Here is a 56,819-nt window from a genome sequence, read left to right on the forward strand (position 1 = left end):
CCACAGCGCACCAATATTGAGATTCCACACCAAGGGCGCTTCAGCATCCACCTCCAAATCAAAAATTTCGGTATAGGGCCCCACCGATCCGCCGCACAAATCCAGAAAGGGGGTTGGATCATCCTGACCGGGGCACAAACCCTGACTTTGAAACAGGTTCACCAGGGTATCGGCAAAGATCAACACCGAATTGGGTACACGCAACGGCAACTTGACACCGGCACCCTGCCAGGACATACCCACGGAGGCCCCCACGGACAGAGTGTCTGTCAATTGGAAACCAAACGAAGGGGAAAAGTACGTTATTTTAACCAGGGATAACTCCTCCCCCATGAAACGCCCCGGATCATCTTCATCACGGATATAGCCCGCCGCCATCGGCGTATAAACGGCGGTTGCATAGGTGACCTCAGAGCCCGGTGGACTGTAAGACGCCCCACCAAGGGGCATAACCAGGAACGGCAGTGGCCATTCCTTAACGCCGTCGGTGAAGGGCACTTTGATGCCGATGGTGGAGGTCTCGCTGCTGGCGTACGCGGCCTCGTCTTCGTAACCGTAATCCTCAATCGCCTGCTGGGTTTTACTATCGTGGCCGCCAAAATCCACCTCAAACTGCATGGCAGCCACCAACAGCTTGAGATTCATCTGGCGGCCGTCCAGCCGTACCAACCCGGCGGGATTAAAGTGTATGGAATCGATCCCCGGTGGATCTGCGGTTACCGCGTTCCCCAACGCCAACGCCTTGGCATTGCCCACCGTGAGATTTTCGACGATTGCGCCATAGCCGTTGCCAACGGACGATACACACAAAAATACACACAAACTTCCCAATATTCGCGAACGTGCCGCATTCGAAAACCTGGACATCATTACGCCCCCACACAGCGTTGCTGCTTTTTTTGGTTTATTTATTATTGTTGTTCAGCCTGAAAGGCCCATATCCCTATGCCGTCGCTGTTTCGTTCTTCCCATCCGTATACTGCGAGGCATCGGTGGTGTATTCCGCGTGGCCGTATTCCACCAACAGCCGATTGATCTTGCGCACCAGAATCCGATCGGCATACCGATTCAGAATGGGTGTGCGGGACGCCACCATATGGAACCCCACCTTGGGGGCCAGATAGAGCGCCACCAGAAGAAACTTCACATAATCCTGAATACCGGACTCGATACCCATTGGCTGGGCCATGGAGCCTTTACCGGAACCGGGGAACAACCACTGAAAATACACGCGGGAAAAACTGCACTCCAAACTGTTGTAGATTCGGCTGCGCAGACTTTGATCCTGAGGTCGGTAGGCTTCCATGGTGGCTCTGGCCAGGGCGCCACAGGTTTCGTCATCATAGCCATCGCGCAGGGTGCCAAAGTAGGTCATGATGACCTCTATGATCCCTTCGGGGGTACCAGGTAACAGCTCCTCCGGCAATCCGAGCAAGTAACTCTGGTAACGACAGAACTCAACCACCGCCCGCTCGCGCTGGGTGAATGTTTTGCTCTTGCGCTTGATGGCTTTGCGTGCCACCAGCAGCGCCGGCACCATACCCGCCGGCATCTGATCAATTTGAGGGATGGGAATGCCGTAGATCGCGGTGTCCCAGCGCTTGGAGTGGGTCAGCAGATTGAAGCGTACCATGGAGTGCATCAGCCGGACCATGGCCGCCGCCCGGAACCCAACACCATGCCGTTCCAACGCACCGGGCAGACAGGCGGTGGTAAAAAAGCTGGAGGTTTCCTGTATTCTCCGTGCCGAAGATTGACCGGCCAGGGTACCGGTTAACGCCATAGGCAAACCGGAGTACTTGTTGGTGAACGTCGAGATGAACACACCGCGAATCACAAACGGCACCTGTATCCCCATTTGAATCCGCGTGATGCGCGCGCCCTCCTCAACCAGCGCCATATCCAGCCACTCTGGTATGGTTTCCATCGCCTGGATAAAACTGACTAACTCAGCCGGCGCGTTGGCGACCGAATCCACGCCTTTTTCGCAGGCGGTGGTGAGCATTCCGATCAGGTTGCGAAAACCGTACTCCGGCGACAAGGCCGCGTAGGCATCCGCCACCGTATCCCCCAGCATGGTGTAAGCGCGGTAGCGATCAATACGATCAACGTCCTGGAGCATTGCTTTACGCCGCTCGTTCTGGCGCGCAGGCAGACAACTCTCATCCTGCTCACCGCCGGCAAAGCGCTCAGGCACCTTGCTAAAATCCACCCCACCGTACAGGGACGGAATGAGTTGACCCTGACGCCTGACCTTTTCTTGAACTTCTTCCGTGAGATACTGCATGAACAATCCAACACCTTATATCCGCATGTAACAACAACCGGCTTCGTGGTAAAGCCAGCCAGACCTTCAGCGAAATGATAGGGTGGTTTGAACCTATTAATATGGTGAAAAAAGGCAAAAACGCTCGGATTTGCGCAACGGAAAACTGCGCGGGCGGATTGCTGTCGCATTTTACCAGTCGGGTGGGATGGGTGGATGGATAGGGCAAAGACCGAGACATATGATAAATTATGATTATCTGTCTCACCGCCGTACTGTATGCGAAGATCACATCTCCATACGCACCAACACCTTGCTAAAATCCCCTTGCGCCAGATCCTCCCGCTTTATCCAGAACATCACATCCCCGCCTGCACCCCAGGCAATTCGTGCATTGGGATCATCATAAACCTGCAACAGCATGACATAACCCTTCTCCACCAGATCCTTGCATTTATAAATCGTTCTCGGCACACCAAACACCTGGTGGACGTCCCCTTTCTGTCGGCGTTTCTCCGGATGCATCGCTTCCAGAAAATCTTTCGGGATCTCCGCAATCGTGGCGGTCGACATAAGAAAGGGCCATCCATCGTCGAATCCCAGGCGCAGAATGCTCTCGATGAGGGAGCGAATCTCACGGTCACGGAGCCGTTTGGGTGAATACCGACCGGGCCTGGTTTCTCGGGTGTCTTTCTCCATTTGATCGCCTGTCATCTTGTCTGTTTCGTTGACATGCTGGCGATTCAGAATCGCCTGTAACCATTTATGAAACTGGGCTTTATCCTGGGCAGAAACCGGATTCAAATAGCCCTTTTTCCTGGTCCAGTCGATCCATTTATGTGCATCCTTTTCGAACGGCCTTACTGCCTCCTCAATCAGCGCCAGCCGTTTACGGTCGGATTGCCAATCGGGGTACAGCTTCTTGAGGAACACCTGAACGATGGCCGTGATCTGAATGTAGTACCAGGGAAAGGAGGTGGGCATATCGAAGGTTTTTCTATCACCATAGTCCTTCTCGCCCTCATGAAAATCTTTCAGCCAGTTCCATTTTTTCGTGACGTATCCGCTGTCGGCACTCCAGTTTGTCACACTGGCCAACTGGTATTCGCGCAAAGACTTAAGCCAATCCAACTTGTCCTGGTCTTCCGTAACATCTTCATCCAAGTCACATTCATTGAATTCCTCATCGGATAAACACACCCGCGGCTCCAGGGGCACTTTCGGCCAGGACCGGATCTTCAGGCAAACACTGTTTAAGGTTGACGAGTGGATCGGCCCAAGCTTTGCTGGCAATTTGCGTTCGTCGTTTTTGGACACCGGGTCCGGACAATACAGTACGGTGCAATCCCCGGCATCGTTATGGGCAAACAACTCATCGTCATCCCCGACCCGCAGAAAGAAATACACCGTACCCTGGCTTGGAAACTGCGGCAGCGCCTGAATTCGTGCATCATCGAAATGGGCGGCTGGCAAAGAACTCAAATCGATCTGGGCGAGAAAATGCATAGGCACCCCGTCCTTCCCCAACGGCCAGGCCATCTTTTTCGGCAGCCAGGGGGCACCGCCCACAAAGTTCGGGGACAACAGACTGTCTCGAGTGGGGGGATAGATTTGCATGAGCAGGAAGGCCGGCGAAAGCGTCTCGATCTTGTCCACCTTACTCACGGGACGATTCTTGTTAGGGTCCCGTGGTATCTTGCGTCGATCTTCCTGAATGTCCAGCTCAGCCAGGTCCACCCCAACCAGCTCCGCAAAGTTCGGCAGGAACGGTCTCAAATCAGACTGACTGATCCGCAGCAGAATCTCTCTATCATCCAGTGCTTTTTTGGTCCAAGTGTCTTCCGGAAAGAAATCCCGCAAGTCATCCAGTACCGCTTTGAGCTTCTTTTTCAATACAGCGGGGGAAACCTCTTCCTCCAATGACTGAATAAGATAGCCGTTCACATACAGAAACTTGTAGTGCTCTGCGTTAATGTCTTGTAGCAGCCAAGTGCTGAACTTTTTAGGTTGCCGGAGCTTTTCATCAAGCGCCCGCCCATGATCTGCCAGATGCACTTCATAGTATTCCTTTAAGGAAGGCACACCTAAGGAGGGTACACCACCGCGTCTGCGCGGGGCGCCCTGACCCGGCGGCGTCTTCAGGAACAGCGATTTCAGGCGTTCAACAAGCCAGTAAACCAACCCCATGGAGGTACTCCTTCCAATGCAATTAGCTGATTTTGCGTATAATTTAAAAGGCTAGCAGAGGTTGGTGTATTTGCCCGTGGGACCGGCAGGAAAGAATGCTTTAGGAACGTTAAAATATTCTGCGATTTTTTAATGTTGGTGAAGTTGTGAAGTAGAAATGAGCTGCACAAAGCTGCCAATACGAAGCAGATTAGTGCAGCATACCCGGTTTATCTGTCCAAACTCATTGCCCAACGGGCAGGCATGCCACTCTTTTCGGGTATCAATCTCATTCTGAAATTCTTATCCTGCTCTATACCAATGGTGTTTCCTTCCTGAAACACCGCACCGTTAGCCAACGTGTAAGCCACCATCCCCAATAGATGCTTAGCTACTTCTGCCTGGGTGCTGACATAAGGCTCAATTTGAATTTCAAACCCGGTTAAAGCATCCAAGCCTTTTGTGATGGCGCCAAACTGTGTCTTCTGGTCAGGGGAGAAGAAACGCAGGCCAGCCCACAGTGTCGAGGGCAAACCATATAGAGCATTCGGCACCTTTTGGTTGAACTTGCCCAATGCTTCACCCGCTTGGCCGGTATAACTGGCAAACCGACTATTCTCCACCAGCACTTCAGAGTTGCCCCAATAAAAGCCTTCCGGCCCCGCCTGAATCGCGATTAAATCGGCAATCGTCATGACACCCAGCGCCAGAAAAATGGATTTCAGCTGCTTGTCTGAACTTGTTAACGGAGAAATGATGATATGCGCTTTATGGGTGGCAATAATTTTCTCACCGTCAATCAGACCTGGACTTGTTTTCAATGCAGTATTAAAGGTAGCGCTTGGAATGGGCTGATCCACACACATGACGGCAAACGCCATGTTGTTCCAGGTTATAACAAAACTTTCCCGATTCTTGTTATCGCCGGTTACAGTGAGCTCCGGATTTAATTTTTCGCGGAGGTACTCTTGTAGTGCCTCTGCCGCAATGGAAAATGGCTCGCTGAGCAAAATCATCAGCATAGGTGATGGAAATGCATTTGACATATTCGTTCCTCGTCTACCATAAATTGATCTTGAGCTCACGTATAATCTGCTTCTGTGCGACTGAGATGCCATCAAAACGCATCAGGGCGACCAGCAAATCAGGGGGGGATCATCGATCTGAGTGATGCTATGAAGCGATCAAAACACGCTCAATATCAGTTAAGTATAGTTCTGTAACAATTCAAATATAGCCTTTACCATCAAATGCTTAGCAAAGTGTGAAAATTCACACTTTTTTTCTCAAACATCCTCCCCCGCCGCATACGCCGATGCCCAGGCCCATTGAAAATTGAACCCGCCCAAATGCCCGGTTACGTCCACCACTTCCCCGATAAAATACAGACCGCTTTGCTTTTTGCTCTCCATGGTCTTAGACGAAAGCTCATCGGTATTAACGCCGCCTAACGTCACCTCTGCGGTGCGATAGCCTTCGGTGCCGGCGGGTTTCACAGCCCACTGTTGCAGTTGCTGCTGCAGTTGCAACAAGCGCTGGTTGGAGAATTCCGCCAAAGGCTTGCGGCTTTCCTGTGCCCACCACAGGGTTTCCAGTTCGGTGACCAGCTTTTTCGGCAGGCGCTGCCCCAGCAGGTTTTTCAGCAGCATCTTGGGATCAGACTGTTTGGCCTGCAGCAGCCATTGCGCATCCTGCTCATCGGGCAGCAGGTTGATGGCGACGCTCTCCCCTTCCTGCCAATAGGAGGAGATCTGCAGAATCGCCGGGCCACTCAGGCCACGGTGGGTGAAGAGAATGTTTTCACGAAAGGCGGTGTCATCGTGACTCACCAGGGTTTCCACCGATACGCCGCTCAGGGTGTTGCACAACTGTTTCATGGTATCGGTGAACACAAAGGGCACCAGGCCGGCGCGGGTGGGCAGCACGTCCAGGCCGAACTGTTTTGCCACGTCGTAGCCGAACGGGGTCACCCCCATGGTGGGAATGGATAAGCCGCCGCTGGCGATGACCACAGCCTCGGCCTGATAGAGGCCACGATTGCTGTCCACGCGAAAACCCTCCCCGGCTTCCAGCGATTGGATTTCACAATAGGTGTGAATCTCCACGCCGGCCCGGTCGCATTCCGCCAGCAGCATGTTGAGGATGTCCTTGGCACTGTCATCACAAAACAATTGCCCCAGCTTTTTCTCGTGATAGGGAATGCCGTGTTCGCACACCAGGCCGATAAAATCCCAAGGCGTATACCGGCTGAGGGCGGATTTGCAAAAGTGGTGATTGGCGGAAAGGTAGTTGGCGGGCTCGGTGTACATGTTGGTGAAGTTGCAGCGCCCACCGCCGGACATGAGGATTTTTTTGCCCACTTTGGCGGTGCGCTCCAGCACCACCACCCGGCGCCCCCGTTTCGCGGCCTGGGCCGCACAAAACAGCCCCGCAGCACCGCCACCAATCACAATAACATCGTAAGAATAGGATTTGCTCACTCCGTTCTCTTTTCCGCCCCCTGTAGAGCCGCTCATTTGGATAATGGCGCGATTCTACCATGTTTCCCAAAACGGCCGTCAGGCCCTATTTATTGGATAGCCACAGGGATTGGTAAGGGGTCAGGGTGATGGTGCCGGTCTGGTCCTCGATCTTCATGCCAGAGATCAGGTCCACCCAATTGTCGGTGCCGATCAGGTTGATGTCGCTTAAGGCCACCTGCTGGGTGTCACTGCTGATATTGTAAATGCAGAAGATGGATTGATCCCGCCGCATGCTCTGGCGCCAAAAACCAAATATCTGCAAACCCAGGTGCAGGGTGAACTGGGTGGCGTTGGGGTGAAAGGCCGGTTGGCGTTTACGGATCTCAATCAGGCTGCACAGCTGGCTGAACACTTTGCTGTGGTGACTGTATTTGTTGTCCAACTGTTGCTCCAGCTCAGTCACATCCCACTGGCTGCGGTTGATGGAGCGGTTGCGCCCGGTGTGCTCCAAGCGGGCATAGTCGTTTTCGGTGCCCAGCAGGCTGTGGATGTAGAACGCCGGAATCCCCTCCAGCGCCAACATGATGGCATGAGCGCAGACGAAGCGCTGCAGCTGCCATTTATCCGGCCCCTGCTCGATGGTGCCTTTAAGGGCGTCATACAGGCTAATGTTCATCTCATAGGGTTTGTCGAAGCCTTCCCGAGCCCGGCGAAAGGTAACACGACCGCCGAACTGCTGCATGGCGTTCACCAGCTGGTTCTTTTCCTCTTCCTGCAACAGCCCGTCCGTGGGGCGCAGGCCCACCCCATCGTGGGACGCAATAAAGTTCAGGTAGGTGGTGCCCATCTGCGCCGGCGGCATGCTCATCAGCCAGGTTTTCAGGTGGCGGCAGTCACCGGCAATCAGCGTGTAAATCAGCAACGGCGGCAACGAAAAGTTGTAGATGACGTGGGCTTCGTTGGCGTTGCCAAAATAGGTCAGGTTCTCGCGGTTGGGCACATTGGTTTCGGTAATGATCACCGCATTCGGATTGCTGTGTTCAATCAAAAGCCGCAGGATCTTGATCACTTCGTGGGTTTGCTGCAGGTGGATGCTGGGGGTGCCCACCTCTTTCCAGAGGAAGGCGACCGCATCCAGGCGAAAGATCTGTACCCCGTTATCCATGTAGTGGCGGATGATGTTAACGAACTCGATCAGCACTTTCGGATTTTTGAAGTTCAGGTCCACCTGGTCCTCACTGAAAGTGCACCAGACATAACGCTCGCCGTCTTCGGTCTGCACCGGGTTCAACAAGGGTGAGGTTCGCGGCCGCACCACGGCACTGATGTCCGCATCCGGGCTGGCTTCAAAAAAGTAATCCTTACCCGGGTCCACGCGCTTTTTGAAATTATCAAACCAGCGGCTGCGGGAGGACATGTGATTGATCACCAGGTCCGACATGAACTTGAATTCTTTTGAGATGCGCTGGATGTCTTCCCATTCACCGTGGGATTCATTCACGGCCAGGTAATCCATGACCGAAAAGCCGTCATCGGAGCTGTAGGGAAAGAACGGCAGAATGTGCACCGCACTTACCTTGTCCCGCAGCTTGCCCTGCAGGAACTGATTCAGGGTCACCAGGGGCTTCTCTTCCTCACGGGCGTTATTGAGAATGGAGTCCGCATAGGTGATCAGCAGGATGTCGGATTCATCCCAATTGTTCTGATGATCCCCCGGTTTCTGGCAGTGCTGGTCCAGCCTCATGGTTTCAATCAATTGCCGGGCAAGAAAAGCCGTATCAATATCGGGATAGACAAAATCCAGTGAACTTATCAGCTTTTTTTCCAGCTCATCCAACATCGGTTTCAACCCTGCGCACGTTGATATTCAAAGATTCCTATTCCAAGATCTGTATTCACAGCTCCATTGTTCCACTAGCTTCCGCAAAACTCTTTGTTATCCAGTTCCACGGCCTCCTGCAGACGTTCCATTACATCCGGAAAGGCACTGATCACCCGGTTCCAACTGGGAATGAAGGGTGTGTCCATGGGATTATCCAGAAAATACGCCCCCGCTCCCATCAGGTTCTGGGCGAACAACTCCACCGCCTGTTCTTCAAAATGGCGGTCGAACTTCAGGCCGTTGATGATGGCATCGTTCTGGTAGCTCTCGATAAAATCCAGCGCAATCCGATAATAGGTGGCCTTGATGGTGCGGAATTTTTCATTGGAAAACACTTCGCCATTGGTGGCCAGTTTGCGGAACAACGCCTTGCAGATGTCGGTGCTCATTTTTGACAGCCCGGCGTTGGCATCATCAGCGGACAGATCCTGATGCTTGTGATCATAGGCGTCGGCGATGTCCACCTGGCACAGCCGGTTGGTGGCGTAGTTGCGTTTCATCTCCGACAACACGCCCACTTCCAGGCCCCAGTCACTGGGAATGCGCAGATCGCTGATGACGTCGGTACGAAACGAGAATTCACCGGCCAGGGGATAGCGGTAGCTGTCCAGGTAATCAAGAAAGTCCGACGGGCCGCAGACTTTTTTCAGGGCCCGAATCAGGGGTGTGACCAACAGCCGGCTCACCCGCCCGTTCATTTTGGAATCCGCCACCCGCGCGTAATAGCCTTTGCAAAACATGTAATTGAAATTGGGATTGGCCACCGGGTAAATCAGGCGCGCCACCAGATCCCGCTGATAGGTGAGAATATCGCAATCGTGCAGCGCGACGGATTTAGTGCGCCCGCTTGCCAGCACATAACCAAAACAATACCAGACGTTACGGCCTTTACCCATTTCCGTGGGGGCCAGATCCTGGGCCTTCAACTCTTCATCCAGCGCGGTCAAGCGCGGCCCGTCATTCCACAATACGTGATGACGCTGGGGCAGGCCGGAAAAATACTCCAGCGCAAATTCATACTGGCTCTGATCGGCACGATCCAACCCGATGACAATCTCCTCCAGATAGGGCACCTGTTTCAGTTCTTCCACAATGTGCTTCAGTGCCGGGCCTTCCAACTCAGAGAACAGCGACGGCAGCACCAGCCCCATGGGCCGATGTTTTTTGAACGTGGAAAGCTCCTTTTCCAGGTCTTCCAATGACCGGCTACGCAGGTTGTGCAGCGTAGTGATAATTCCATTCTGATAAAAATCACCCATGATATTGCCTTTGTTTCCAAATTTAATTGCCGGCTGCAGATAACTCACAGCAAGCGGTTTAAGAGCGACTGAATGCACTCGTTCCAGCCGATGGGGCCTGCCCCCTCCGAGCGCATAACCTCCCCGGCGCTCTCCAGATTGAGTTTATCGGAATTCACCCCTTTAATGATGACAGCGTAATCCGCGCATTCCAGCATGCGGGCATCGTTGGGGCTGTCCCCCAGGGCGATGGTGATGATCTCTTTGTCAGGAAAACAGGATTGATACCGCTTTACCAGATATTGCATGGCATCGGCTTTGTCGTATTGACCCATGGCATGATAGAAGCGTCCGCCTTTCAATAACTGCAGCCCCAGGCTTTGCAGCTGCGCGTCGAACTGCGCAAGCTCCTCTTCGGTGCCCTGCCACAACAACGGCTCGGTGCCAATCCGCTGTTTGGCGCGGGCGGCTGCCATGTTAGGCAGGCCGGTGACTTTGGCCACTTCCGCCGCATCCATATCGGAAAAGCTGCGAAAGCAAAAGCCCTGTTGCCGCAGGCCCTGTAACGCCTCCAACACCTCATCCAAGGGGGCGGAGAACGACACCACCAGCCCGGAATCCCGCCCCAGATTGCCGGCGGGAATGATGGCCGCGGCGCCGTTTTCCACAATAAAAGGCGCGGTGTTGTCCAACTGCTGCTTCAAGGCTTCCATTTCGGGGCGGGTCTTACTGGAGTTCAGCACCACGGGAATCTCCAGCTCTTTCAGCCGTCGCAGCGCAGGCAATGCCGCCTGGAAACTGTAACTGCTGTGATCCAGCAGGGTGCCGTCCAGGTCGGTAAAAACCAATAGTTGCCGTTCAGTCACGGTGCTGTACTCCTTTGATCCGGTGTTGCTCATCGATCACATACAGGCTGTCCGCCCGCTGGGGCATCTCCGCCAGCATCACCCGGGTGAGCCGCTCGTAGTGCATGATGAAGCGCTTGATCTGCTGCGGAGACATGATTCCGGCGGCAGAAGCACCATTTTGGTGCATGGCCGTTTTCTCTGCAAGCTTCTGCTCCTGGAGAGTGCGCCACTCCAGAATGCACTCCATGGACGGTGCTTTCAGCATCACCAGATAGTCCAGGCGCCCGAATAATCGTTGGTAGGGTTCGGCCAACTGCTGATTCACAAAGCGCCGCCAGTGGCCGTCGGGGTCTTCCTGGGCCTCCAGGGTGTTCACAGGGGTCTGCAGCTGTTGCGGATCGGCTTCCGGCAGCGCCGCCACGCACCAGCCTTCCAGCAGAATAATGCTGACGGAGCCACGGTGCAGAGGCCAATCCGCCATGGGCGCGCGATCATCCCGGGCCTTGTCGAAGGCGGGGATGGGCACTACATTGTCCGGCCCCGCCGCCAGCAACTCGTCGATGACCCGGTTGCCTAGCGCCACATCATGAGTGCCCGGCACGCCCCGGGTGAGCAGTAACGGGTGAATGGCTTTGGCGTTGGCCTCCCGCTCGGCGCGGGTGAGGTAGATGTCGTCTAATGAGAAACGGGCGCAGGGGCAATCCAGGTGCTGGTTCAGCAGGGTTTCCAGAAACAGGGCCAGGGTGGACTTGCCGGTGCCCTGGGCGCCATTGACCCCGATGATGACAGGTCGGCCCCGGGCGTGCTGCAGATCCCGCAGGCGCAGGGCGAGGGGATAGAAATAATCGGCGACGGTGGTTAGAAAATCGTCGGGCAGATGCTCTTGCCGGATCAATGCCTCGGCGGTGGACTGGATGGCATCCCAGAGTTCATCTGACATGTCTCCCCCTCATTCTTTCGCTTGCTTTACAAGTAGATAGTATGAGGTTATTCACGATCCATACCAAGTATGGCCCTGTATGGGTCGAATCAGCGGGAGGCGTAGTCGTATTTGTTCAACAGGGGGTTGGCATACATTTCAAGAATGTAGCGCTGCACCTGGGCCGGGTAGTGACCCAGTCGAGCGGAAAACTCGGCCGCCTGCCGGGCCAGCTCCTGGGAATCCAGGCCGGCGACGGATTCCCGTGCCTGTTGCGCCACCGCCTGCAGTTTGGCAATGGAATCGTCCTTCAGTGATTGCATGGCTTTGCCCAGGCTGAGCAGATGTTCGATGGCCAGCAGGCTGGGTGGGAACAGGCGGTAGTTCTGGATAATCTGGGCGTCCAGTGCATGGGCCACCTGGGCCGCATCCTGGAATTCACCGTGCAGGGGTTCGCCGATCTGGATATGCACCCGGCCTTTGGGCAGCGCGATGCCGCGCATGATGCTCTCCACGTCTTCCCCTTCCTGTTTCACATAGTCGGCGGCGGCACGGGCCTGCAGCTCCGCCGCTTTCAAACCGTCACAGGGGTCGTACTCATAAGAAATGGACACCGGCACCAGGTTCAACTTGTTGATGGCATCGCCGAATCCCACCCCCAGCTTTTTCTGCCAGATGTGCAGCATTTTGATGATGGCAGGGTCCGTGATGTCGAACCCGTCCTTGGCGCGCCCCTCACGTTGCGCGATCCACACGGAACGGCCTTCGGCATTGGCCTGGCTGATGTAATGGGACAGTTCGGTCAGGGCCTGGTATTTGGCCTTGACGCCGCTCACCGAGCGATTCACCACAAAGCTCTTGTTCAGCCGCAACAGATCGGACACCAGCGGGTTGCTCAACAGGTTATCGCCAATGGCGATTTCGGCGGTATCCAGGTCCGCCTGCAACAGGGCATAGTTCAACAGCGCTGAATCCAGGGTAATATCCCGGTGGTTGCTGATGAACACATAAGGCACGCCTTTCTGCAGGTGTTGCTGACCGTCGAAGGTGAATTCGGTCATGCTCTTGTCGATGGTGCTTTCCACAAAACTGCGCATGCGCACCTGAAAGTCCGCCACGGTCTGGATATCCCGCAGGTTTTTGTGCACGCGATGCCGCATATACCGCGCCAGGGGCTTTTCCAGGTAACGGGGCACCAGGGGAAACTGCACGTGAATCATGGCGTGAACCAGTTCATCGGATTGCAGCAGGCGTTCTATAACGCCCGGGACTTCGTGATCCTGATAGGGTCGGATGGCTTCAAACTGCTGAGTGGACATTGCTGAATGGTACTTACCTCTGTATGACGGCTCAAGTGTAACCGCCTTTGTGGAGATTGCGCAGTATCAACCGGCCAGGGGGGGATACTTTTCGCTACAAAATGTGTCGACAGATCAATAATAGCAATAACAAGCGGCTCTATCCGGCCAACTGCGAATAAAATTTGCGTAATTGCGCCCGGCGGCTTGAAAACATGATAAGAATCAGTGTCAATAGCCCGGATTTGATTTGTAATACGACAATAATGATAAGGAATACATGGCATGACCCCACTGAGCCCGGCAGACCAACTTTTCCTGTGGCTTGAGAAACGCCAGCAACCCATGCACGTGGCCGGGTTGATGCTGTTCTCCTTCCCTGAAGGTGCCGGCCCGAAATACGTAACGGAACTGGCCGAATCCCTGCGCGCCTACCAGCACCCGGAAGGCCGCTATGGCCAGAAGCTGACCCGCAAGCTGGGACAGTACTACTGGGAGGAGGACGATCACTTCGACCTGGAACACCATTTCCGCCACGAGGCCCTGCCCAAGCCCGGCCGCATCCGGGAACTGTTGGCCCATGTATCGGCGGAACACAGTAACCTGATGGACCGGGAGCGCCCGCTGTGGGAATTCCACCTGATCGAAGGGGTGCGCGGTCGTCGCTTTGCCGTGTATTCCAAGGTGCATCACAGCATGATGGATGGCATTGCCGCCATGAAAACCTGCGTGCGGTCACTGTCGTATGACCCGACCGAAATGCACCGCCCCCCGATCTGGGCGATACCGCCGAAAAAACGCAGCAGCAACCCCATCAACCCGCAAGAACTGGTAAGTGGTTTTGGTGAGCTGTTCGGGGATGCCAGCAAACAACTGGGCACCCTGCCCAAGGTGGCCGGGGAAATCACCAAGCTGTTTCGCGGAGCGCGCAAAGATCCGGCCCATGTTTCCATTTTCCAGGCCCCCAATTGCTTGCTCAACGAACGCATCACCGGGTCGCGACGCTTTGCCGCCCAATCCTATCCCATGGAGCGCATCCATCGTATCGCCAAGGCCTTCAAGGGCACCATGAATGATGTGGTACTGGCCATGTGCGGCAGCGCCCTGCGGGATTACCTGATCATGCAGCATGCCCTGCCGGACAAGCCGCTGGTGGCCATGGTACCGGTGTCGATCCGCAACGACGACAGTGACAGCGGCAACCAGATAGCCATGATCCTGGTGAACCTGGGCACGCACATCGCTGACCCGGCCCTGCGCATGGAAACCATTCAAGCCTCCGTCAATGAGTCAAAAGAACGCTACAAGAGCATGACGCCGGAGGAAACCCTGAACTACACCGCGCTGACCATGGCGCCGGCCGGGTTCAACATGCTCACCGGGCTGATTTCCAACTGGCAGCCGTTCAACGTAATCATCTCCAACGTGCCGGGCCCGAAAAAAACCATGTACTGGAACGGGGCCAAACTGGAAGGCATGTATCCGGTGTCCATTCCCCTGGATCGGATCGCGCTCAACATCACCCTGCTGAGTTATGAGAACCAACTGGAGTTCGGCTTGACCGCCTGCCGTCGCACCCTGCCCTCCATGCAGCGACTGCTGGACTTCATTGAGAACGGCATCCACGAACTGGAAGTGGCCGCCGACATTCATGGCAAGTGACCCGGGTGCATCATGGCGCTGAAAGCCACTGTTTATAAAGCGGAACTGCAGGTGTCGGACATGGACCGGCACTACTACCAGTCCCACGCTCTCACCCTGGCGCTGCACCCTTCCGAAACCGAGGAACGGATGATGATCCGCGTGCTGGCGTTCGCCCTGAATGCCAGTGAGGATCTGATGTTCGGGAGAGGTTTGAGCACCGAGGAAGACGCCGCCCTGTGGCGCAAAGACTTGACGGATCACATTCAGTTGTGGATCGATGTGGGGTTACCGGATGAGCGGCGCATCAAGAAAGCCAGCCATCGGGCTGACCGGGTGCAGATCTACAGCTACGGCGAACGTACCGCACCCATCTGGTGGGAACAGAACCGCAAAAAAATCCGAACGTTCAACAATGTGCAGGTGCACTACGTTACGCCCACCACCTGCAACGAACTGGTGACACTGTGCGACCGCACCATGCACCTGCATTGCACGATTCAGGACGGCGATATCACCTTAGGCAACGACCACAGCAGCGTTACGGTGCAACTGGAACCCTGGTAGCCGGCGCGGCTTCATTCCAGCCCAGCGCCAACCGTTCCGGGTAGAAAAAGAAGTCCTGCACTTCCACCACTTTGCGCCCGCGGATTTTGATCAGGTTGGTTCCCGTGTTCTCCACGGCGCGCCCCTCCCTGTTGGTCAGAGCCACATCCCAATAGGCGATGACATTATTGTTGCCCGCCAGGTCAAACAGGTTCTCCACGCAGACGTGTTTCAACTGAAACTGAATGCGGGGAAAGCGCTCGAAAAAGCCGGCGAACCAGCACTGGATGGCATCCCGCCCGGTGAAGGTGCCACTCACTGACAACTGCCCCGGATACTGAAACACCGCCTGCGCATGCCAGCCGGATAAAAAACCCTCCAGGTTCTTTTGATTGAGTTGGGAAAACGCCTGCTTGACCTGATGCCGTGCCACCAATGAACCGATCATGCTGATCTCCTTGCTGTGTAAGGGGAGGCCTGCGCCCGCAATGGGGACACCAGCGCCCCCACAAACTGGCCCTCGGTGACGAAGGATTTGTTGAATTCCCTGTCACCGGACTCCGTCATGTTGAACACCCGAATCAACCCCTGGTGGACAAAATACACCTCCAACGCCGTTTGACCCGGCCGGTACAGGACGTGCTCGGGAGGCAGGCGTTGCCAACGGCAGGCACGCATGATCCGGCGTAACTCCTCTCGCCCCTGTGGTTCTTCTGTGCCGTGGGGTTCTTCCATAAAAGGCAAGCGCAGCCCCGATGCCAGCATGCGCAGCACTTCCTGCAGGTGATCCTGAGCGGCATCCATTCCCGTCACTGGCCATTCCCCCGCTGTGTCTCAGCGCAACAGTGGGGACTGCAGTACTTTCGATTTGGCGCCGATCAGGGCTTCTGCCGCGCGCTCCAGGTCGTCCAGTGATACTGTGCGCTTTGCCATCAGCTCCCGGACCAGGTGGTCCAGGTTGTACTGATCATTGCTGGCGCTGCGGATTTCCTTGTCCAGCTTATCCATCAACACCACCGCCCGCGCCGTGATTTTGCCGGAGGAATTGGACTTGCGCAGGCTTTTCACCCCCTTGCCCCAGGCCCCCAGCTTGCGCACAATGCTGTCGCGGCGCTCCTGGGTCATGCCCCCGGCCCGATACAGCAACTCAAAGGAATAGAACTCCGCCAGGCCTTCTGCGATCCAGTCGTCATTGAATTGCCCGCTCTTGCTGCCACGAATCCGCGTCACCATATGGGTCAATTCGTGCAGCAGTGGGCTGGTGCCGTTTTCGCTGACCATGGGTCGATCCGAATGCAGATAGAACGAGTTGGACGCGGACAGCCCGCCCCGCCACATGGGGTCCCCCATACCCACCACCAGCAACTTTTCCGGGGTGTTGTGGAAGGCTCGCTCCAGCTCCGGCCAGACAAAATTGAAAAACGTCAGCAGATCCATGCGATGCAGGTACCCCCCCTTGGGCGCACTGATGGCAATGGAGGTGGTGCCAACCGTATCGCGCCGGGTGCCCAGCTTGCCGGCGATCATCCAGCCAGTGGGCCGATCGAACTTACGTTCGGGGTTATCAATGCGGAACACATTGTCACGGCGGCGGGGCCAGCCGGTTTCGATGCTTTTCCAATCCTGCGGCAGAATCACGGTCAATTGCGCCTCCGCATAGGCGCCGTCGTCAAACTCCGATTTGATGGCCGGGAACAGGTCATCCCCGCGAAAAATAGCCCAGTCCCAATTGATCATGGCATCGAATTCACCGGGATCGCGCTCATGGGGGATCTTCACTCGCATGGACAAGCGGGCGTCCGTTGCCGGTGGTTCCCAACGCACCCGTGTCTCGGTGACCGACAGCTTGCCATTGGCCTGGATCGCGGAATAGCGACCCGGCAGATTATCGAACTCCAGGTAGCGGAACAGCTTGCCTTTATCGATGGCAATGGTCACCGCGGCCTGTTCCGACTCCGGCAGCAGCTCCAGGGTATAGTCCAGCTTATAGGCCAGTTCGTCCGCGGCCTGTACGCTGCTCACCACCAACAGGCCAAGACACATCAGCAGCGGTGCTAACAGGCCTCGCACAGCACCACTGTTTCGTTCAATCCACATCTGCAACATATTTAGAGCCAATCCAATTGAGGGCGTACCCGCAGTCTAACATTGTTAACGTAACGATCTCATGGAATCCCGCACGGGGGGTGGCCGAACAGACAAATATTGATACACTTCGTAGCCAAGACACCGAGACACCTGAGTTATGACACTGATCGAAAAAGCCAAGTCCCACGCCCTGCGCACGTTGCTCCACCTGCCCCGCTTCGCCAAGCGCCGTTTGGTGGGGGAGCCGATCCGGGTGGACGGCCTGGAACTGGACCTGGACATGCAGTTGCTGGTGAAACTCTCCAATCTGGAACCACCGGTGCGGCCGTCCCGACACGATCCCCGCCAACTGCACGCCAGCCGCCGGGCCTTCAACGCCACCACCCGGGTGGTACAGGGCAAAGTCATCCCCATGAACACCCGGGACATGACCCTGGGTCGAAGCGCCCCCCACCTGCCGGGCCGCCTTTATACGCCAGAACAGGCCGAAGATCTGTTGTTGATTTATTTCCACGGCGGCGGCTGGGTGCACGGCAACCTGGATACCCACGACAATCTGTGTCGGCACCTGGCGCGGGTCACCCGGGCGCGGGTGCTCTCGGTGGAATACCAGAAGGCGCCGGAGAACCCCTGGCCCACCCCAGTGCTGGATGTCATGCGTGCTTACGAGGACATCGTGACCCGCTTTGCTGAACTGGGGCTGCAGCAGCCGGTGATCGCAGTGGCCGGGGACAGCGCCGGTGGCAAACTGGCGACAGTGCTGGCGCGCAAGCTCTCCACCCGCGAAGACCTGCCAATCCCATCCGCTCAACTGCTGATTTATCCCTCCGCCGACAGTCCGCGGGAGGTGGGTTCCCGCCAGCTGTTCGCCGACGGGTTTCTGCTGACCGATGAAGGCATCCGCATTTACAAGGATTGCTACATTCCACCGGAGCAGGATCAGTGTCATCCGGATATTTCCCCACTGTACGCTGACGATCTACACGGCTCACCGGCGGCGGTTGTGGCCACCGCCGGCTTTGATCCGCTGCGGGATGAAGGGCGAGATTACGCAAAAAAACTGCAGGCTTCCGGGGTGGATGTGGAATGGATCGAATTCCCTGGCCTGGTGCATGGCTTCGCCAACATTCTCTGTTCCCAGTCCGCCTTGAATGCCGTGGAAACGATGGCCGGCGCGCTGCGCCAGAAAATGCTGCAGCACGCCTGAGGCAGCGCACCCCTAGTCGGGATCCGGCCGGTCCATGTCCTCGTTCACTTCCAACCACAGCACATTGATGATGCCGAAGGCACAGGCCAGTAACACGCCCAGAATCCAGGTGAAGTACCACATAATGCTCTCCTCACGTCCAGTTTTTTAATACAAAGAATGGCTGTGGGTACGGATATGCTGCTCGTCCAGCCGCCCCCACATTTTGTAGTAACTCCACAGGGTGTAACCCAGCACCAGGGGCACAAACACACAGGCCACCATCAGCATGATGTTGAGGGTGAGCGCGCTGGAAGTGGCATCCCACACCGTCAGACTGTGATTGGGCATGATGCTGGAGGGCATCACAAAGGGAAACAGGGAGACACCGGCAGTGGCAATAATGCCCCCTACAGCCAGGCAACTGGTCAGGAACCCCCACCCCTCTTTCTGTTTGAGGCAGAACCAGGCGGTGGCAAAGGGCATCACCAGTCCCAGGATGGGAAACACCGTCAACCCGGGCCATTGTTCGTAGTTGGCGAGCCAGGCGCCCGCCTGCACGACGACGGTTTTACCCAGGGGATTGATGGCGCCGTTGGTGTCTGGCAGATCCACCACCACCAGGCCATTCATGCCCGACGCCACCCACACTCCGCAGGCACCAAACAGCAATGCCGTGAACACCGCCACCCGGGCGGCGGCGCGATTGGCACGCTGTCGCACCACGCCATCGGTTTTCAAACCGAGCCAGACCGCACCGTGCATCACCAGCATGCTTAAACTCAGGATGCCGGACATCAGGGGAAACACTGTGAGCAAACCCAACAGGTTGCCCTCGTAGGAAGGACGCATCAGCTCATCAAAGCGGAACGGCAAACCCAGGAACAGGTTCCCGAACGCCACCCCGAAAATCAGCGGCGGAATCACCGAGCCTACAAACAGGGCCCAATCCCAGTTGTTGCGCCAGCGGGCCGAGTCCTGTTTGGAGCGGTAATCAAACCCCACCGGACGCAGGAACAACGCCATCAGCGTGATGATCAGCGCGGCATACATCCCGGAAAAGGCACTGGCGTACACCAGGGGCCAGGCCGCGAACAGGGCCCCGCCCGCCGTGACAAACCACACCTGGTTGCCCTCCCAGTGGGGGCCTACGGTGTTGATGATGATGCGGCGCTGGTCATCGGTTTTCCCCAGCAACGGCAACAGCGCACCCACCCCCATATCAAAACCGTCGGTCAGCGCAAAGCCGATCAACAGCACACCCACCAAGCCCCACCAGATCAGCTTCAGGGTTTCATAATCGGCAATCATTGGGCTTCTCCTTCAAAGTGATAACGACCGGTACCCAGGCTGCTGGGCCCCTTCCGCACAAAGTGCACCATCAAGAACATCTCCACGATAAACAGGCCGGTATAAAACAACACGATGGCAATCAGGCTGCTCCAGACATCCCCGGCCGCCAGGCTGGAGGCAGAAAGATGGGTGGGCAGGATCTCACCAATGGACCAGGGCTGGCGCCCGTACTCCGCCACGATCCAGCCACATTCCGCCGCAATCCAGGGCAGCGGGATGGAATAGAACGCCATGCGCAATACCCATTTTTTCTCGCCAATGTGATGGCGGGTGGATTCATAAAAGGCCAGCAGGAACACCAGCAACATGAAGAAGCCCGCCCCCACCATGACCCGAAAGCCGAAGAACAGGGGCCATACCTTGGGAATGGAGCGATCCACCGCCGCCTGGATATCCGCTTCGGTGGCACTGACCACATCCGGCACATCCTGCTTCAACAGCAATCCGTAACCCAAATCCCCTTTCACCTGCTCAAAGGCGGCCCGGGTTGCGTCGGTAACCCCCTCCTGCCGTAATTGCTGCAGCAGGCCATAGGCCGCCATACCATTGCGAATACGCGCTTCGTGTTGCTGTTTCAGATCGGCAATGCCCAGCACCGGCTCGTCCAGGCTGCGGGTGGCAACGATGCCCAGCGCATAGGGAATCCGCACGGCATAGTGGGTGGTTTGCGCCTCATCGTCGGGCCATCCGATCAGAGTGAACGCCGCCGGGGGTTCATGGGTTTGCCATTCCGCCTCTATGGCCGCCAGTTTGGTTTTTTGCACGTCCCCTAGCTCGTAACCGGATTCATCCCCCAGTACGATCACTGACAGAATCGACGCCGTGCCGAAACTGGCGGCAATGGCAAAAGAGCGCCGGGCAAAGGGAATATCCCGCCCTTTCAGCAGATACCAACTGGAAACACCCAGCACGAACATGGCCCCCGTCACATAGCCCGACGCCACGGTATGCACAAACTTCACCTGGGCCACCGGATTGAAAAACACCTCACCCATGGAGGTCAGTTCCATACGCATGGTTTCGTAGTTGAACTCCGCCCCCACCGGATTCTGCATCCAGCCGTTAGCAATCAGGATCCACAGTGCCGACAAATTGGAGCCCAGGGCCACCAGCCAGGTCACCGCCAGGTGTTGGCGCTGGCTGAGCCGGTCCCAACCAAAGAAGAACAGGCCGATCAGGGTGCTTTCCAGGAAGAACGCCATCAAGCCTTCGATGGCCAGGGGCACCCCGAAAATATCCCCCACGTAATGGGAGTAATAAGCCCAGTTGGTGCCGAACTGGAATTCCATGGTCAACCCCGTGGTGACCCCCAACGCAAAGTTGATCCCGAACAACTTACCCCAGAAGCGGGTCATGTCTTTGTATACCGTCTTCTGGGTCAGCACATACGCCGATTCCATAATGGCCAGGATGAACGACAATCCCAGGGTGAGCGGCACAAAAATAAAATGAAACAAAGCCGTGAGGGCAAACTGCAAGCGTGCCACTTCAACGGCAGATGCATCGATCATGGGTGCTCCTTAGCGGAAGCGTCCGCAGGCGAATCAAGGTACAGGTCGGCAGGTTGGTGTTGCTGTTCCAGAGAGGGGAAGAAGGCCATTTTCAGACTGATGATCAGCACCAGTTTCACCAGCAGAATCCAGGTGACATGCCGGCGCAGTGACAGATCCATTCGTTGCATGATTCAAGGCCCCTCTCAGTGGCTGACAGAAACAACAGTCCCAACCCTCCTAATAGCATCGCTCATGCCAGCCTGAGGCACGTCGGGTAAATTTTTTATCTTATTGTTTTTATTTAAAATAGTTACCATGCATGGATTTTCTGTGTTGCCATACAGGCCCGCCCCTGCCATATTTGACAGACTGATACTGCCATTTTGGACAGCACACATGATCAATATCGAGCCGTCTGGCCTGCTGACCCTGTTTGATAAACCGGCCATTTTCATCGACAAGAGCTACCGGATTCTGGCCAGCAACCCGGCCTATGAGAAGCGTTACGGCACCCCCCAGGACGGCAGCCGCTGCTACAACGTTTCCCACAGTTACGACAGCCCCTGCCACACCCACGGCGAATCCTGCCCTCTGCAACAAGCGCAAAGCTCCAGCAAACCCGCCCGCTGCCTGCACATCCATCAGCAGCAGGATCATCGCCAATACTGCAACGTGCAGGTGCTGCCGGTGCCGGACGGCAAGGGTGACCACCTGGGTTACATCGAAGTGATCACCGAGTCGGAATCCGCCAGCCCCCTGGCCAGCAACAAGGCCCTGGTGGGGGAATCGCCGCCGTTTCAACGGATGATGGAAAGTGTGTACCGGGTGGCTCCCACCAACGTGAGTGTGCTGCTGGAGGGAGAGTCCGGCACCGGCAAGGAGCTGATCGCCAAAGCCATTCACGATGCCAGCCAGCGGCGCCTGGGCAAGTTTGTGGTCCTGGAATGCAGCGGCATCAACGAGAACCTGTTTGAAAGCGAATTGTTCGGCTACCGCAAAGGCGCCTTCACCGGTGCCCGCAGTGACCGTGAGGGGCTCGCCGCCAGTGCCAGTGGTGGCACCCTGTTCCTCGATGAAGTGGGGGACATCCCCATCAACCTGCAGGTGAAATTGCTGCGCCTGTTGGAAACCGGTTCCTTCCGCCCCATTGGCGCGACCGAAATGGAACGTACCGATTTCCGCCTGATCTGCGCCAGCCACAAGAACCTGAAGGAGATGGTGGAACAGGGCACCTTTCGCGAAGACCTCTATTACCGGCTGGCCACCTTCCCCATCCACCTGCCGCCCCTGCGGGAGCGCAAGGAGGATCTGCCCGCCCTCTGTGAAGCCTTGCTGGCCAAGCCGCCGGTGCCGGAACACACCTACGTGAGTAACGCGGCCCTGCGCCAGCTGGCCCGCTATCGGTTTCCCGGCAACATCCGCGAGTTGCGCAACATCCTGATCCGGGCCTCGCTGCTGGCGGACGACCACGTGATCCAGACCAAGCACCTGCCCGGCGACATCACCGATCTGATTTCCGCCCACGACAAAAGCCACTTCGCCGAAAAGCTCCATACCCTGGAGGAAATCGAGCTGCAGTACCTGCACCACGCCCAGGAGGTGTTCGGCGGCAGCCCGGCGCAGCTGGCGCAGCAACTGGGTGTCAGTGAACGCACTCTTTATCGCAAACTGGCCAGGCTGAAGCAGGCCGAAACGGACTAATAACGTCCATTTCGGCACCTTTAGTGCGAAAAGCGTTGACCCTGCGGTATTTCAACCTACCATGTTGGAACATCCAGCTGTTTCCGGAGGAGCCATGCAATTCACCGATTTACTCACCAGCATCCAATCTGAGCCCGGCGTCAGCCTGCTGCCCGACCCCGCTGACTGGCTGCAGGGCCGTGCCCTGTTCGGCGGGTTGCAGACCATCCTCTGCCTGCACGCCATGCGCTCTCTGCTGCCGGAAGTACCCTTACGCTCCCTGCAAACCACCTTTATCCAACCGGCCCGCAGCCCCCAGGTGAGAGCCGTGGCATCGGTGATTCGCGCCGGCAAAAACGTCACCCACGCCGAAGCCCGACTGCTGGATGACGAGGAAAACGTAGTCGCCCTGGTGGTGGGTGTATTCGGCGCCGCGCGGGAATCCGCCGTCAACATTACCCCCCAACAACCGGCGGTGGACAGTGAACGGCCCCGCCACTTCAAACAGTTGCCCGGCGTGCCTGGCTTCACCAAACATTTCAGCGCCACCTGGCTGGTGGGAAAACTGCCGTTCGGCGGCGACGACAGCACCCACAACGTGGTGCAACTGGGTATGCCCGGAGAGCAGGCCTGCAGCGAATATCATGTGGTGGCCCTGGCGGACTTCATTCCCCCGGTGGCCCTCAGCCACCTGCGCCAGCCGGTGCCTGGCAGCTCCATGACCTGGATGCTGGAATTTTTGGGGGAAGACTTTAACGGGCTGCCGTTGGAGAACTGGCGGGTGGACGCTGACCTGGTGGCCGCTGGCGAAGGCTACACCCACCAATCGGTCACGCTGTGGGGCCCCAACGGCAAACCCATCGCCCTGAGCCGGCAGAACATGGTGGTCTTTGGCTGAAACCAGCCACGCCCGAAAACAAAAAAGCACGCCGAGGCGTGCTTTTTTGTGGTACTACTCGTAGGTACTATCGCTAGGTACTACCGGTCTTACAGATCTTTCATCGCGCCGATGATTTCCTGCAACACCAGCTTGGCATCACCGTGCACCATCAAGCTGTTCTCATTGATAAACAGCTCGTTGGGAATACCGGCAAAACCGGGTGACAAGCCACGCTTCACCACGATCACCGTCTTGGCGTTGGCCACTTCCAGAATCGGCATACCGAAAATTGGCGAGTTCGGGTCCTTGGACGCTGCCGGGTTGGTCACGTCGTTGGCCCCCAGTACGATGGCCACATCGGTTTGGGCGAATTCCGGGTTAATGGCATCCATTTCCACCAATTGCTCGTAGGGCACTTCCGCTTCCGCCAATAACACGTTCATGTGACCGGGCATACGGCCTGCCACCGGGTGAATCGCATACTTCACATCAATACCGTGTTTCTGCAGCATGCTGGCCAGCTCACGGGTGGCATGCTGGGCCTGTGCCACCGCCAGGCCGTAACCGGGTACAAACACTACTTTCTTGGCGGAATCCAGCAGCATGGCCACTTCGTCTGCACTGGTGACCTTCACCTTACCTTCATAGAAGGCATCGTTCTCATCCTTGGACACACCCGCCTGGGCCGCCATGGAGCCACCGAACAACACATTGGTGAGCGAGCGGTTCATGGCCTTACACATGATGGTGGTCAGGATCAAACCGGACGCACCCACCAGCGAGCCGGTGATGATCAACCCATTGTTGCCCAGCACGAAACCGGTGGCCGAACCCGCCAGACCGGAATAGGAGTTGAGCAGTGCAATCACCACCGGCATGTCCGCGCCGCCGATGGGAATCACCAGCGCCACACCCAGCAGCAAGCAGATCACCACCATCACGATCAACAGATCCGTATTCTGCAGCGGATCGGTATAAACGAAGTAGCAGGCACCGGCCAGCAGCAGGACAATACACACCTTCACGATGGCTTTGAACATGCCGATGGAGGACGGATCGCCCAGCTTACCCATCAGTTTGCCCACCGCCACAAAGCTGCCAGTGAGGGTGATGGCGCCGATCAGAATACTGAAGATCAGGGCGATGGCCCACTGGGTGTTGGCTTCCGGCATGCCCATGATCACGCCCATGGGCATGGATGCCGCTTTTTGCATTTCAAGATAATTAGCAGACGCCACCAGCAGTGACGCACCACCACCGAAACCGTTCAAAGCAGCCACCATCTCCGGCATGGAGGTCATCTGGACCTTCTTCGCCAGGAACGTACCAATGGCCGCACCGATCAGAATCCCCATGATGATGTACAGGTAGCTCACCACGTTCTGCTCCAGCAGAGCAGCAATCACCGCGATCAACATACCAATGGCGGACAGCTGATTACCCCGAACCGCCGTCTTCGGCGTGGTCATCCCCTTGATGCCGTAGATAAACAATACGGCCGCGACAAGATAAGCGAAATTAATAAACGAGTGCATGTGCTTTCCTTCTTAGCCTTATTTCTTTTTGAACATGTGCAACATACGGTCGGTTACAGTGAAACCGCCGAAAATGTTGATACAGGCCAGAATGATCGCCAGCACACCCAGGAAAGTGGACAGACCATCGGTTTGCTCGCCACCACCGGAACTGATGATGGCACCCACCACCACAATACCGGAGATCGCATTGGTGCCGCTCATCAGCGGTGTATGCAACGTGGGAGGCACCTTGTTGATCACCTCCACACCCACAAAAATCGCCAACACGAAAATTGTGAGCGTCAACATTAACATTTCCATTATTTTGCCCCCTTCTCTATCGCTTCCAGCAGGCCAGCATGTTTGATTTCGCCACCGTCTGTTACCAGTGTGGCCGCAACAATTTCGTCTTCCAGGTTCATGGTCAGCTCACCGTCTTTCGCCATGTTCTGCAGGAAGGTGGTGATGTTTTTGGTGAACAACTGGGAGGCGTGAACCGGAACCCGGGAAGGGTGATCGACATAACCGATGATGGTGACACCATCCACATAGACTTTCTGGTTGACCACGGTGCCTTCCACGTTACCGCCCCGTTCTGCCGCCAGATCCACAATGACGGAACCCTTCTTCATGCATTTCAGCATATCGGCGGTAATCAGTCGCGGAGACGGTTTGCCGGGAATGGCCGCGGTGGTGATCACCAGATCGGACTGCGCCACCTTGGCAGACATCTGCTCACGCTGGGCTTTATAGAAGGCTTCTGACTGCTGCTTGGCGTAACCGCCGGAGCTGGTGCCTTCCTCCTGGGGCAGATCGAACTCAACGAACTTGGCACCCAGACTTTCCACCTGCTCTTTTACTTCCACCCGAGTGTCATAGGCTTCCACCACAGCACCCAAACGGCGGGCAGTGGAGATGGCCATCAGCCCGGCCACACCGGAACCAATGATGAACACTTTTGCAGGATGAATGGTACCGGCTGCGGTCATCAACATGGGGAAGTATTGGGGCAACACCATGGCGCCCGCCAACACCGCCCGATAACCGGAAATCGCGGCCATGGAGCTGAGCACGTCCATGCTTTGGGCGCGGGTAATGCGGGGAATGAACTCCAGCGCAAAGCTGCGAACTTTTTTGGCCGCCAGCTGCTTCACCAGATCCTGGTTGAACCAGGCATCCAGCATGCAAATCAGGGTGGAGCCTTCTTTGATGAGATCCGGCTCATTGTCAACCAGATGGCGCACTTTCAAAATCAGGTCAGCCTGTTCATACAAGGATGCGGCGTCCGGTGCAATGCTGGCCCCTGCATTGCGGAACTCGTCATCATCATAATGAGAGGCTTCCCCCGCGCCGCTTTGCACCACAACGTCAAAGCCTGCGCCTGTTAATATTTGTATACCTGAGGGAATAACAGCCACGCGATTCTCCCCAGGGTATATCTCTCTCGGTATACCCACTAACATTCTTCGAACTCCAAACCGATTGATTTTTATAGGTATTTTTAGATTATAGGCCTATAAACGGGCAAGCTGGTGCCCACCGGGCCCGGCGGAGCTGATAACCTAGCGTGTGAAGTGGATTATGACAACCCCTATTTTGTGTCTGACAGGAAGCGCAAACCGATGCCCTCCTCCACCATTCGCACCACCTCCAGGGTGACAATGGGGGCGTCATCCATCAGGCCCTGAACCTGACCCTTCAGTACTGTACCCACCGGTGGAACTTCCTGCTCCTGGGGGTCCATCACAAGGAACACCCCACCATCTGAAATATCCTTGGTGTACACGGTCATGGGTGCGATGGTGTCGCTCCAGATTTTGAAGCGGCAGCGCAATGCAGTGCGCAGATAGCGTCGCTGATTAGCCATAAATCCCCGATACCCGACATGATCGTTCTTAACAGTGTAGCAAGCTTGACGAATCTGCAGTGCAATCGCATTGAAAGCGCAGCGAATCTCTTGCTAGCATCGTGACTTCAATCCCAATAAACAGAGCGGCCCATCATGTCCAATAAAAACAAATGGTCAGAGGACAACATACCAAACCAGGCCGGAAAACGCTTCCTGATCACCGGAGCCAACAGCGGCATCGGCCTGGCGGCAGCCAAAGTGCTGGCGGCCAAAGGCGCCCACGTAATCCTGGCCTGCCGTAACGAAACCAAAGCCCTGCAGGCCATGGCCACCATCCGCCAGGCCCATCCCAAGGCCTCACTCCAGTTCCTGGCACTGGATCTGGGCAGCCTGGATTCGGTGCGCGCCATGGCGCAGGATTTCCTGGAGCAATACGATCGCCTGGACGGGCTGATCAACAATGCCGGGGTGATGTGGTTGCCCAAAGGCACGACCCGGGACGGCTTTGAGTCCCAGATCGGGATCAATCATTTCGGCCATTTTGCCCTCACCGGGCTGCTGCTGCCCGCGTTGTTGAAACAACCGGGTTCCCGCATTGTCACCGTCAGCAGCATTGCCCATCGGGCAGGTAACCTGAACTTTGACGACCTGTTTTTTGAGCGGCGCGCTTACGGTAAGCACAAGGCCTATGGCCAGAGCAAACTGGCGAACCTGGTGTTCGCCCGGGAATTGGAACGCCGCCTGAATCGGGCCGGCACCCAAACCATTTCCGTGGCGGTTCATCCCGGCGTTTCCAACACCAGCCTGGGGCAGTATCGCACAGAGACTCCCACCTCCCGCATCGTTTCCAGCCTGGCTCACTTGTTGACACCGGTGTTGGGCCAGAGCGCCCTCAAAGGGGCTTTACCCACCTTGTATGCCGCTACTGCCGACGCAGTGCAGGGGGGCGACTATATCGGCCCCGATGGCTTTTATGAAGCGTTCGGATCACCTGCACCCGCCGCCTCCACCCGCCGTTCCCGCAACCCGGAAATCGCCCGCACGCTGTGGGAGGTTTCAGAACAGCTGACCGGGGTGGTCTACCCCTTTGAATCGCAGCAGGCGGTGGCCTGAGCCGGCTGCTTCAGGGCAGCCGGTTCACTTCATCAATCTGGCCGTTCAAAGTCCAGTAGTCGTACAGGTAACCCACCAGGAACAGGCCGCCAGTCAACAGATAGATAAGCCCGGTGATCCATTTACCCATATAAAAGCGGTGAATGCCGAACACTCCCAGGAAGGTCAATAGAATCCAGCTGACCGTGTAATCCACTTTGCCCGCGGTATATTTGCGATCCGCCGCCCGGTCCATGCCGGGAATCAGGAACAGGTCGATGATCCAGCCAATGAACAACAGGCCAAGGGTGAAGAACCAGATGGTGCCGGTGATGGGTTTACCGTAATAAAAACGGTGGGATCCCAGGAACCCGAAAATCCAGAGAATATAGCCGATCACTTTTGAATGCGTACTTGCCTGTTCCATATCTTCCCCCGGGAACGCGTGTTGAGCGGAATACGATACGAAAGTTGGATCACGCTGTCTATGATCTCACGACCGATGATCTCAGGGTCTATGAAGCGATGGGGGGCGGCAATGGTTCAGTCAACGCCGGCAAATACACAGTGAAGGTACTGCCCTGTCCATGGACGCTCTCCGCCCAGATCCGCCCCCCCAATAATTGCGCCAGTCGGTCACTGATCACCAAGCCCAGGCCGGTGCCCTGTATATTGAACTGGCGTGCTTCCTTCATGCGCACGAACTCCTTGAACAGGGTACGCAATTCCGCTTCGGGAATGCCAATGCCGGTATCATTCACCTGCAGCACCAGCTCATGCCGATCCTCATGATAGGCAAGCGTCACACTGACGCCGCCCTGCTGGGTGTACTTCACGGCATTGGAGACGAGGTTGTTGAGGATCTGAATCAGCTTGTCCTTGTCAGTCCAGAACAGCAGCCTTTCCCCGGGCATGTTTACCGTAAACTCCAACCCTTTGGCTTTGGCGGAAGGGGCCAGCACCTGCAACTGCACATCCAGCAGCTTGCCAATATCGTACTGCCCCCAATCCACTTCCATGCGCCCGGCTTCCACCTTTGACAGATCCAGAATGTCATTGATCAGCGACAGCAGGTGGTGGGCATTGCGTCGCACTGTGCCCAGGGCATCCGTGTCCCGTTCCGACAAGTTCTCGGACGCTCCCTTGATGACCCGTTCGGTAAAGCCGATGATGGAATTGAGCGGCGTGCGCAGCTCATGGGACATGCTGGCCAGGAACTCCGACTTGGCCCGGTTGGCGGCCTCCAGTTGTCCCATCAGGCTGGATTGCTCGGTAATGTCGAACACCGACACCAGCACCGACAACCGGTCCTCATAGGGCAACGGTTGCAACGCGATGTCCAGCACCAGCTCGCGGCCGTCTTTTCTGATGCCACGCAAATCGCTGCGGGTACTCATTTTGCGGGAGTGAGGGTCGTTGGAGTAGTTGAGCACAAAACCATGATGTCGGGCCCTGACCTCCTCGGGAATCAATGCCGCGATCGACTGGCCCAGCAACTCGTCCGGCGCATATCCGAACACGTCATAGAGCGCCTTGTTGGCCAACTGTATGGTCTGGTCCTCACCCACCAGCATCAACCCGCAGGGTGCCGAATCAAACAGGGTGGTGAAACGCTTTTCCGACTCCACCTGCTCGGTGATGTCGATGGCACTGCACAGGTAACATTCGTCGTCGGACTCACCGGGTGCCTGCTCCAGGTGGTTGCGGTTCACCACAAACCAGCGAATACCCTCTTCGGTTTCGATATCCAGCTGCCCCACATAGGCCAGGCGTGTCTCCTGGCTGGTGAGACGGCTTTGATTTTCGACCCGGGATACGAAACGTCGCAGCAACGGGCTCATGGTCACCCCGTCCGCCCCGAACAGCGATCGGGTAAACGGGTTCACCCGCAGTAAACGCCCGGAGGATTGGCTCTTCACCAGCAAAACCAGTTGCAGGCTGTCGATCACCGAGTTGGCGAAACGACGCTCTTTCTCCACCGCATCCTTGGTGGCATTCAGCTCCTCCGTGCGCTCCGCGGCCAATTGCTCCGCTTTCTGCTTGATAAAGTGCAGCGACAGGATGACGTAGAACAACAGCACATCAATGATGATTCCCCCGGCGGCCACATAGCGGGGCAGATCCTCCTGCATACCGTCACTGAAGCCATCGGAAGGGGTCACCCGCAAGGTCCAGGGGCGGCCCTGCAACTCAATTTGGCGCACCAGAACCAGCTCCGACTCCGCCACCGGCTTTATGCCCCCACGGCTGGAATACAGCAGCTGATCCGGTGCCACCCCTTCGCCGTCATAGATCTCATAGTCCAGTTTGAAACTGGCACTGCCCACCACCCCCGCCATCAGGTCGCCGGCCCGGAACGCGGCATACAGCCAGGCTTGAAACCGGGATTCCCGCTCCGCCTCGGTTGCCGGTGTATTCCTGGTTTTATAGACCGGCAGGTAGGTCAGAAATCCGCTCTGCACATCGCGGTCGGTCTCCTGCACCAGGCGAATTTTGCCGGAGGTGGATGCATGACCGGTGCGACGGGCCCGATCCATGGCCAGGCGCCGGACTTCGTTGGAATACATGTCGTAACCGAAGGCCCGTCGATTACGCCAGTCGAAGGGCTCCAGATAGACGATGGAGGAGTAAATCGCCCGCTCACCGGCGGGTTTGATGTGATAGTCGGGAAAGCCCTGCGCCTGCACCTCAGCCTCATGCGCCGCGACCTGGTCGGGCTGCAACGGGATGCTGAAACCAATACCCTGAATTCCGGGCCAGTACTCATCCAGGTGCAGGTTCCGAACGTAAGTGGCGAACTCCTCGCGACTCAGCTCTTCCGATGCGTACACCATGGCGACGGTGGAACGCAGCACCTGCTCGTAGACACTGAGGTGGTTCTGGATCGCTTTCTCCAGCTCTTCCACACTGAAGCGAAAGCGGTCGCTTAAACGCTCTTCAATAACGTGGGAGGAAACGACGTACGCCCCCACGGTGACAATCAGTGACAGCACCAGCACAAGCCAGGCCGTGTAGGCGTTATGGATAAAGCTGGCTGCAGCATACCAGCGACGAATCGGCATCGGACGCATCCTTTCTAGAACTTCCTGATCACGGCGAATCGATCTGCAGTGACTCACCTACTAAGCTTAGCTCAGCTCCGGAAGATTGCATTCCCTTGCAATCCGATTGAAAACAGTTACTTAGTGATGATGCCCGCCCACGCCGTGGGCATGGCCGTGGGCCTTTTCGTCCTCTGTGGCGGGGCGCAACCCCACTATCTGCACATCAAACGTGAGGGTCTTGCCCGCCAGGGGGTGGTTCAGATCACAATCGGCATTGAATTTTCCCACCTTCACCACCGTGACCTGGCGCTGGCCCTGTTCGGTTTGCACCCAGGCCGTCATGCCCGGGCGCCACTTCTTCGCACCCTGCATGTGCTTCAGGGGAATGCGCTGGGTGGCACCGTCCTTGCGCTCGCCATAGGCTTCCGCCGGCTCGATGGTGACGCTGAAACTGTCCCCTTCCTGCTTGCCGGCCATGGCCTTTTCCAACCCCGGGATGATGTTCTGATGGCCGTGGAGATACGCCATCGGCTCCCCACCCTGCGTACTTTCCAGCTCATTGCCCGCTTCGCTCAAGGTGTAATGAAACTGGACAACTGTATCGTTAGTGATGCTCATAACCGTGTTTCCTGTTGAGGTGTTACTTCTGAATCATTGTGTGCCCGGGAGGGCTTATTCGGACTTTTCCTGAATCGACCACTCGGCCCCGTCATCCTGCGCCAGCAGCTGGGTCAGGGCCGGCAGTCCCTGCTCCAGTTGCGTCCGCAACGTCCAGGGCGGGTTGATCACAAACATTCCACTGCCGAACATACCATGACCCTGGGGTGGACGGCTGACCGCCATCTGCACGTCCAGCCAACGGGTGCAGGGCAGCTTTTGCAACTGTTCGGAAAAGCGCTGGGCAGACACCGAGTTGATCAACGGATACCACACCAGATACTGCCCGGTGGCAAACCGCTTCAGGCATTCGTTCATGGCGGTAAGGACTTTGTTGTAGTCACTCTTGATCTCGTAGGACGGGTCCATCAGCACCAGGCCGCGCCGGCTCTCCGGTGGCAGTAACCCTTTCACCGCCACAAACCCGTCCCCTTCCAGCACCTTGACCCGATGATCCCGCGCAAACAGCTTCACCAGCGCCACCAGATCGGAACCGTGCAGTTCGATCAAGCGCAGCCGGTCGTCCGGGCGCAGCAGCCCGGCAGCCAACGCCGGTGAGCCGGGATACTGTAGCAATGTGCCTTTATTCTGGCCCCGCTTATTTTGATTCTGCACCTGTGCCAGATACAGGTTGAGGCTCTCCGGCAGGTCAGTCGCCTCCCACAGGCGCGCGATTCCGGCGTCCGCTTCTGCGGTCTTACGGGCATAGGCGTCTTTCAGGGAGTACTGCCCGCTCCCGGCATGGGTGTCGATATAAAAGAAGGGTTTGTCCTTCTGCTTCAGGTATTCCAGGCACAACACCAGCACCCAGTGTTTCAGGACATCCCCGTGATTACCGGCGTGAAACCCGTGGCGATAACTCAACATAGAGCACAATTCCTCATTGATCTTTCCTCTGTCTATCCCGCACCCAGAAGCGCATGGTTTTCGCGGTATCCTCCGTCTGCCCCAGATCCAGCCAGGAATACTGGCACTCCAGATCCGGGCGGCACTGATAACCGCGCTTGTTCCAGAACAGATCATGGGGCCGATACTGGGCAGGGCGCAGCGGATGATCCATGGGTCTGACCACGGCACAAAACGTGGTGATGGCATAACCCAGTTCAGCGGCCACCCGCTCCCGCTCATCAAAAAAGCGATGGCCGATGCCGGTGCCGCGATATTCCGGCAACAATACCGACTCGCCGAAATAGTAGAGGCTTGCTAAGTCCTCCCCTCCGTCCTGGATGGGCTTCTGAAACGGTTTTTGGAAGGCGCTGTCCGCGTCCCGCATTGGCAGACCGGTGGAGGCTCCCACCACCCGTGCACCATCCAATGCCAGCACCAGCACACTCCGGTCCGAGGCTTGATAACGCTACAGGTAGCGTTGCTCATAAGCCACATCACCATCGTATAAATAGGGAAACTCGCGGAACACCTGGATGCGCAGCGCCGCCACCGGCTCGATCCAGTGGGCGAACTGGTCTCCAGTAACCGTCTTGGTGGTCAGAGACATCGATATACACAAGGCAGGTTGAAGAGGGGGCAGGCTACCACAGGTGCCAATTAATGAAAATCCACCCGGAAGGCTTAATTCGGAGGGGCAGAAACCCTGCGGTGGCGCAGCCCCGCGGTGGGTTTACCCTGAGACCGGCGGCGCTTGGGCTAGGCCGGTACCGCTAGTTTCTCACGCGGCTTGCCGTGCTTCACCAGGGGTTTGGCCTGTAGATCCGCATGAAACCCGCACGCGCAATCAAATGCTGCCTGAGCTTTGATTGCGGAGAGGGTTTTTGGCGTGAGGGAACCACAGGAAGGGCATTTCAGATTGAGCGTCAGTTCTGCTTGCATGCCTGCACCTCTTGGAGCTTATCCGTGCATGTTGTTGTTATGATCTGCATTGATAAAGCTACCAGACAGCAATACATTTGTGAAGAAAAATGTCTACAGCTCAACCCATGCATGCCCCCCGGTTTCAGCCCTGCGCCACTAGATTTTCAACACACTCAGGTTCAGCTTGCCATCGGCCATGGGTGGGCACCAGAAGAACATGCCGGTAATGGGTTGGGTAAAGCGGAACAGTCCATCAGTGATGCCATCCTCCAGCCCCACCATGCGCTTTAGAATATCCTGGAACGCATCAAAGCTTTTGCCAAAACACAGAAACACCAATCCTTCCTGAGTGGCATCGTTCCACGGCATGGAACGACGCAGAATAAAAGCTTCAGGAGAGAAGCTTTCCTGCGCAGCGCGTTTCACGTGGGCCGATTCCGGAGCCTCATCAAACTCCTCATTGTCGGACAGGTGCCGACCGATGATGTTGTCCTGCTCCGCTTGGGGCAACGAATGGAAGTGATTGAGATTGTGAATCCACTGCTGCACGGAGACGAAACTGGATTGATCAAGCCCTTCGATATTGCTGGACACCAGTGCCGCCTGCTCTGCTTTGTCACCTTCAGGGTTTTCGGTACCGTCGATATAACCAGAAAGGTCACGGCTGTCCCGATACATAAAACAATCAACCGCCTCCCGCAGTTCAAAGGCCCCTGCCAACCGTTGCCGGAGATCCCGCGATTGCATCAGTAGCTCGCCACGATCGTCACCCCGCAACCAGATCCAGAGGGACGCGGGCGTCGAGGGAATCTCAACGGCAGCCCCGGACAGTGCCGGCATATCCTGCATGCCTTTGATCTCACATCCCAACTGTGCCAGCAGGCTCGCGCCCAGGCCCACCACCATGGTGTCACCGTCGGCCACCGCCTGCAGTCGCTTCAGCGGCTCCACCGGATCGCTGTCCGGTACGTGGGTGAACATGAGATGCCGGGCCACCTTGGGCACCGGCGACAGAATTCCAGGTTGTGCAGACGACATGATGGCTCCCCCTTTATTGGCCTGTGAACGTTTATAACACAGCCGCTCGATCGCGCAATACCGGCAGCCCCAGCCAATGATCGACATCAAATAAACTTTGGAAAACAAACGGGCCTGGCCATAACGTAAAACGGGGCACCTTAAGCGCCCCGTTTATGACCAGCCACCGCCGCCTTTATTGTTCGATTTGCGACAGATCCCGCACACCACCACGATCGGCACTGGTGGCCAGAGCAGCATAGGCACGCAGGGCGGTACTCACTTTGCGGGGACGATCTTCCAACGGTTTCCAACCGGCTTTGCCTTTGGCGTCCATGGCCGCACGACGCTGGGCCAGCACCTCATCACTCAGCAACACATCGATGCTGCGATTGGGAATATCGATTTTGATCAGATCGCCCTGCTCCACCAGACCGATGGCACCCCCGGAGGCGGCCTCTGGAGAAACATGGCCGATGGACAGGCCGGAGGTGCCCCCCGAGAAACGGCCATCGGTCAACAGGGCGCACTGTTTACCCAGGCCTTTGGATTTGAGGTACGACGTGGGATACAGCATTTCCTGCATGCCGGGGCCACCTTTGGGGCCCTCATAACGGATGACAACCACTTCTCCCGGCTGAACCTCATCCCCCAGAATGCCTTTTACCGCTGCATCCTGGCTTTCAAAAATTCGGGCCGGGCCCTCAAACACCAGGATGCTGTCGTCCACCCCTGCGGTTTTCACCACACACCCGTTCAGGGCAATGTTACCCGTCAGTACCGCCAAGCCGCCCTCTTTGGAATAGGCGTGTTCCAGGGAGCGAATGCAGCCGTTGGCACGGTCGGCGTCCACGGAATCCCAACGGCAATTCTGGCTGAACGCCTGCTGGGTGGGAATGCCCGCAGGGCCGGCGCGGAAGAAGGTATGTACGGCCTCATCGTCGGTCTGGGTAATATCCCATTTCGCCAGGGCTTCTTCCATGGAAGGCGCATGCACCGTGGACACGTCGGTGTGCAACAGCCCAGCCCGGTTCAACTCACCCAGGATGCCCATGATGCCTCCGGCACGGTGCACGTCCTCAATGTGGTATTGCTGGGTGTTGGGTGCCACCTTGCACAGCTGCGGCACTTTGCGAGACAGGCGATCAATGTCCGCCATGCCGAAATCCACTTCCCCTTCCTGGGCCGCGGCCATCAGGTGCAGGATGGTGTTGGTGGAACCGCCCATGGCGATGTCCAGGGTGATGGCGTTTTCGAAGGCTTTTACATTGGCGATGGCGCGGGGCAACACGCTGGCGTCGTCCTGCTCGTAATAGCGCTTGGTGATCTCAACGATACGCCGGCCCGCTTCCAGGAACAGTTGCTCACGATCGGCGTGGGTAGCCAGAGTGGTACCGTTACCGGGCAACGACAAGCCCAGGGCTTCCGTCAGACAGTTCATGGAGTTGGCGGTGAACATGCCGGAGCAGGAGCCGCAGGTGGGGCAGGCACTGCGCTCATACACATCCGCCTGCTCGTCGGTGATGTTGGGGTCCGCCGCCGCCACCATGGCGTCCACCAGATCCAGCTTGATGATCTTGTCGGAGAGTTTGGTCTTGCCGGCTTCCATGGGGCCACCGGAGACAAAAATCACCGGAATATTCAGGCGCAATGCGGCCATCAGCATTCCCGGGGTGATCTTGTCACAGTTGGAAATACACACCAGGGCATCGGCGCAGTGGGCATTGACCATGTATTCCACGGAATCGGCGATGATCTCGCGGGAAGGCAGGCTGTACAGCATGCCATCGTGGCCCATGGCAATGCCGTCATCCACCGCGATGGTGTTGAACTCTTTGGCCACACCGCCGGCTTTCTCAATCTCCCGGCACACTAGCTGGCCCAGATCCTTCAGGTGCACATGGCCAGGCACAAACTGGGTGAAGGAATTGGCCACCGCAATAATGGGTTTCTGGAAATCCTCGTCCTGCATGCCGGTGGCCCGCCACAGGGCTCGGGCGCCCGCCATATTTCGGCCTTGGGTGGAGGTTTTGGAACGATACGCCGGCATGGTGCTCTCCTGCTCTACTGTCTTTGTGGAAGCAAATTTTCAGGCCGCATAGGATAGCAGGAAGCGCCCGCCCGCAACAGGGATTCAGCCGTTCAAGGCGCGACTGCCCAGCACCATCATCAGCATCTGACGCTCCAGCATGGCCAGTCGTTGCTCCCGCTTTTCCTTGCCCATATCCAGGACATTCAACACATAGGTGATCAACAACGAAAAAATCGCATCGGATTCAACTTCATAGCGGCTCTTGCCCAGGCCCCGCCGAACCGCGGCGTCGCTCATGTCCGAAGCCATTTCCCGGCGCATAATGGACAATTCCCGGCGAATGATGCGGCGATACTCAGGGTTGGGGTTAAACCACTGTAAAATCAACAACCTGAGCACCGGCTCAAAATGCGCCACTGCTTTACCGAACTGCTGCAACAGAGTTTTCAGAGCCACTTCCGCTTCCTGATTCATGATCTCCTTACGGGCGCCCCGGGCCGCCGCCCGCAACCGCAGCAGCGACTCATCCACCAGCGCCAGGCCCAGCTCATCCATATCCGCAAAATGGTTGTAAAGAGAGGGAGCCGCCATACCGGCCGCCCGCGCCACTTCTCTCAGGCCCAGTGCATCCGGTGAACGGCCTTCCTCCACCAACTGCAGTGCTGCCCCCAGAATACGCCTGCGAGTGGCCTCTTTACGATCGGAACGGGTGTTTTTGGAGACACTTTCGGACATTCAATGCACTCATCACTTCAACATACAGTCGTTAGTTTATACTTGGAAACAGAGAATCACAATTTAATCCTATCCCCCTATTGACTTACTATCAGGCCTGATTTAGCTTAACTAACACTTGTTAGTCTTATTGTTGTTGTCGCTATTTTTTTGCTTTGAGGGAATGCCAGAATGGAATATCTCGTAACCGGTGCCACCGGCTTCATTGGACGATTTGTAGTGGAAGAGCTGCTCAAGCAACCCGGCAGCGTAGTGCACGCCCTGGTACGCAAGGGCTCGGAAGACAAACTGGAACGGATTCGCCAATCCCTTGGTGCCGACCACCAGCAACTGCAGGCTCTGGTCGGCGACCTGACCCAACCCAACCTGGGCATTGCTGCCACCGACCTGGCGCAACTGAAGGGCCGCATCAGCCACCTTTATCACCTGGGTGCCATCTATGACCTGAGCGTCGATGCCGAAACCCAGAAGCAGGCCAATGTGGAAGGCACCCGCCACGCCCTGCAGGCGGCAGAGGCCCTCGCGGTGGAATGCTTCCAGCATGTCAGCTCCATTGCCGTGGCCGGCAGCTACGATGGTTTGTTCACTGAAGCCATGTTCGAAGAGGGCACCGGGTTCAACAACCCTTACTTCCTCACCAAGCACCTGGCGGAGAAATGTGTGCGGGAGGAATCCAAAGTACCGTTTCGCATCTACCGCCCGTCGGTGGTGGTGGGCCACTCCAAAACCGGTGAAATGGATAAGATCGACGGCCCCTATTTCATCATCCGCTTGATGGAAGAGATGGATCGCTGGCTGCCGGAGTGGTTGCCTCTGCCCGGGGTGGAGTGCGGCAAGCTCAACATCGTGCCGGTGGATTTTGTGGCCCAGGCCATTGTGCACATTGCCCACCAGCCTGACCTTGAGGACCAGGTGTTCAACATCACCGACAACAAATACTACTCCGTGGCAGACCTGTTTGACATGATCTCCGGCGTGTCTGGCCTGCCCACCTTTCGCTGGAAGTTCTCCAACCGGTTAACGGACCGGACCACCCATTTCATCGTGCCCAAGCTGTCCCGTTTCTGGCCCATGCGCAAGATGATGGAGAGCATGGACATCGCCCCGGCTGCTCTGAACTACGTGGTGTATAACACCACCTTTGATAACAGCAATGCCGCACGCGCGTTGCAGGGTTCCGAGATCAGCCCACCGGACCTGGAACAGTACCTGCCCCAGTTGTGGCAATACTGGAAACACAGCTTGTCCCCCCTGAACAATCCATAACATTGGGACACCCCATAACCTTAATCGAGAAGAGTTCATCACAATGCCCAATCCCAAAGCCGACAAAGTGTATTTTCGCAAACCCAAACTGAAACCTTACCTGGATCGCGCACGGGACCATTGGACATGGAATGCCAAAAGTGTCTTTAAACAAAAACAGGCCCTGCAACAACGGGTGCAGGGCAAAACCGTACTGCTGACCGGCGCCAGCTCCGGCATCGGTGCCCAGGTGGCTGAACAGGTGGCCGCCGCTGGTGCCAGCGTGCTGTTGGTGGCCCGCTCACGGGACAAGCTGGAAACCATTGCCGAGCAGATTCAAAAGCAAGGTGGCAACGCCTTTGTGTATACAGCGGACCTGTCTGACGGTGATGCAGTGGATGCCCTGTGCCAAAAGGTGATCCAGGCGCACGGCGGCGTGGATATCCTGATCAACAATGCCGGCCGCTCCATTCGACGCTCCATCAAGTTCAGCTTCGACCGGTTCCACGACTACGAACGCACCATGCAGTTGAACTATTTTGGTTCCATCCGCATGGCCATGAATCTGCTGCCGGGTATGCTGGAGCGGGGCGATGGCCACATCATCAATGTGTCCACCGTCGGTGTGCAGGCGAGTCCGGCCCGATTCTCGGCCTACCTGGGTTCAAAATGGGCTTTGGAGGGTTGGAGCTGGGTGGCGGCCAACGAGCTGGCCCACACCGGAGTGACCGTATCCACCATCAATTATCCGTTGGTGCGCACACCGATGATCGCACCCACCAAGATCTACGACTACACCCCGGCCATGTCGCCGGAAAAAGCCGTGAACTGGATGCTGGACATCATCATCACCCGCAACAAACGCAAGGTGGGCCCGCTGGGGCTGGGGGCGCTGGCCATGTATTACATGCTGCCCAAGACATCGGAAACCATCGTCAATGCCAGCTATCAGGTGGTGTACGAGGCTCCCCCTGCCCCCAAGCCGACGCAAGTGACGTCGCCAACCCAACACTCGGCCAAGGAAAAGACAGCGTAAGTTATCAGAGGCGTTGATGATCCGCGTCACCGATGGGGCCGCAGCTGGCCCCGTCAGCTGCGTTTGATTTCCTTGCGCATCAGTGCGGCCAGCTCCTGCTGCTGGGTGTCCGGTTTGGCGGACAGCTTTTGCACCACTCCCACCCGATCCATCTTGCTGCGGTTCTGGCTGAGTTTGGCTTTGCCTTCCAGTTTGTGGATTTTGATGCGAAAGAACACCAGCGCCTTCATCATCACCGCCAGCACAGACGGCTCCAATTCGGCCAGCGTCCAACCTTCGCCGTAACGCTCTTCATTGTTCTCACTGAGCCGCTCCAGCACCCACAGGGATTCCGCCTCGGTTTTGATCAGCTCAGCTTTACCGCTGACCTGAACCGTCACAAAGTTCCAGGTGGGAACCCCATTGGGCTGGCTATACCAACGGGGCGAGACATAACCATGAGGGCCATCGAAACACACCACCAGATCGTCAGCCATGATCGTGCTTTGCCAATGACCGTTATCCCGGGCCATGTGCCCCAACAACTCCCCTTTCTCCCGATCCAGCAGGAACGGATAGGAGTTCACTTCCAGACGGCCGCGCTGACAGGTGGCAAGCTTGCCGAAGCTCCAATGTTCAATCCAGTCGAACAGCAATTCCTGATCCGTCACGGAAAACGACTTAGGCGTATACATCTTTGTTCCTTTCATGAGCGCCGGGAAGGACGCATAGAATCGCCGGGCTCATCAGTGCCAGTGACAACCCGCCGTAAGAATAGTCTGGAATCCAGTCAATCGCCATCACCCCTGGGCCGGGAACTCAAAGGCCCCCGATCTCGCAGACGTCGTTGCCCAGCCACAACGCCAGATCACAGGTGGTACAGCCACCCAGGGCAACGCTGGTAGCCAGCAGAAGCAGAACCATCCATTTTTTGTTATTCATATGCTGAGGTTTCCTATACACCATTGACCAAGTAGACCGCGTACTTTGGCCATACTACTACTGTGCCTGCCTCTCTACCACCAGGGCACAAAAAAGCCCGCTGCAGGAGCGGGCTTTTCGGCTATCAAACCTTGTGGGTTCGATCAGCGGGGCGCCATACGGATTGAGCCGTCCAGACGCACAACTTCGCCATTGAAGAAACCGTTCTCCACCATCTGGCAGGCCAGCTGGCCGTACTCCGGGGGATTACCCAGGCGTTTCGGGAACTGGGTCATTTCGATCAATGGCAGCTTCACCGCATCGGGTGCAGCGTTCATCAATGGGGTATTGAAGATACCGGGAGCGATCACGTTGACACGGATGCCATAGGTGGACAGGTCACGGGCGATCGGCAGAGTCATGCCCACAACACCACCTTTGGAAGCGGAATAGGCAACCTGGCCCACCTGGCCGTCAAATGCCGCCACAGACGCGGTGTTGATGATCACGCCACGCTCGCCGTCTTCGGTAACCGGATCGTTCTTGGCCATGGCTTCCGCGGCCAGACGGGTCACGTTGAAGGTACCCACCAGGTTGACGGCGATGACTTTCTGGAAAATCTCCAGGGAGTGAGGGCCTTTGCTGCCGTAGGTCTTCATGGCGGAACCGATACCGGCACAGTTCACAGCCACATGCAGGGCACCGAACGCTGCCAGCACGTTGGCGATGGCCCCTTTAACAGACGCTTCGTCTGCCACGTTCACGCTCTCATACCGGCAGTTGTCGCCCAGCTCAGCAGCCACGGCATTGCCCATCTCTTCATTCAGGTCGAAAATCACAACCTTGGCACCTTTGGCCAGGAAGGCTTCGGTGGTGGCACGTCCCAGACCGGAAGCACCGCCGGTTACCACGGCAACCTTATCTTTCAGATCCATGTTCAGTCCTCTTTAAGTAAGTGACTTATCGTTGCGATAAAGGGGTATGACTATGGGGTCGAGAGTATACACAGGGCAATATCAACACGCTACTGGCCAAAACTGACAGTTAATTAGCCTTTTCAGTCAGTGATGGCACTACTCATTGACTTCAAAATTAAGGACTGCGTACCCTTCCCTGCCATGCCCAGGAAACAGCCTGTCCATAACCCATAAAGAACCAACCAAAATAGGGAAACGACTCATGAAAGCGGTACTGTGCAAAGAATACGGACCAGCGGAAAAGCTGGTGGTGGAAGAGGTCCCCGCCCCCACTGTGGACGCCCACAGTGTCTTGATCGAAGTTAAGGCGGCAGGCATCAATTTTCCCGATACCCTGATCATTGAAAACAAATACCAGTTCAAGCCGCCGCTGCCGTTTATCCCCGGCACCGAAGTGGCGGGCCTGGTGAAGGCCGTGGGGGACAAGGTGGCCCACGTCAAGCCCGGTGACAAGGTCATGGGCTTCGCGTTTGTGGGCGGCTACGCCGAACAGATGCTGGTCCCCGGCGCCAGTTGCTTTCCCATGCCGGACACCTTCAGCTTTGAAGAGGCTGCCGCCTTCACCATGATCTATGGCACCTCTTATTATGCGCTGAAGCAGCGGGGCCAGTTACAGGCGGGAGAAACCCTGTTGGTGCTGGGAGCGTCCGGCGGCGTCGGCATGGCGGCCGTGGAATTGGGCAAACTGATGGGGGCCACCGTCATTGCCGCCGGTGGCAACCTTGACAAGCTGGCGGTGTGTAAAGCCCACGGCGCCGATCACATCGTCAATTATAACGACGAGGACTGGAAGGATCAGGTGAAACAATTGACCGGCGGCAACGGTGCTGACGTCATCTATGATGCGGTAGGCGGGGAATACACCAAAACCGCCCTGCGCTGCATCAACTGGGGTGGCCGCCTGCTGATCGTCGGTTTCGCCAGCGGTGACATCCCGCAACTGGCCGCCAACCTGACCCTGCTCAAGAGCAGCTCCGTGGTGGGGGTATTCTGGGGCGCATCGCTGACCAAGGAAGCCGACGCCAACCAGGAGAACTTCCGGGAGCTGTTCAAGTGGTCCATGGAGGGTAAAATCAAGCCTCATGTGTGCGCCACTTTCCCGCTGGAACAGGTGGCCGATGCCATGAATCTCATACTGCAACGGAAGGCGGTTGGTAAAGTCGTGCTGACAACGGATTGATTCGAAGTCTGCACTGAACCCAAACCCAACGAATGTAGGTAGTATCATGTGGTTTATATTCCGGTTTATCGTTGCACTGTATATTCAGAAGATTAAGCCGTCCCGGCATCTGTTGGACTGGGTATTCGTACCCTATCGCTGCATGCCCTGGGATCTGGATGCCAACATTCACATGAACAACGTGAAATACCTGAAATACCTGGAACGGGGCCGGGTGGAACACATGATCCACACCCCCTGGCTGACGGAAATGACCAGCCGGGGCTTTAAAGCCCTGATCGCCAACACCGAGATCAGCTACGTGAAGGAGATCAAGCCGTTTCAGCGTTTCAAGGCGGAAACCCGCATCAGCAGCTGGGATGAAAAATACATCTACATGGAGCAGCTGTTCACCTACCGCAAGACCGTGTTTACCGCCGCCGTCATCCGCATGGCCATGGTAAGCACCAAAACCGGCCAACGGATCTCGCCCCTGCAGGCCTTTGCCGAGATTCTGCCGGGTGTCACGCCGCCACAGCTGCCCGGCAGCGCCCAGCATTTAAACCTGCTGGTACAGGCACAACGGGCTGAGACCCAGGCTATTGCTGCCTCCCATGCAGACGTGGATGATAACCCCAACCAAAACGACAAAAGCGTAAAAGAGAAGACTCAGGAACCCAGCTTATGACCGATCAAGTAATCACCGAGATCCAGGACAACATCATTATCATTCGCCTGAACCGGGCCGACAAAAAAAACGCCCTCACCGGGGCGATGTACACCGGGATTTCCGACGCACTGGATCAACTTGAACAAGACGCCAACCTGCGGGTGGGAGTGATCACCGGCACCCAGGATTGCTTTACCGCCGGCAACGACCTGGTGGACTTTCTCAACAGCTCGGGCATCGGCGGCGAATCCCCGGTGGGCCGTTTTTTGCGCACCATCCCCCATCTCAGCAAGCCCCTGGTGGCAGCGGTGAACGGTCCGGCAGTGGGCGTGGGCACCACCATGCTGATGCATTGCGATCTGGTATACGCGGCCCCGGGCGCCAAATTCCAGATGCCGTTTGCCAGTTTGGGGCTGTGCCCGGAGGCGGGCTCCAGCCTGCTGTTCCCACAATTGGTCGGCTACCGTAAAGCCGCTGAGTTGCTGATGCTGTGCAAACTGTTCACCCCGGATGAAGCTGTAGCCCTGGGCATCGTCAACGAGATCCTGCCAGCGGAAGAATATCAGGCCTATGCCCTGGCCAAAGCGGCGGAGCTGGCCAAGTTACCGCCCCGCTCCATTCGCGTCACCAAACAGCTGTTGCGCCAAGGCAATGAAGCGCAACTGAAGGCCATCATGAAGCTGGAAGAGAATTACTTCACGGAAATGCTGGCCGGCGCAGAAGCCAAGGAAGCCTTCAGTGCTTTCCTGGAAAAGCGCAAGCCGGACTTTTCCCAATTCAGCTAACGTTGCAATGGGATCACCGCAGACCCACTGCACAAAAAAAAGGGCCCGGCGCGACAGCACCGGGCCCTGCTTTGTTATACGGATCAGGTTATGGGGATCGATTTACTGCTTGATGCCTTCCACCGAGATGTAAATGTTCACCACCTCTGACGCCGGCCCCAGGTTGTAATCAATTCCGAAATCTTTCAGCTTAAGCTGGGTGGTGGCCTCAAAGCCCTGTCGATAGCCACCCCAGGGGTCTTTACCGCCGCCAATGTAGGTGGCATCCAGAGTGATGGGTTTGGTAATGCCCTTGAGGGTGAAATCGCCAGTGATCTTAGCGGTATTGTCCCCGGTTTTTTCAATCTTGGTACTGACGAAACCGGCCTTGGGGAATTTCGCCACATCAAAAAAGTCTTTGCCCCGAAGGTGCTTGTCCCGTTCGGCGTGATTGGAATCCACACTGGCCACATCAATATCCACTTTAACACTGGATTTTTCCACGTTGGCCTCGTCCAGCACAAACTCGCCTTCGAACGTATTGAAGCGACCCAGCAACCAGCTGAACCCCAGGTGTTGAATCTTGAATTGGATAAAGGCATGACTGCCTTTGGTATCCATTTTGTAGGTGTCTGCCGCCTGCACCAGCCCGGACGTGAGCAGTGCAGCGCCGATCACCGCCATACTGAAGGCGTAGCCCATTTTCGTTTTCATAGTGTGCTCCTTATTGGTCATTGACCTTTGATGGTTAACATTCGGATAAGAGTTCGATCGCGATCGACAAAATGGTGTTTCAGGGCAGCTGCGGCATGAACGACTGCCAACCCGATCAGCCCCCAGGCGCCCCACAAGTGCCAACGCCCCACCATGTCAGTCTGATTCGGGGCAAGCTCCAGCAGCGCAGGCAGCAGACTAAGCTCAAACACCATGAGCGGCTTGCCTTCAGCCGTCACGATAAAATAGCCGGTGACGGGCAGCAGGATCAGCAAGGCCAGCATCGTTGCGTGCACCAGGCGCGCCGCCGCCCCCTGCCACCGTTTTTCTGCCAATGGCGCCGGAGGCCCACTGAGAACGCGCCACACCAGCCTGAACAGGGACAGCAACGCCAGCACCACCCCCAGGGATTTGTGCCACTCAGGCAACTCGTGATAGAGGGGATCGTAATAGGACAAGCCCACCATATACAGCCCCACACCAAACAAGAGGATGGTCAACAGAGCAGACAGCCAGTGCAGCAACACACTGACCAGCCCGTATCCCGATTCACTGTTTGCTAACACCCTTGCCCGCCCCTTTAATCAACCGCCTTAGGGGGTTGGACAGCCCTAAATGCGAATGGTTCTATTTACGTGAGATAGGATTTTAACCCAAGAAGATCAACCATTTAGTTACGCAACCTCACTGCAACAAAATTGAATTGGTATTTTGTCACAATGACTTTGATTTTAATTCGGTAGAAAACATTTCCTCAGAATGGAGAATGAAGAGCGTTGAATACATCTGACGTGAGCATACCCAACGTGAGCCTACCTCAAAGGGAACGCACCATGAACATTCGCTCCATAAGCGCAAGCTGGGTCATCGCCCTGTGTCTGTTGGGCATTTTCAGTATGCTGAAACAGCCTGCTGTAAGCGATGGCGATGAGGAAGCCGTCATCCGGATGCAGGAAGAGCAGACTGCCGAGCCGCAAGAGCACATCAGCGAGCTGGACGCCGCCAGCAGGCCCGTTGAAGACCGGGACCAACCGGTAATGGGATACCTGTTCACGCAACTGTAGCCGCTATAAAAGTCCCGCACCCCAGACCCGCCTCACCCGTTACGTTCAGGTATTCGGCAGCTTCACCACCAACGATTCCGTCGGATAGGCAACACAGCCCAGCACATAACCGCTTTTAGCGTCGTCAATGCTCAGGGAATTGGGTTCATCCATCACCACCATGCCCGACTTCACTCGAATCTTGCAGGTCTGGCAGTTGCCCACCGTACACTTCTGCGGAATATTCACCCCATTACGGCGGGCGGTTTCCAGAATGGTTTCCACCTGCTTTTGTCGCACCCGCACGGTATTGCCCAGTACAGTGGACGGTAAGAAGGTAATCGAGCGCGGCCGCAACTCGTCCGATAACAAGCGGGCGGGTGGCGAGCTGAAGGTTTCAATCTGAATGCGGGAGTCGGCAATACCCGCCGCATGAAAAGCCTCTGTGCACTTGCTTACCAACCCATAGGGACCGCAGATATAGAACAGGGCACTGGCCGGGTCCGACAGGCGGGACAGGATCTTGTCACCGTTCAGCCGGCGATAGGGGTCATGTCCGTCACCGGCTTTGCGGGTGAACTGAAAACGGATGGAGAAACCCGGGTGATCTTTTTCCAGGCGTAACAACTGGCGGTGGAAAATCGCCTGCTCCTGATTGCGGCAGGCATAGATCAACTGGATTTCCGCCATGGGATTTTTGCCCAACAGATCTTTAATCAAAGAATACAGGGGCACGATACCGGCACCGCCGGCCACCATCACATAGCGCTGGTCCTCCGGATGAGTGCGGGGCAACACGAAATCGCCCATGGGGTCGTCAATATAGATCCGGTCGCCCACCCGCAGGGAACTGTAAAAATAGGACGACACCCGGCCATGGAAAATGCGCTGGGCCGTGACGGCATAGCGATTTTCATCGGGCGCACTGGAAAAGGAGTAACAACGCTGAAACAAGGTGGGGCCGATGGGCAGCGTCACCGTCACGCACTGGCCGGATTTGTAGGTGAGGCGATAGCCTTCCGTCAGCTCAAATTCCACGGTCACCGCGCGGGTGGTTTCCCGGCGGACATCGGTGACCACCGCTTCGTAGGCATTTTCCAGTAGGGTGGAGCTGCTGCGGGGAGTGGCTTCCTGACGCCGGGGCAGCGGCAACGCACGACTGACCCGTTGCAGGATACGCACGGGGAGCGCCTGGTTAAGTGTTTTAGAAATCCGGTTCACAACGAATCCTGGGCGAGCAAGACAACCAACTATGCGCATTAAATCATAATCCGCCCCTTCATTACTATGAGGTCAATCAGGAAACCGCAGGCAAAACACCGGGTCTTTGGCTATATATAAAAAGAAAGGAAGGAAATATATGGCTTACGATCCCAACGACCCACTCTATAAAATGCTGTTGGATGAAGACATCGAGGCATTCAACCGGGCCCGTCAGGCGGGGAAGACCGTCGACCTCCAGGGCGCCCATTTTCGGGGCATCGACCTGCGCAACATGAATGCAGATGGTTTAAATATGCAGGATACCTACATGCGCGGGGCCGACCTGCGGGGCGTGGACCTGCGCAATACCCAACTGGAGGGTGCCAGCATCTGTGAGGCGAAGATTTCCGGCTGTTACTTCCCCAAGGAACTCTCCGCCGACGAAATCCGCCTGTCCCAGGAGAAAGGCACCCGCCTGCGCTATCAACGCTAGGCTGCCCGCCCTACTCTTCCCAGAACCGACGTAACTGGAAGGCACAGTAACCCAGGGCAAACAGCACGTTGACCATCATGCTGGTGCGTACGGTGGTGGATAACTGTTGCGGAGTCATGACGTCTTTACCCAGGTGGGAGTCGGTGAGCCCCCACAGGGACAGGGCCACCATCACCCCGGCAATCACAAACACCCCGGCAATCATGCCGACAAAGGCCTTGCCCCGATTCAACCACTGGCGAATGGCCGCGTATTCAATAAACCCGTTGAGGGCGCTGCACAGCACCCAGGTCAACAGTAACGAGCCAACCAGATACCCGGCCATCAGTGCTCCCGCGTTTCCTTGAATTTAACGTCTGGCCAGCGCTCCATGGTCAACTCCAGGTTGACCCGGGTGGGCGCCAGATAGGTGAGGTAGCCACCCCCATCAATGGCCAGGTTGCCATGGCACTTCTTCTTGAAGTCTTCCAACATCTTGTGATCGTCACAATAGACCCAGCGGGCCGTCGCCACATTAATGTTGTCGTAGGAACACTCCACCTTGTATTCGTCTTTCAGGCGATAGGCCACCACATCAAACTGTAGCACACCCACTGCACCCACGATGATGTCGTTGTTACGCAAGGGCATGAACACCTGGGTGGCACCCTCTTCCGATAACTGGGTGATGCCTTTCTGCAGTTGTTTGCTCTTCAGGGGATCTTTCAACTGCACCCGGCGGAACAGCTCCGGCGCAAAATGGGGAATACCCTGGAAGTTCATGGCTTCGCCGCTGGTGAAGGTATCCCCGATCTGGATGGTGCCGTGATTGTGCAGGCCGATGATGTCGCCGGGCCAGGCATCCTCCAGATGTTCGCGCTCACCGGCCCGGAAGGTCAGGGCGTCAGAAATGCGCACATCCTTACCCAGGCGCACGTGACGCATCTTCATGCCTTTTTCATAATGGCCGGAACACACCCGCATGAAGGCAATCCGGTCCCGGTGTTTGGGGTCCATGTTCGCCTGGATTTTGAAGACAAAACCGGTGAAATTCTCATCCTGGGCCTCCACCTTGCGGGTGTCCGTCTCCCGGGGTTGAGGGCTGGGTGCCCATTCCACCAGGCCATCCAGCAGATGATCCACACCAAAGTTGCCCAGGGCGGTTCCAAAGAACACCGGGGTCAGTTTGCCATCGCGAAACGCCTGCAGGTCGAACTCATGACTGGCTCCCTGCACCAGCTCCAGCTCATCCCGCAGATCGCCGGCCAGGTCGCCCACTGCGGCGTCCAGCTCCGGGTTGTCCAGGCCTTTGATGGCCCGTACTTCCTGAATGGTGTGGCCCTGCCCGGTGCGGTACAGGTAAGTGGTATCCTGATAAATGTTGTACACCCCCTTGAACAGCTTGCCCATGCCAATGGGCCAGGTGATCGGGGCACAGTTGATGTTGAGGATACTCTCGATCTCATCCAGCAGCTCAATGGGGTCGCGGATGTCGCGGTCCATTTTGTTGATGAACGACAGAATGGGCGTATCCCGCAGCCGACAGACTTCCATCAGTTTGATGGTACGGGGCTCGACACCCTTGGCGCCGTCGATCACCATCAGCGCGGAATCCACGGCGGTCAGCGTACGATAGGTGTCTTCGGAAAAGTCCTCGTGCCCGGGGGTGTCCAGCAGATTGACGGTGCATTTCTTATAGGGAAACTGCATCACCGAGGTGGTCACCGAGATGCCCCGCTCCTTTTCCATTTCCATCCAGTCGGAGGTGGCATGCCGGTCGGAACCGCGCCCTTTTACCGTCCCGGCCACCTGAATCTGATTGCCGTAGAGCAGCAGCTTCTCGGTCATGGTGGTTTTACCCGCGTCCGGGTGGGAGATGATGGCAAAGGTGCGTCTGCCATTGATTTCTTTAAGAAAATTACTGTCTGCCATACTTGATTCCGCTGGGAGCGCGACAGGGCGCGCACCGAAAAGCCTGCTCAATGAATACGGGGCGCATTATAGCGGCTCATACCCGCCAATAACACACTGCCGGCTGCACCCCAGGGTGAAAACCGGCAGTGGATTGATACGGGCTGGAAAACAGCGGTGTATCAGGATTTTGGTTGAAACAGATGCACATCCCGCTGTGGGAATGGAATGCTGACCTTGGCTTTATCTAGGGCCGGTTTGACCCGTTTGTTGAGATCGAAAAACACCGGCCAGTAGTCCTCGTTCTTCACCCAGGCGCGCACGGTAAGGTCTATGGAACTGTCCCCATATCCGGTGACACCGATAAATGGCTTCGGTTCCTGCAGCACCCGGGGTTCCTCCGCGATCATCGCCAACAGGGCCGCTTCGGCATCCTCAAAGCGGTTGTGATAACTGATGCCCACAGACAGCTCCACCCGCCGGGTGGGGTCCATGGTGTAGTTCACCAGATTGCCATTGGCGAGCGGACCGTTGGGCAGGATCACGTGTTTGCTGTCCATGGTGCGCAGGAAGGTATAGAAAATATCGATGGACTCCACAAAACCTTCCTCTCCGTTGGTTTTGATGTAATCCCCCACCTTGTAGGGTTTGAAGAACAGAATCAGCACCCCGCCGGCAAAGTTGGTGAGACTGCCCTGCAACGCCAGACCGATGGCCAGACCGGCAGCACCCAGCATGGCGATGAATGACGTAGTCTGGACGCCGATCATGGAAATCACCGAGATCAGCAAACAGGCCTTCAGCACCAGACTTAAAATGGTGGTTAACCAACGGCGCAACGATACGTCCAGCTGGCGTTTTTCCAACAGGAAACCAATGCCCCGGCTGAGCATATTGATCAGCCACAGCCCCACAAACAGCGTAATGATCGCCAGGATCAACTTGGGCGCATACAGCACCACCATCTCCATGGCCTTGTCCATTAGGGACTGAACATCGAACTTTTCCAGATCCATGATTTGTGCCTCTTGTTGTCGATTAACGCTATGATCGTCTGAATCACCGGTTCGTTTTGAACCGCTGGCTTACTTTGAACCGCTCCCCACCACACCGAGATCCCGCCGATACACCAAAGCGTCCTCTCTGGTGTCCCCTGCCGGATAATACTGTTTGCGCCGCCCTACCCGCAGGAAGCCGTTGCGCTCGTACAGCCGGATGGCAGCCTCGTTGCTGACACGTACTTCCAAAAACGCCGCCTCAGCACCCAGATCCTTGGCGGCGGCCAGCCCATGTTCCAGCAGGCGCCGACCAAGGCCCCGACCTTGCTGATCGGGATCAACACACACATTCAATACGTGGGATTCCCCCGCTGCCACAAACAGGATGATATACCCCAGCAGGGTGTCGTGATCGTGGATACAGTAACACAGATGGCCGTTGCGCAAACTGTCCACGAACATGCCTTCTGTCCATGGCCAGGGATAGGCCCGCTGCTCAATATCCATAACCTTGGGTAAATGGCGAAAACTGAGCAAGCTGATGGGCATGGTCATCCTGAGACTAGGGTTGAGGATTCCGAAGATCGGCCAGGAACGGGAATATCTGGCGCCAGGCTTCTGCTTTCAGACGCCAGTCGCTTTGCATCTCCCGCAGGGAATAGGTAATCAAAGTGTCGTCGTTGCCTTCGGCCGTGAGCGCAAACCTTGCACCCGGTTGGGCGTCCACCAGCAGCGACGGGGCGCGCAACCCCAGGAACACACTTTTACTGACCACCGGGGCGCTGGCCACAAAACCCAGCAGCCCTTCGCGGGCAGCCTGTTGATCGGCGGCGATGCGGGGGTTATCCACCAGGGGCCAACGATAGAGTTTGGCACCAAACTGGTCCAGCGCGCCGGGGCAATCCAGCACTCCCAGAAGATCTGCAACCATCCGGTGCTCTACCGCCGACAACCCCGGAGCATCCGCCTGCGCCAGTTCAACAAACAAGCGGAAGCGCTGCGGCAGGGTGATCACCGCCAGGGCGAAACGCTGGGCTTTTGCCTGCGGCTTGGGGACCGGTTTGGGGGCCCGCTCCTGTTCCAGTTGCAGCTTGCTGACATCCAGCTGCGGCACTTCTGCAGCGGCATCCGTATTTGCCGCGCTCGCTACGGTCGGCCCAGTGACTGGTGGGGGTGCAGGTTGAGAGGGCGCTGGAGATTGAAGCTGAGCCGGCTGCACTTGGGTACCCGGTGTCGACACCCGATCGGCAACCGCATCAACCGCCTCCGTGGCGGACACCCCCCAGATCTGCTCCGCCGACAACTCCGGCAGGGCAGTGGCCCCGACCAGGGGTTGCTGGCAGCCATATTGGGTGATACCCAATGCGTGGAGATACGCCAGGCGTTCGCTTTCCAGCATCACTCAGACACCGGCCGTTTGCGGGTGGGCTTTTCGGTGCTCCACACTGAGCAGATTGAGGGCGTTCAGATAGGCTTTGGCAGACGCCGTGACGATGTCGATGTCCGCCCCATGGCCGTTAACGATGCGACCGCCTTTTTCCAACCGCACCGTCACTTCACCCTGGGAATCCGTGCCGCTGGTAATGGCGCTGACGTTGTACAACTCCAGGCTGGTGCCACTGTTGACGATACGCTCTATGGCCTTGAAGGTGGCATCCACCGGGCCGGCCCCGGGGCTTTCTGAACGCTGCTCCTCACCGCCGATGTTCAGGACGACGCTGGCGTTGGGGGTTTCCCCGGTCTGGGAGCAGACACTCAGGGACACCAGGGAATACTGTTCATTCTCGGTGGCTTGCTGGGTGTCACTGACCAGGGCCTGTATGTCTTCGTCAAAGATCTCATGTTTCTTATCCGCCAGTTCCTTGAACCGGTGGAAGGCGGCGTTCAGCTCCTGCTCGGACTTGAGGTTGATGCCCAGCTCGTCCAGGCGGGCGCGGAAAGCATTGCGGCCGGAGTGCTTACCCAGCACCATGCGATTGGCATTCCAGCCGACGTCTTCCGCCTTCATGATTTCGTAGGTTTCCCGGTATTTGATGACGCCATCCTGGTGGATACCGGATTCATGGGCGAAAGCATTGGCACCGACAATGGCCTTGTTGGGTTGTACCGGAAAACCGGTGATGGACGACACCAGACGCGACGCCGGCACGATTTCCAGGGTGTTGATGTTGGTTTCGATATTGAAGAAATCCGAGCGGGTACGTACCGCCATCACGATCTCCTCCAGGGAGGCATTGCCGGCCCGCTCACCCAGGCCGTTGATGGTGCACTCCACCTGGCGCGCACCCTGGGTCACCGCAGCCAGGGAATTGGCCACTGCCAAGCCCAGGTCATTGTGACAGTGCACAGAGAAAATGGCCTGGTCGGAGTTGGGAATCCGCTCGATCAACTGACGAATGGTGTCGCCGTATTGCTGCGGTACAGCGTAACCCACGGTATCGGGAATATTGATGGTGCTGGCGCCGGCAGCAATGGCCGCTTCAATGACCCGGCACAAAAAGTCCAGCTCGGAACGGCCTGCGTCCTCGCAGGAAAACTCCACGTCATCACACAGGTTGCGGGCGCGTTTGACCGCCCTCACCGCCTGCTCCACCACCTGATCCGGGGACAGGCGCAGCTTGTACTCCATGTGAATCGGCGAGGTGGCCAGGAAAGTATGAATGCGGGCGGCATTGGCATTTTGCAGCGCCTCACCGGCGCGATCGATGTCCGCATCTACGGCCCGCGCCAGAGAACAGACCCGGCTGTCCTTGATGGTGTCAGCGACCGCCTTGACGGACTCGAAATCCCCCTGACTGGCAATGGCAAAACCGGCCTCAATCACATCCACCCGCATGCGCTCCAGGGCCTTGGCTATGCGCAGTTTTTCTTCCTGGGTCATCGAGGCCCCAGGGCTTTGCTCGCCGTCGCGCAAGGTGGTGTCAAATATAATGAGTTTGTTGTCAGCGCTCATGTCGCTCTCCAGCTCCGATTGTTCTAAGTCAGGCCATTTGGCTCAGGTTACCCCAAATCAGCGTGCTCTGGTTGCCTAATTTCGCGGGGCGGGTAACTATACCGGGCCGCCCCCCGGGAAGGCAAACCCGCCACCGGCACACCCTCAGGGCAAGCCGGTGTGGGTGCGGAGAAACGCCAGGGCCTCATCCGCCAGCACCCGTCCGGGTATGGATTCGGCAATGGGCTGGCGCCGGCCATCATGATGGATTCGCAGCTGGAACCAGTTACGGGTGCGGGAGCCGGAGCTGGTACTGCTGTTCTTGTGGGCATCGAACCGGGTGATGCTGTCCAGGGGAATGCTGCGGCGGTACACCTCTCTACCCAGAAACAGCCGCCGCACGTGGACATGGTGCCGGTCAATGGCCGTGTCCAGGCGGGTGGTGGGGGTCAATAGCCCGATCAACATGATCAACAGCCCCACACCACCAAACACCGTACAGAACAGCAGCTTCATGGGGATCGCAATAAGGGCGGGGCCCACCTGGGCAAACCCGATTCCAATGCCGGCCGCCAGGAATATGGAACCGAACAGAAAGGCCAGAATGGAGCCGGTCCGTTCCCGGCCATACTCCGAATTCAGGTAAAGCGTGTCGCCTTTCTGTTCAATGTTGAGCACCTGAGCCAGCTCCTGGGTGCGCTGCAACTGCTGCCGGCGCTCACGCCCGGGCATACGAATCAGGCTGTGGCGTTCACCCTGGGCCACCGGCACTGCAAAGTCCAGGGCCAGGTCCAATCCCGGTATGTCTGCCGCCACATGCACCTTCCAGTGTTTCCAATCTTTGGACTGGGGTTGCGACGCTGGCAGGTCGCCGGGCACGTCAAACAGAAACTGAATTTTGGTCTGATCCGCCTCGCGCCGCCCAGGCGCCATCATCATGTCCTGCCAGAGCACGCTGGTGGAAGTACGGCGTTCACCCTTGGCATTGCGGGTCTCGCGGGAATGCAGGCACTCCAACCGCACTTCACATTGCGCATCCAGCGGCAGGGCTTTGCTGAGGGTGATCTCGCCCCCCACCTGGCCCCCGGCCTGACCGGGATTGGGGTCCATTACCAGGCAGGATTGACCATAGCGTACATGCAGGATGCTGCCCTTGATGGCCTGCCAGATCAGGAACAATCCCACCAAGGGAAACAGCAAGATCAGCAGCACCAGATAGTCTTCTGCGCTGCGTATGGAGCGGATTTCATCCCAACCCGCCAAGGCAGCCGGGAAGGAGATGGCGTTCCACACCACCGCAAAAAACCACATGCCCCAATGCCCCATGGCAGCACTGGGGGCGATGGGGGACCGGTCACTGAAATCCAGGGTGGACACGCTGTCGGCAGCGACGGGGTCCGTCCCTGCATCAGGGTCGGATTTGCCCCTGCGTAACCCTGCTCCCATCAACACCGCCCCAACCAGACTGAACACGCCAGCGAACGCCAACTGCATGGCCATCAAACCCCAGCGCAAATCCCGATCCAGCAGCGAGCGGGAGGGTTGCCGGGGGTCATACCAGACCGTTACCGGCAAACGGTTTTGATGAGACTGGCTAAGTTGCCGGGACCAGGTCTGGTGGTAACGACCGATGTTGTCTTTGCCGGTGTGAATACCGACCCGGGCGCTTTCAAATTCGCGCCCATCCACCTGGTAGCGATAGCGGGCTTTCACCTCATAGGTAGTGGAACCCTCGCTGGAACGAGAGCTGTCCAGGCGGGTGGAGACCAACTGGCCTTCGGTCTGTTGCCAGGACGCAGCACTCATCCAGATCGACAGCTCCGGCCACAGCTTGAAATAACCAAAGCCAATGCCAAAACAAAAAAATGGCAACCCGAACAAGGTCAGCATCAGGCTGCGCTTGCCTTTTCCCTCAGTAAGCCCCATCCGTTCCCCCCACAATCTCTTCATCTTAATTATATTTTAGACGCCTGGGAGGCAAACCGGGTTGAGCGGGTGCCCATAAAAAAGCCCGCTCATAGGAGCGGGCTTTTTGTTCAGCGCGAGGGCCGGGGGCTGATTACATCATGCCGCCCATTCCGCCCATGCCGCCCATGCCGCCCATATCGGGCATGCCGCCGGCACCTTTCTCTTCCGGCAGGTCAGCCACCATGGCTTCGGTGGTGATCATCAGACCCGCAACAGAAGCAGCCGCCTGCAGCGCAGAACGGGTTACTTTGGCAGGGTCCAGGATACCCAGCTCGATCATGTCACCGTATTCACCGGTGGCCGCATCGAAACCGAAGTTACCGGAGCCGGACTTCACTTTATCAACCACCACCGAGGCTTCTGCACCGGCGTTGGACGCGATTTGACGGATCGGAGCTTCCATGGCGCGCAGTGCCAGGTGGATACCGGCAGTCTGGTCATCGTTAATACCCACCAGCTCACCGATATTGGACAGGGCGCGCACCAGAGCAACACCACCGCCAGGAACCACACCTTCTTCCACCGCAGCACGAGTAGCGTGCAGCGCGTCTTCAACGCGGGCTTTCTTCTCTTTCATTTCCACTTCAGTAGCGGCACCCACTTTGATTACAGCAACACCGCCAGCCAGCTTGGCTACACGCTCTTGCAGTTTCTCTTTATCGTAATCGGAAGTGGCTTCTTCGATCTGCTGACGGATCTGCTTGACGCGAGCCTGGATTTCAGACTCTTCACCCGCGCCGTCGACCACAGTGGTGTTTTCTTTGGTGATGGATACTTTCTTGGCGGTACCCAGGTCATCCAGAGTGGCGCCTTCCAGAGACAGACCCACCTCTTCAGAGATCACGGTACCACCGGTCAGGATCGCGATGTCCTGCAGCATGGCTTTACGACGATCGCCGAAGCCAGGTGCCTTAACGGCAGCCACTTTAACGATGCCGCGCATGTTGTTCACTACCAGAGTCGCCAGGGCTTCACCTTCAACGTCTTCAGCGATGATCAGCAGCGGCTTACCGGCTTTGGCGACAGACTCCAGTACGGGGAGCAGGTCACGGATGTTGGAGATTTTCTTGTCAACCAACAGAATGAAGGGGCTTTCCAGCTCAACGCTCATTTTTTCCTGATCGTTGAT

The 56,819-nt window shown here is 57.0% G+C and carries 56 protein-coding genes and 1 pseudogene (2 of these 57 only partly in view); 13 read left to right on the forward strand and 44 right to left on the reverse strand.

Annotation, left to right across the window (positions count from 1 at the left end):
- The 10 genes from D9N14_RS07605 to D9N14_RS07650 all read right to left on the reverse strand — a co-directional run.
- Nucleotides 1–810, reverse strand: partial view of an OmpP1/FadL family transporter gene (locus D9N14_RS07605; protein WP_290578661.1) — the 5' portion only. Its footprint begins 789 nt before the window's first position; 810 of the gene's 1,599 nt are visible here — the first part of the coding sequence; the start codon lies at nt 808–810; its stop codon lies off the left edge, out of view.
- Between the two features lie 133 nt (nt 811–943).
- The gene (locus D9N14_RS07610) at nt 944–2,287 is read right to left on the reverse strand and encodes an oxygenase MpaB family protein (RefSeq protein ID WP_290578663.1); all 1,344 of its coding nucleotides are present in this window, start codon (nt 2,285–2,287) and stop codon (nt 944–946) included.
- A gap of 267 nt (nt 2,288–2,554) precedes the next feature.
- Nucleotides 2,555–4,453, reverse strand: coding sequence for a DUF1963 domain-containing protein (locus D9N14_RS07615; protein WP_290578665.1), 1,899 nt, complete (start codon nt 4,451–4,453; stop codon nt 2,555–2,557).
- A 209-nt stretch (nt 4,454–4,662) separates the two neighbouring features.
- Nucleotides 4,663–5,478 carry a DUF4261 domain-containing protein gene (locus tag D9N14_RS07620; RefSeq protein WP_290578667.1) on the reverse strand — a complete coding sequence of 272 codons (816 nt, stop codon included), beginning with the start codon at nt 5,476–5,478 and terminating at the stop codon, nt 4,663–4,665.
- Nucleotides 5,479–5,718: 240 nt separating this feature from the next.
- On the reverse strand, nt 5,719–6,948 hold the full coding sequence (locus D9N14_RS07625; RefSeq protein ID WP_317622586.1) for an NAD(P)/FAD-dependent oxidoreductase: 1,230 nt from the start codon (nt 6,946–6,948) through the stop codon (nt 5,719–5,721).
- Between the two features lie 49 nt (nt 6,949–6,997).
- Complete coding sequence (locus D9N14_RS07630; RefSeq protein WP_290578671.1) at nt 6,998–8,734, reverse strand: sugar phosphorylase; 1,737 nt, start codon at nt 8,732–8,734, stop codon at nt 6,998–7,000.
- Between the two features lie 74 nt (nt 8,735–8,808).
- Nucleotides 8,809–10,035: a glycosyl transferase gene (locus D9N14_RS07635; protein ID WP_290578673.1), complete on the reverse strand. Its 1,227-nt coding sequence runs from the start codon at nt 10,033–10,035 to the stop codon at nt 8,809–8,811.
- A gap of 44 nt (nt 10,036–10,079) precedes the next feature.
- Nucleotides 10,080–10,880 carry an HAD-IIB family hydrolase gene (locus D9N14_RS07640; RefSeq protein WP_290578675.1) on the reverse strand — a complete coding sequence of 267 codons (801 nt, stop codon included), beginning with the start codon at nt 10,878–10,880 and terminating at the stop codon, nt 10,080–10,082.
- Nucleotides 10,873–11,802, reverse strand: coding sequence for a hypothetical protein (locus tag D9N14_RS07645; protein ID WP_290578677.1), 930 nt, complete (start codon nt 11,800–11,802; stop codon nt 10,873–10,875). The genes D9N14_RS07640 and D9N14_RS07645 overlap by 8 nt, the downstream gene beginning before the upstream one ends.
- An 89-nt stretch (nt 11,803–11,891) precedes the next feature.
- Nucleotides 11,892–13,100 carry a 1-acyl-sn-glycerol-3-phosphate acyltransferase gene (locus D9N14_RS07650; RefSeq protein ID WP_290578679.1) on the reverse strand — a complete coding sequence of 403 codons (1,209 nt, stop codon included), beginning with the start codon at nt 13,098–13,100 and terminating at the stop codon, nt 11,892–11,894.
- 264 nt (nt 13,101–13,364) lie between these two features.
- Here D9N14_RS07650 and D9N14_RS07655 point away from each other — a divergent pair, with 264 nt between their 5' ends.
- Nucleotides 13,365–14,741: a WS/DGAT/MGAT family O-acyltransferase gene (locus D9N14_RS07655; RefSeq protein ID WP_290578681.1), complete on the forward strand. Its 1,377-nt coding sequence runs from the start codon at nt 13,365–13,367 to the stop codon at nt 14,739–14,741.
- A 12-nt stretch (nt 14,742–14,753) separates the two neighbouring features.
- Entirely contained in the window at nt 14,754–15,287 is a 534-nt protein-coding gene (locus D9N14_RS07660; protein ID WP_290578683.1) for a YaeQ family protein, read from the forward strand.
- On the opposite strand, the gene D9N14_RS07665 is transcribed toward D9N14_RS07660, so the two are convergent.
- Genes D9N14_RS07665 through D9N14_RS07675 form a run of 3 tightly spaced genes read right to left on the reverse strand, consistent with a single transcriptional unit; the run spans nt 15,262 to nt 17,363 of the window.
- Entirely contained in the window at nt 15,262–15,714 is a 453-nt protein-coding gene (locus tag D9N14_RS07665) for a nuclear transport factor 2 family protein (RefSeq protein WP_290578685.1), read from the reverse strand. The two genes, D9N14_RS07660 and D9N14_RS07665, sit on opposite strands and share 26 nt — an antisense overlap.
- Complete coding sequence (locus D9N14_RS07670; protein ID WP_290578887.1) at nt 15,711–16,070, reverse strand: Crp/Fnr family transcriptional regulator; 360 nt, start codon at nt 16,068–16,070, stop codon at nt 15,711–15,713. Before D9N14_RS07670 ends, D9N14_RS07665 begins: the two co-directional genes overlap by 4 nt.
- Nucleotides 16,071–16,100: 30 nt before the next feature.
- Nucleotides 16,101–17,363 carry a hypothetical protein gene (locus tag D9N14_RS07675; RefSeq protein ID WP_290578687.1) on the reverse strand — a complete coding sequence of 421 codons (1,263 nt, stop codon included), beginning with the start codon at nt 17,361–17,363 and terminating at the stop codon, nt 16,101–16,103.
- 148 nt (nt 17,364–17,511) lie between these two features.
- Between D9N14_RS07675 and D9N14_RS07680 the strand changes: the two genes are divergently transcribed.
- The gene (locus D9N14_RS07680; RefSeq protein WP_290578689.1) at nt 17,512–18,561 is read left to right on the forward strand and encodes an alpha/beta hydrolase; all 1,050 of its coding nucleotides are present in this window, start codon (nt 17,512–17,514) and stop codon (nt 18,559–18,561) included.
- 12 nt (nt 18,562–18,573) lie between these two features.
- On the opposite strand, the gene cydX is transcribed toward D9N14_RS07680, so the two are convergent.
- From cydX to cydP, 4 genes are read right to left on the reverse strand one after another with little or no spacing between them, the layout of a single operon-like run.
- On the reverse strand, nt 18,574–18,684 hold the full coding sequence (gene cydX, locus D9N14_RS07685; RefSeq protein WP_290578691.1) for a cytochrome bd-I oxidase subunit CydX: 111 nt from the start codon (nt 18,682–18,684) through the stop codon (nt 18,574–18,576).
- A gap of 24 nt (nt 18,685–18,708) precedes the next feature.
- On the reverse strand, nt 18,709–19,848 hold the full coding sequence (gene cydB, locus D9N14_RS07690; protein ID WP_317622589.1) for a cytochrome d ubiquinol oxidase subunit II: 1,140 nt from the start codon (nt 19,846–19,848) through the stop codon (nt 18,709–18,711).
- Nucleotides 19,848–21,404, reverse strand: a complete 1,557-nt coding sequence (locus D9N14_RS07695) for a cytochrome ubiquinol oxidase subunit I (protein WP_290578698.1) — start codon at nt 21,402–21,404, stop codon at nt 19,848–19,850. Before D9N14_RS07695 ends, cydB begins: the two co-directional genes overlap by 1 nt.
- The gene (gene cydP / locus D9N14_RS07700; RefSeq protein WP_290578700.1) at nt 21,401–21,574 is read right to left on the reverse strand and encodes a cytochrome oxidase putative small subunit CydP; all 174 of its coding nucleotides are present in this window, start codon (nt 21,572–21,574) and stop codon (nt 21,401–21,403) included. The genes D9N14_RS07695 and cydP overlap by 4 nt, the downstream gene beginning before the upstream one ends.
- Nucleotides 21,575–21,782: 208 nt before the next feature.
- On the opposite strand from cydP, the gene D9N14_RS07705 reads away from it, so the two are divergent.
- Entirely contained in the window at nt 21,783–23,087 is a 1,305-nt protein-coding gene (locus D9N14_RS07705; RefSeq protein WP_290578702.1) for a sigma-54 interaction domain-containing protein, read from the forward strand.
- A gap of 94 nt (nt 23,088–23,181) precedes the next feature.
- Nucleotides 23,182–23,964, forward strand: a complete 783-nt coding sequence (locus tag D9N14_RS07710; RefSeq protein WP_290578704.1) for a thioesterase family protein — start codon at nt 23,182–23,184, stop codon at nt 23,962–23,964.
- Nucleotides 23,965–24,053: 89 nt separating this feature from the next.
- On the opposite strand, the gene D9N14_RS07715 is transcribed toward D9N14_RS07710, so the two are convergent.
- The 4 genes from D9N14_RS07715 to D9N14_RS07730 form a co-directional block, all read right to left on the reverse strand.
- Entirely contained in the window at nt 24,054–25,481 is a 1,428-nt protein-coding gene (locus tag D9N14_RS07715; protein WP_290578706.1) for an NAD(P)(+) transhydrogenase (Re/Si-specific) subunit beta, read from the reverse strand.
- Between the two features lie 18 nt (nt 25,482–25,499).
- Nucleotides 25,500–25,772 carry an NAD(P) transhydrogenase subunit alpha gene (locus tag D9N14_RS07720; RefSeq protein ID WP_411267925.1) on the reverse strand — a complete coding sequence of 91 codons (273 nt, stop codon included), beginning with the start codon at nt 25,770–25,772 and terminating at the stop codon, nt 25,500–25,502.
- A gap of 11 nt (nt 25,773–25,783) precedes the next feature.
- A complete protein-coding gene (locus D9N14_RS07725; protein ID WP_290578710.1) occupies nt 25,784–26,926 on the reverse strand; it encodes a Re/Si-specific NAD(P)(+) transhydrogenase subunit alpha in 1,143 nt (380 codons plus the stop codon).
- Between the two features lie 128 nt (nt 26,927–27,054).
- Nucleotides 27,055–27,330, reverse strand: coding sequence for a PilZ domain-containing protein (locus tag D9N14_RS07730; RefSeq protein WP_290578712.1), 276 nt, complete (start codon nt 27,328–27,330; stop codon nt 27,055–27,057).
- 135 nt (nt 27,331–27,465) lie between these two features.
- Between D9N14_RS07730 and D9N14_RS07735 the strand changes: the two genes are divergently transcribed.
- Nucleotides 27,466–28,425 (forward strand): oxidoreductase, encoded by a 960-nt coding sequence (locus D9N14_RS07735; protein WP_290578714.1) that lies wholly within the window; start codon nt 27,466–27,468, stop codon nt 28,423–28,425.
- 10 nt (nt 28,426–28,435) lie between these two features.
- Here the strand turns inward: D9N14_RS07735 and D9N14_RS07740 are convergent, their stop codons facing one another.
- The 9 genes and pseudogenes from D9N14_RS07740 to D9N14_RS07780 all read right to left on the reverse strand — a co-directional run bounded on the left by D9N14_RS07740 (nt 28,436) and on the right by D9N14_RS07780 (nt 37,698).
- On the reverse strand, nt 28,436–28,831 hold the full coding sequence (locus tag D9N14_RS07740) for an NINE protein (protein ID WP_290578716.1): 396 nt from the start codon (nt 28,829–28,831) through the stop codon (nt 28,436–28,438).
- Nucleotides 28,832–28,919: 88 nt separating this feature from the next.
- Nucleotides 28,920–31,466 (reverse strand): CHASE domain-containing protein, encoded by a 2,547-nt coding sequence (locus D9N14_RS07745; protein ID WP_290578718.1) that lies wholly within the window; start codon nt 31,464–31,466, stop codon nt 28,920–28,922.
- A gap of 120 nt (nt 31,467–31,586) precedes the next feature.
- Nucleotides 31,587–32,066 (reverse strand): peptidylprolyl isomerase, encoded by a 480-nt coding sequence (locus D9N14_RS07750; RefSeq protein ID WP_290578720.1) that lies wholly within the window; start codon nt 32,064–32,066, stop codon nt 31,587–31,589.
- A gap of 54 nt (nt 32,067–32,120) precedes the next feature.
- Nucleotides 32,121–32,972, reverse strand: coding sequence for a 23S rRNA (adenine(2030)-N(6))-methyltransferase RlmJ (locus tag D9N14_RS07755; protein ID WP_290578722.1), 852 nt, complete (start codon nt 32,970–32,972; stop codon nt 32,121–32,123).
- Nucleotides 32,973–32,985: 13 nt separating this feature from the next.
- Nucleotides 32,986–33,600, reverse strand: a pseudogene (locus D9N14_RS07760) (GNAT family N-acetyltransferase).
- A gap of 149 nt (nt 33,601–33,749) precedes the next feature.
- On the reverse strand, nt 33,750–33,932 hold the full coding sequence (locus D9N14_RS07765; RefSeq protein ID WP_290578723.1) for a hypothetical protein: 183 nt from the start codon (nt 33,930–33,932) through the stop codon (nt 33,750–33,752).
- 138 nt (nt 33,933–34,070) lie between these two features.
- Nucleotides 34,071–34,952 carry a Dyp-type peroxidase gene (locus tag D9N14_RS07770; protein ID WP_290578725.1) on the reverse strand — a complete coding sequence of 294 codons (882 nt, stop codon included), beginning with the start codon at nt 34,950–34,952 and terminating at the stop codon, nt 34,071–34,073.
- Between the two features lie 175 nt (nt 34,953–35,127).
- Nucleotides 35,128–36,981 carry a dihydroxy-acid dehydratase gene (ilvD, locus tag D9N14_RS07775; protein WP_290578727.1) on the reverse strand — a complete coding sequence of 618 codons (1,854 nt, stop codon included), beginning with the start codon at nt 36,979–36,981 and terminating at the stop codon, nt 35,128–35,130.
- Nucleotides 36,982–37,065: 84 nt separating this feature from the next.
- Nucleotides 37,066–37,698, reverse strand: a complete 633-nt coding sequence (locus D9N14_RS07780; protein WP_290578729.1) for a TetR family transcriptional regulator — start codon at nt 37,696–37,698, stop codon at nt 37,066–37,068.
- Between the two features lie 171 nt (nt 37,699–37,869).
- Here D9N14_RS07780 and D9N14_RS07785 point away from each other — a divergent pair, with 171 nt between their 5' ends.
- The gene (locus tag D9N14_RS07785) at nt 37,870–38,964 is read left to right on the forward strand and encodes an SDR family oxidoreductase (protein ID WP_290578731.1); all 1,095 of its coding nucleotides are present in this window, start codon (nt 37,870–37,872) and stop codon (nt 38,962–38,964) included.
- Between the two features lie 43 nt (nt 38,965–39,007).
- A complete protein-coding gene (locus D9N14_RS07790; RefSeq protein WP_290578733.1) occupies nt 39,008–39,979 on the forward strand; it encodes an SDR family NAD(P)-dependent oxidoreductase in 972 nt (323 codons plus the stop codon).
- Nucleotides 39,980–40,032: 53 nt separating this feature from the next.
- Here D9N14_RS07790 and D9N14_RS07795 read toward each other — a convergent pair whose 3' ends face one another.
- The 3 genes from D9N14_RS07795 to D9N14_RS07805 form a co-directional block, all read right to left on the reverse strand.
- On the reverse strand, nt 40,033–40,653 hold the full coding sequence (locus D9N14_RS07795; RefSeq protein WP_290578735.1) for an FMN-binding negative transcriptional regulator: 621 nt from the start codon (nt 40,651–40,653) through the stop codon (nt 40,033–40,035).
- A gap of 124 nt (nt 40,654–40,777) precedes the next feature.
- Complete coding sequence (locus D9N14_RS07800; RefSeq protein ID WP_290578737.1) at nt 40,778–40,900, reverse strand: hypothetical protein; 123 nt, start codon at nt 40,898–40,900, stop codon at nt 40,778–40,780.
- A gap of 143 nt (nt 40,901–41,043) precedes the next feature.
- Nucleotides 41,044–41,814, reverse strand: a complete 771-nt coding sequence (locus tag D9N14_RS07805; RefSeq protein ID WP_290578739.1) for a 3-hydroxyacyl-CoA dehydrogenase — start codon at nt 41,812–41,814, stop codon at nt 41,044–41,046.
- Between the two features lie 244 nt (nt 41,815–42,058).
- Here D9N14_RS07805 and D9N14_RS07810 point away from each other — a divergent pair, with 244 nt between their 5' ends.
- From D9N14_RS07810 to D9N14_RS07820, 3 genes are read left to right on the forward strand one after another with little or no spacing between them, the layout of a single operon-like run.
- Complete coding sequence (locus D9N14_RS07810; protein WP_290578741.1) at nt 42,059–43,036, forward strand: NADPH:quinone oxidoreductase family protein; 978 nt, start codon at nt 42,059–42,061, stop codon at nt 43,034–43,036.
- Between the two features lie 46 nt (nt 43,037–43,082).
- Complete coding sequence (locus D9N14_RS07815; protein WP_290578743.1) at nt 43,083–43,703, forward strand: acyl-CoA thioesterase; 621 nt, start codon at nt 43,083–43,085, stop codon at nt 43,701–43,703.
- Nucleotides 43,700–44,470: an enoyl-CoA hydratase gene (locus tag D9N14_RS07820; RefSeq protein ID WP_290578745.1), complete on the forward strand. Its 771-nt coding sequence runs from the start codon at nt 43,700–43,702 to the stop codon at nt 44,468–44,470. The genes D9N14_RS07815 and D9N14_RS07820 overlap by 4 nt, the downstream gene beginning before the upstream one ends.
- Nucleotides 44,471–44,572: 102 nt before the next feature.
- On the opposite strand, the gene D9N14_RS07825 is transcribed toward D9N14_RS07820, so the two are convergent.
- On the reverse strand, nt 44,573–45,163 hold the full coding sequence (locus tag D9N14_RS07825) for a YceI family protein (protein WP_290578747.1): 591 nt from the start codon (nt 45,161–45,163) through the stop codon (nt 44,573–44,575).
- Between the two features lie 17 nt (nt 45,164–45,180).
- A complete protein-coding gene (locus D9N14_RS07830) occupies nt 45,181–45,729 on the reverse strand; it encodes a cytochrome b (RefSeq protein ID WP_290578749.1) in 549 nt (182 codons plus the stop codon).
- 267 nt (nt 45,730–45,996) lie between these two features.
- Between D9N14_RS07830 and D9N14_RS07835 the strand changes: the two genes are divergently transcribed.
- Nucleotides 45,997–46,227 (forward strand): hypothetical protein, encoded by a 231-nt coding sequence (locus tag D9N14_RS07835; protein ID WP_290578751.1) that lies wholly within the window; start codon nt 45,997–45,999, stop codon nt 46,225–46,227.
- A 45-nt stretch (nt 46,228–46,272) separates the two neighbouring features.
- Here D9N14_RS07835 and D9N14_RS07840 read toward each other — a convergent pair whose 3' ends face one another.
- Complete coding sequence (locus D9N14_RS07840) at nt 46,273–47,427, reverse strand: iron-sulfur cluster-binding domain-containing protein (RefSeq protein WP_290578753.1); 1,155 nt, start codon at nt 47,425–47,427, stop codon at nt 46,273–46,275.
- A 139-nt stretch (nt 47,428–47,566) separates the two neighbouring features.
- Here D9N14_RS07840 and D9N14_RS07845 point away from each other — a divergent pair, with 139 nt between their 5' ends.
- Nucleotides 47,567–47,902, forward strand: a complete 336-nt coding sequence (locus D9N14_RS07845) for a pentapeptide repeat-containing protein (RefSeq protein WP_290578755.1) — start codon at nt 47,567–47,569, stop codon at nt 47,900–47,902.
- Between the two features lie 10 nt (nt 47,903–47,912).
- Here D9N14_RS07845 and D9N14_RS07850 read toward each other — a convergent pair whose 3' ends face one another.
- From D9N14_RS07850 to groL, 8 genes are all read right to left on the reverse strand, one after another.
- Nucleotides 47,913–48,227 carry a hypothetical protein gene (locus D9N14_RS07850; protein ID WP_290578757.1) on the reverse strand — a complete coding sequence of 105 codons (315 nt, stop codon included), beginning with the start codon at nt 48,225–48,227 and terminating at the stop codon, nt 47,913–47,915.
- Entirely contained in the window at nt 48,227–49,813 is a 1,587-nt protein-coding gene (gene prfC / locus D9N14_RS07855; RefSeq protein ID WP_290578759.1) for a peptide chain release factor 3, read from the reverse strand. Before prfC ends, D9N14_RS07850 begins: the two co-directional genes overlap by 1 nt.
- Nucleotides 49,814–49,974: 161 nt before the next feature.
- Entirely contained in the window at nt 49,975–50,808 is an 834-nt protein-coding gene (locus tag D9N14_RS07860) for a mechanosensitive ion channel family protein (RefSeq protein ID WP_290578761.1), read from the reverse strand.
- Between the two features lie 69 nt (nt 50,809–50,877).
- A complete protein-coding gene (gene rimI, locus D9N14_RS07865) occupies nt 50,878–51,339 on the reverse strand; it encodes a ribosomal protein S18-alanine N-acetyltransferase (protein WP_290578763.1) in 462 nt (153 codons plus the stop codon).
- Between the two features lie 13 nt (nt 51,340–51,352).
- Nucleotides 51,353–52,189: a hypothetical protein gene (locus D9N14_RS07870; protein WP_290578765.1), complete on the reverse strand. Its 837-nt coding sequence runs from the start codon at nt 52,187–52,189 to the stop codon at nt 51,353–51,355.
- Nucleotides 52,190–52,192: 3 nt separating this feature from the next.
- Nucleotides 52,193–53,743 carry a 2-isopropylmalate synthase gene (locus tag D9N14_RS07875; RefSeq protein ID WP_290578767.1) on the reverse strand — a complete coding sequence of 517 codons (1,551 nt, stop codon included), beginning with the start codon at nt 53,741–53,743 and terminating at the stop codon, nt 52,193–52,195.
- A 144-nt stretch (nt 53,744–53,887) separates the two neighbouring features.
- Complete coding sequence (locus D9N14_RS07880; RefSeq protein WP_290578769.1) at nt 53,888–55,672, reverse strand: DUF3592 domain-containing protein; 1,785 nt, start codon at nt 55,670–55,672, stop codon at nt 53,888–53,890.
- Between the two features lie 109 nt (nt 55,673–55,781).
- A protein-coding gene (gene groL / locus D9N14_RS07885; protein ID WP_290578770.1) for a chaperonin GroEL crosses the window boundary here: on the reverse strand, nt 55,782–56,819 show its 3' portion. It continues 612 nt past the right edge of the window; only the last 1,038 of its 1,650 coding nucleotides appear in the window; its start codon lies off the right edge, out of view; its stop codon occupies nt 55,782–55,784.

The sequence above is a fragment of the Ketobacter sp. genome, assembly GCF_003671495.1.
In the GTDB taxonomy this organism is placed as follows: Bacteria; Pseudomonadota; Gammaproteobacteria; order Pseudomonadales; family Ketobacteraceae; genus Ketobacter.

What these genes read in the sequence shown, in the direction of transcription:
- D9N14_RS07610 (WP_290578663.1), bottom strand. Translation starts at nt 2,287, where the DNA reads ATGCAGTATCTCACGGAAGAAGTTCAAGAAAAGGTCAGGCGTCAGGGT.
- D9N14_RS07615 (WP_290578665.1), bottom strand. Translation starts at nt 4,453, where the DNA reads ATGGGGTTGGTTTACTGGCTTGTTGAACGCCTGAAATCGCTGTTCCTG.
- D9N14_RS07620 (WP_290578667.1), bottom strand. Translation starts at nt 5,478, where the DNA reads ATGTCAAATGCATTTCCATCACCTATGCTGATGATTTTGCTCAGCGAG.
- D9N14_RS07625 (WP_317622586.1), bottom strand. Translation starts at nt 6,948, where the DNA reads ATGAGCGGCTCTACAGGGGGCGGAAAAGAGAACGGAGTGAGCAAATCC.
- D9N14_RS07630 (WP_290578671.1), bottom strand. Translation starts at nt 8,734, where the DNA reads ATGTTGGATGAGCTGGAAAAAAAGCTGATAAGTTCACTGGATTTTGTC.
- D9N14_RS07635 (WP_290578673.1), bottom strand. Translation starts at nt 10,035, where the DNA reads ATGGGTGATTTTTATCAGAATGGAATTATCACTACGCTGCACAACCTG.
- D9N14_RS07645 (WP_290578677.1), bottom strand. Translation starts at nt 11,802, where the DNA reads ATGTCAGATGAACTCTGGGATGCCATCCAGTCCACCGCCGAGGCATTG.
- D9N14_RS07650 (WP_290578679.1), bottom strand. Translation starts at nt 13,100, where the DNA reads ATGTCCACTCAGCAGTTTGAAGCCATCCGACCCTATCAGGATCACGAA.
- D9N14_RS07655 (WP_290578681.1), top strand. Translation starts at nt 13,365, where the DNA reads ATGACCCCACTGAGCCCGGCAGACCAACTTTTCCTGTGGCTTGAGAAA.
- D9N14_RS07660 (WP_290578683.1), top strand. Translation starts at nt 14,754, where the DNA reads ATGGCGCTGAAAGCCACTGTTTATAAAGCGGAACTGCAGGTGTCGGAC.
- D9N14_RS07665 (WP_290578685.1), bottom strand. Translation starts at nt 15,714, where the DNA reads ATGATCGGTTCATTGGTGGCACGGCATCAGGTCAAGCAGGCGTTTTCC.
- D9N14_RS07670 (WP_290578887.1), bottom strand. Translation starts at nt 16,070, where the DNA reads ATGGATGCCGCTCAGGATCACCTGCAGGAAGTGCTGCGCATGCTGGCA.
- D9N14_RS07675 (WP_290578687.1), bottom strand. Translation starts at nt 17,363, where the DNA reads ATGTGGATTGAACGAAACAGTGGTGCTGTGCGAGGCCTGTTAGCACCG.
- D9N14_RS07680 (WP_290578689.1), top strand. Translation starts at nt 17,512, where the DNA reads ATGACACTGATCGAAAAAGCCAAGTCCCACGCCCTGCGCACGTTGCTC.
- cydX (WP_290578691.1), bottom strand. Translation starts at nt 18,684, where the DNA reads ATGTGGTACTTCACCTGGATTCTGGGCGTGTTACTGGCCTGTGCCTTC.
- D9N14_RS07695 (WP_290578698.1), bottom strand. Translation starts at nt 21,404, where the DNA reads ATGATCGATGCATCTGCCGTTGAAGTGGCACGCTTGCAGTTTGCCCTC.
- cydP (WP_290578700.1), bottom strand. Translation starts at nt 21,574, where the DNA reads ATGCAACGAATGGATCTGTCACTGCGCCGGCATGTCACCTGGATTCTG.
- D9N14_RS07705 (WP_290578702.1), top strand. Translation starts at nt 21,783, where the DNA reads ATGATCAATATCGAGCCGTCTGGCCTGCTGACCCTGTTTGATAAACCG.
- D9N14_RS07710 (WP_290578704.1), top strand. Translation starts at nt 23,182, where the DNA reads ATGCAATTCACCGATTTACTCACCAGCATCCAATCTGAGCCCGGCGTC.
- D9N14_RS07715 (WP_290578706.1), bottom strand. Translation starts at nt 25,481, where the DNA reads ATGCACTCGTTTATTAATTTCGCTTATCTTGTCGCGGCCGTATTGTTT.
- D9N14_RS07720 (WP_411267925.1), bottom strand. Translation starts at nt 25,772, where the DNA reads ATGTTGACGCTCACAATTTTCGTGTTGGCGATTTTTGTGGGTGTGGAG.
- D9N14_RS07725 (WP_290578710.1), bottom strand. Translation starts at nt 26,926, where the DNA reads ATGTTAGTGGGTATACCGAGAGAGATATACCCTGGGGAGAATCGCGTG.
- D9N14_RS07730 (WP_290578712.1), bottom strand. Translation starts at nt 27,330, where the DNA reads ATGGCTAATCAGCGACGCTATCTGCGCACTGCATTGCGCTGCCGCTTC.
- D9N14_RS07735 (WP_290578714.1), top strand. Translation starts at nt 27,466, where the DNA reads ATGTCCAATAAAAACAAATGGTCAGAGGACAACATACCAAACCAGGCC.
- D9N14_RS07740 (WP_290578716.1), bottom strand. Translation starts at nt 28,831, where the DNA reads ATGGAACAGGCAAGTACGCATTCAAAAGTGATCGGCTATATTCTCTGG.
- D9N14_RS07745 (WP_290578718.1), bottom strand. Translation starts at nt 31,466, where the DNA reads ATGCCGATTCGTCGCTGGTATGCTGCAGCCAGCTTTATCCATAACGCC.
- D9N14_RS07750 (WP_290578720.1), bottom strand. Translation starts at nt 32,066, where the DNA reads ATGAGCATCACTAACGATACAGTTGTCCAGTTTCATTACACCTTGAGC.
- D9N14_RS07755 (WP_290578722.1), bottom strand. Translation starts at nt 32,972, where the DNA reads ATGTTGAGTTATCGCCACGGGTTTCACGCCGGTAATCACGGGGATGTC.
- D9N14_RS07765 (WP_290578723.1), bottom strand. Translation starts at nt 33,932, where the DNA reads ATGCAAGCAGAACTGACGCTCAATCTGAAATGCCCTTCCTGTGGTTCC.
- D9N14_RS07770 (WP_290578725.1), bottom strand. Translation starts at nt 34,952, where the DNA reads ATGTCGTCTGCACAACCTGGAATTCTGTCGCCGGTGCCCAAGGTGGCC.
- ilvD (WP_290578727.1), bottom strand. Translation starts at nt 36,981, where the DNA reads ATGCCGGCGTATCGTTCCAAAACCTCCACCCAAGGCCGAAATATGGCG.
- D9N14_RS07780 (WP_290578729.1), bottom strand. Translation starts at nt 37,698, where the DNA reads ATGTCCGAAAGTGTCTCCAAAAACACCCGTTCCGATCGTAAAGAGGCC.
- D9N14_RS07785 (WP_290578731.1), top strand. Translation starts at nt 37,870, where the DNA reads ATGGAATATCTCGTAACCGGTGCCACCGGCTTCATTGGACGATTTGTA.
- D9N14_RS07790 (WP_290578733.1), top strand. Translation starts at nt 39,008, where the DNA reads ATGCCCAATCCCAAAGCCGACAAAGTGTATTTTCGCAAACCCAAACTG.
- D9N14_RS07795 (WP_290578735.1), bottom strand. Translation starts at nt 40,653, where the DNA reads ATGTATACGCCTAAGTCGTTTTCCGTGACGGATCAGGAATTGCTGTTC.
- D9N14_RS07800 (WP_290578737.1), bottom strand. Translation starts at nt 40,900, where the DNA reads ATGAATAACAAAAAATGGATGGTTCTGCTTCTGCTGGCTACCAGCGTT.
- D9N14_RS07805 (WP_290578739.1), bottom strand. Translation starts at nt 41,814, where the DNA reads ATGGATCTGAAAGATAAGGTTGCCGTGGTAACCGGCGGTGCTTCCGGT.
- D9N14_RS07810 (WP_290578741.1), top strand. Translation starts at nt 42,059, where the DNA reads ATGAAAGCGGTACTGTGCAAAGAATACGGACCAGCGGAAAAGCTGGTG.
- D9N14_RS07815 (WP_290578743.1), top strand. Translation starts at nt 43,083, where the DNA reads ATGTGGTTTATATTCCGGTTTATCGTTGCACTGTATATTCAGAAGATT.
- D9N14_RS07820 (WP_290578745.1), top strand. Translation starts at nt 43,700, where the DNA reads ATGACCGATCAAGTAATCACCGAGATCCAGGACAACATCATTATCATT.
- D9N14_RS07825 (WP_290578747.1), bottom strand. Translation starts at nt 45,163, where the DNA reads ATGAAAACGAAAATGGGCTACGCCTTCAGTATGGCGGTGATCGGCGCT.
- D9N14_RS07835 (WP_290578751.1), top strand. Translation starts at nt 45,997, where the DNA reads ATGAACATTCGCTCCATAAGCGCAAGCTGGGTCATCGCCCTGTGTCTG.
- D9N14_RS07845 (WP_290578755.1), top strand. Translation starts at nt 47,567, where the DNA reads ATGGCTTACGATCCCAACGACCCACTCTATAAAATGCTGTTGGATGAA.
- D9N14_RS07850 (WP_290578757.1), bottom strand. Translation starts at nt 48,227, where the DNA reads ATGGCCGGGTATCTGGTTGGCTCGTTACTGTTGACCTGGGTGCTGTGC.
- prfC (WP_290578759.1), bottom strand. Translation starts at nt 49,813, where the DNA reads ATGGCAGACAGTAATTTTCTTAAAGAAATCAATGGCAGACGCACCTTT.
- D9N14_RS07860 (WP_290578761.1), bottom strand. Translation starts at nt 50,808, where the DNA reads ATGGATCTGGAAAAGTTCGATGTTCAGTCCCTAATGGACAAGGCCATG.
- rimI (WP_290578763.1), bottom strand. Translation starts at nt 51,339, where the DNA reads ATGCCCATCAGCTTGCTCAGTTTTCGCCATTTACCCAAGGTTATGGAT.
- D9N14_RS07870 (WP_290578765.1), bottom strand. Translation starts at nt 52,189, where the DNA reads ATGCTGGAAAGCGAACGCCTGGCGTATCTCCACGCATTGGGTATCACC.
- D9N14_RS07875 (WP_290578767.1), bottom strand. Translation starts at nt 53,743, where the DNA reads ATGAGCGCTGACAACAAACTCATTATATTTGACACCACCTTGCGCGAC.
- D9N14_RS07880 (WP_290578769.1), bottom strand. Translation starts at nt 55,672, where the DNA reads ATGAAGAGATTGTGGGGGGAACGGATGGGGCTTACTGAGGGAAAAGGC.